Below are 57,671 nucleotides of genomic sequence, written 5' to 3'. Positions count from 1 at the left end.
AATCCCCGGCCTGTCGCGCATCACGATCCAGGTCGACGTCGAAGACGTGCCCCTCGAGCAGGTGACGAAGCAGCTGAACAAGCTGATCAACGTCATCAAGGTCGTGGAGCTCGACTTCTCACAGTCGGTGCAGCGCGAACACCTGCTGGTGAAGGTGCGCACCGACAACGCGACTCGCTCGCAGGTGCTCGAAGCCGTCAACCTGTTCCGCGCGCGCGTCGTCGATGTGGCGACGGATGCCGTGGTCATCGAGGTCACCGGCGACAGCGGCAAGACCCAGGCCCTGCTGCGGGTGCTCGAACCCTACGGCGTCAAGGAGCTCGCCCAGTCCGGCCTGCTCGCGATCGGCCGCGGATCGAAGTCGATCACCGAACGCGTCTTCAAGGTCTCGACAAGCTCGACCACCGACCGGTGATTTCTTCCGAGACTTTCGAGTCTTGAACTTGTGACAACGAACACAATACTTTTGACACCGAACACAATAAGGAGCAACAAAATTGTCTGAGATTTACTACGACAAAGACGCCGACCTGTCGATCATCCAGGGCAAGAAGGTCGCCGTCATCGGCTACGGCTCGCAGGGACACGCCCACGCGCAGAACCTGCGCGACTCGGGTGTCGAGGTCAAGATCGGCCTGAAGGCCGGCTCGAAGTCGACCGCCAAGGCCGAGGAAGCCGGCTTCACGGTTCTCTCGACCGCCGAGGCCGCCGCCTGGGCCGACGTCATCGTCATCCTCGCGCCCGACCAGGTGCAGCGTCACCTGTACAAGGACGACGTGCTTCCGAACCTCGCGGCCGGCAAGGCCCTCGTCTTCGGACACGGCTTCAACATCCGCTTCGGCTACATCACGGCGCCCGAGGGCGTCGACGTGGTCATGGTTGCGCCCAAGGGACCGGGCCACACCGTGCGCCGCGAGTTCGAAGCCGGCCGTGGCGTCCCCGTCATCGTCGCCGTCGAGAAGGACGCCTCGGGCAACGCCTGGCCGCTCACGCTCAGCTACGCCAAGGCGATCGGTGGCCTGCGCGCCGCCGGCATCAAGACCACCTTCACCGAAGAGACCGAAACCGACCTCTTCGGCGAGCAGGCCGTGCTCTGCGGTGGCACCTCGCAGCTGATCCAGTACGGCTTCGAGGTTCTCACCGAGGCCGGCTACCAGCCGCAGGTTGCCTACTTCGAGGTGCTGCACGAGCTCAAGCTCATCGTCGACCTGATGTGGGAGGGTGGCATCGCCAAGCAGCGTTGGAGCGTCTCCGACACCGCAGAGTACGGCGACTACGTCTCCGGCCCGCGCGTCATCGACCCGAGCGTCAAGGAGAACATGAAGGCCGTTCTCGCCGACATCCAGAGCGGCGCGTTCGCCGAGCGTTTCATCGCCGACCAGGACAACGGCGGAGTCGAGTTTCTCGCGCTGCGCAAGAAGGGTGAAGAGCACCCGATCGAGGCCACCGGCCGCAGCCTGCGCAAGCTCTTCGCGTGGAACGCGTCCAACGACGACGACTACACCGACGGCTCGGTCTCGCGCTAGCCTCGATTTTTTTTGCTCGTTCTTTCTCCAGTTAGGCCAGCTTGACTGAGTCCCGCCCGCACTCCGCCGCCGGAGCCCACGACCACCGTGGGCCGGCAGCGGGGAGCGGGCGGGTTCTTGCGTTAATCGTGATGATCGGCGTCGCGGTCTACGTGGCCGTCGACGTCGTGCTGCAGTTTCTGCCGCCGCACTACAGCCCGATCAGCGAGGCCGAGAGCAACCTCGCCGCCGGCCCCTTCGGCTGGATCATGAACCTCAACTTTCTCGGCCGCGCGGTCACGTCCTTCGCGCTGGTCGGCGCGCTGGTGAGCGTGGCCGGCGCCGCACGCTCGTCGGGTCGCCTGCCCGTGCCCAGCCTGCCCGTGCCCAGCCTGCCCGTGCCCCGCCTGCTGGTTCCGGGCCTCGCGCTCCTCACCCTCGGCGGGGTCTGCTCGGCGGTTCTCACGTTCTTTCCGACCGAGATCGCACCGGCAGGACAGAGTGTGGTCGCCACATCCGTCGTCGGCACCGTGCACCTGCTTTCGGCCATTATCGGGTTCAGCGCGGCCCTGCTGGCCATCGTGCTGCTCACCGTCTGGATCTTTCGCAGCGGATGCCTCCCCGCGGCCCGGCGCAGCGCCCTCGCCTTCACCGTGGTCGCCGCCGCCGGACTGGTCTTCCTGGGGCTCACCCTGACCGTGGTGCCCGCGCTCCTCGGCCTCGCCGAACGCCTCTGCCTGGTGGGGATACTGGGCTGGACCTTCTCGGTGGCCCGCGGCATCCGTCGCCGGCGCTAGTTTGCCCGGTTTGGTTTCGTCCCGGCCGTATACGCCACGCCCAGACGGTCGTAACGTGGTTGGGAGAAAACCCGAGGCGGAGGTACAGGTCATGAACTCAGCGGATGGTTTCACCCGGGCAGTCGCGGACCTGCGGCAGGCGGTCGCCGGACGCGTGATCGTGCCGGGTGAGGCCGGTTACGACGAGGCGAGACGGGTCTGGAACGGAATGATCGACCGCCGCCCGGCCCTGGTGGTGCAGGCGGCGCATGCCGATGACATCGCGGCGGCCCTGCGCTTCGCGCGTGAACGGCAGCTGCCCGTGGCCGTGCGGGGTGGGGGGCACAACGTGGCGGGCAACGGCACCGTGAACGACGGGCTCGTGCTCGACCTCGGCGCCCTGAACCGTGTGCAGGTGTTGCCGGGCACTCGAACCGTGCGCGTGCAGGCCGGCGCGACGATCGGAATCATCGACGCCGCCACGGAGCCCTTCGGACTCTTCGTGCCGAGCGGTGTCGTCAGTTCCACGGGCATTGCCGGGCTGACCCTCGGTGGCGGTATCGGATGGATGACCCGCGCCCACGGGCTCACCGTGGACAACCTGCTCGAGGTCGAGATGGTGACGGTGCACGGCCGGGTGGTGCACGCCAGCGCCACCGAGAATGCCGAACTGTTCTGGGGGCTGCGCGGCGGCGGCGGCAACTTCGGCGTGGTGACGTCGTTCACGTTCCAGGCGCATCCCTTGCCCCCGGAGGTGTTCTCAGGGAATTTTGTCTACGGCCAGGAACACTGGGGCGACGCGCTGCGGGCGTACGCGAGCTGGACGCACGACCTGCCGGATGCCCTGACCTCGATCATGTCGTTCCTGGTGCCGCCGCACGACTGGGGGCTCGGTGATGACCCGCGGATGCTTTTCGGTTTCGCCTGGGCGACGCCGTTCCTGGAGGAGGGCGCCCGCGCCCTCGACGAGCTGCGGCGGGCCGCGCCGCCCGACGCCGAGATCGTGGAACCGGTGAAGTGGACGACCTGGCAGTCGGCCGCCGATGAACTGTTTCCGAAGGGGGTGCGCGGGTACTGGAAGAACACTTCCTTGGACCACCTGGACGAAGACGTGATCGACGTGCTCGTGCGGCGCGGCGCCGAACAGACCTGGCGCGGCACCGGGTTCGACGTGCACCACCTGGGCGGAGCCTTTGGCCGGGTTCCGGAATCGGCGACGCCGTTTCCGAGCCGCACGGCTCAGTTCTGGCTGAACATCTACGGGTTCTGGGCGGATGCCGGCGACGACGCCGAGCGCATCCGCTTTGTGCGCAATTTCGCCGCGGAGATGGCCCCGCTGGGCTCGGGCGGGCTCTACGTCAACTTCATGGGGGAGGAACGCGGCACGGATGCCGGCGTGCAGGATGCCCGCGAGCAGGCGATAGCCGTGTACGGTCAGCGCAAGTTTGAACGGTTGAGCGCCCTCAAGCGGGAGTACGACCCCGAAAACGTGCTGCGGCTCAACCACAACATTCCGCCGGCGTCCACCGTCACGACCTAAGGGGCTGGGGCGTGACGTAGGCTTGACCCGTGTTTGGGGCTATACGTCCTGATTCATGAGGTCCTGTGCTCCAATGCACAGCTTGCCACGGTGGTCGTTCACGTGTGGGGCCATTCGCTCGCAATGGTGCAGCAGGTGACACATGACGAAAGACCTCTCCGACGGACTCGTTCCGCCCACAGTCGGCACCGGAACTGGAGCCCTGGCCGATGACGGCCCCGCCCCCAAGTACAGGATCATCGGTCCGGGCCTCGTCGTCGCGGCGACCGGCGTCGGTGCCGCCGACATGGTCGCCACCCTCGTGGCCGGCTCACGGTTCGGCTACGGGCTGCTCTGGGCGGTGATTCTCGGGGTGATCCTGAAGATCGTGCTCGTCGAGGGCGCCGGCCGCTACACGCTCGCGACCGGCAAGACCATCTTCGAGGGCTGGCGGTCGCTCGGCAAGTGGACCACCTGGTACTTCGGCCCGTACATCATGCTGTGGGGCTTCGTGTATGGCGCCACGGCCATGTCCTCGGCGGCGTTGCCGCTGGCCGCCCTCTTCCCGGCGCTGCCGTTGCCGGTCTGGGCCGTGCTGATGGGCCTCGCCGGGCTGGTCATGGTCTGGTTCGGCCGCTACGACGTGTTTGAGAAGATCACGGCCGGGCTCGTCGCGCTCATGTTCGTCACCGTTGTCGGGCTCGCCGTTATCGCTCGGCCGGACTTCGGAGCAATGGCCGCCGGGCTCATTCCCCTGATTCCCGAGGGTGGTGTGCTCTATACCCTCGCCCTCGCCGGCGGTGTGGGCGGCACCATCACGCTCGCCGCCTACGGCTACTGGCTGCGGGAAAAGGGCTGGTCAACGCCCCGCTGGATGCGCGTGATGCGCATCGACAACCGCATGGCCTACGTCATGACCGGCATCTTCGTGATCGCCATGCTCATCGTCGGTGCCGAGGTCGTCAGCGCCGCCGGCGTCACCCTGAGCGCGGGCGACCGCGGCCTGCTCGACCTGTCCACCGTGCTGAACGAGAAGTACGGCGTGGTCGTCGGAACCGGATTTCTGGTGGGCTTTTGGGCGGCATCCTTCTCGTCGATCATCGGCGTCTGGAACGGGGTCAGCCTCATGTTCGCCGATTTCTGGGGCAACATGCGCGGCAAGCCCTCCGGGCACCCCGACACCCGCGTCGGCGGCAAGTACTTCAAGTTCTACCTGTTGTGGCTGACCTTCCCGCCGATGATCCTGCTGCTGCTCGGCCAGCCGATCGGCCTGATCCTGGCCTATGGCATCCTGGGCTCGCTGTTCATGCCGTTCCTGGCCATCACCCTGCTCGGGCTGCTCAACCGGTCGCACATTCCGCGGGAGTGGCGCAACCGGTGGTGGACCAACACCGCGCTCGGCATTTGCGCGTTTCTGTTCATCGCACTCGGTGTGCACCAGCTCGTCACGGCGGTGGCGCCGCTGTTCCAGTAACCTGCTGTGCCAATAAACTGATGTCCCCCTAAACTGCTGTCGTGAAAGTCGACTTCAAGAAGCAGATCGCAACGTACACGGCACCGAAGGGACGATTCGAGGTCGTCTCGGTGCCTGCGACGCGGTTCCTGATGCTCGACGGGCACGGTGACCCCAATACCTCCCAGGCCTGGGCGGATGCGCTCACGACGATCTACCCGATGGCATACGCACTCAAGTTCCTCAGCAAGAACGAGCTCGGCCGGGACTACACCGTGATGCCGCTCGAGGCCCTCTGGTGGTCTGAGGATATGGACTCGTTCACTGCGGCGCGGGACAAGTCGCGCTGGGACTGGACCGCGATGATCATGGTTCCGGACTGGTTCTCGGGCGAACACATTGAGGCCATGCGGAGGGCCGTGGAGAAGAAGGGCGGGGCGCCGGCCCTGAATGCGCTTCGGGTGGACACCCTCGACGAGGGCCTGGTCGTTCAGACCCTGCACATCGGCGCCTACGATGACGAAGGCCCGGTGCTCGAGGCGATGCACAACGACTTCATCCCCTCGCAGTCGCTGCGCATGACCGGCAAGCACCACGAGATCTACCTCAGCGATGCCCGTCGCACCGCGCCCGAGAAGCTCCGCACGATCCTGCGCCAGCCCGTCCTAAGAACGGGGGAGAACGAGTCGATGGGGGATACCGAGGACGTTCGGATCGCCCTGGAATGACCGGTCGGTCTCCACTCCGGTCGCAACCATGCCCTTGTCAGCGAGCGAGGTCACTCGCGCGCTCGGCTTGTGAGGCTGGTTCGGCAACGATCGTGCGGTTGCCGAAGTAGGCGGTCAGCATGAGGATCAGGGCGGTGCAGGAGAAGAGGCCGTCGAGGATTCCGGCAGGCAGCAGAAAAATCATCAGTGCCATCGTGACGACGCAATTGATGACTGAGAGGGCGAGTCCCCACAGGCGATTGCGCAGCAGACCGATGGCGCCGATCAGTCGAACCGCACCGAACACGCCGCTCATCACCATCATGAGGTAAAGGTTCTGCTGCAGGTACGGCACGATGAACGAGAAATGGTCGGAAATCTGGTGCTGCTGCACCCCGAGAATGACCAGCGGGATCACGGCGATGAAGACGCCGAATTCCATCAGGCCGCCCTGCACAATCAGCAGGATGGCAGCCGCCTTGTAGCTCTTCTTCATGATTCCCCCGTATCAGTGGCCCGTCGTGCCCCGGTCGCGCACGGGTGGTGCCCGGTTCGAGCCTAGGTGCTGGGTGTTTGGGCGCGGTGTTTCTGTGGTGGTCGCCAGCTGTCGGTGGGGTCGAGCCAGTGCGGTGCTTTGACCTGGGGTCGCCCGTTGACCATGCGGACGCGCCACCCGCCGATGTTGTCGAGGCCGGCGTGATGCCACCAGCAGATCGAACATCCGTTGGATATGACGGTGTCTCCGCCCTCGCTGTAGGGCACCACATGATTAATCTCGCAGAAGTAGGCGGGCACCGTGCAGCCGGGTATGACGCAGCCGCCGTCGCGGGCGGTGATCGCCCGCCGTTGCAGATGATCGAAGACGCGTTTGCGGCGGTTCTGCACGCTGCCGACCTGCACGATCCTGCCGCTCAGGTCGAACACGACGGGTTCGACGTTGCTGATTTTCATCAGGTCGGTGACGGTGGTGAGGCTGATCGGGGCGTCAAGGCCATCGATCCAGCCGACCCCCGTGCCGGTTTCGAGGTCGGCGGCGTTCACGTGCACCATCACCGTCGGCGCGGCCCCGCCGATGCTCGGCGCTCCGGGATCGCGGGCACCGGCTATGAACAGGGCCCGCAGCACGTCGGCCCGCTTCTCACCCGCCGGGCGAGTGTCAACGGAGATGATCTTTCGGTCCTCGTCAGCGTCCTCAGCGTCCTCAGCGTCCTCAGCGTCCTCAGCGTCCTCAGCGTCCTCAGCGTCGGCCGCGCTGGCGGTATCGGCGGTATCGGCGGTGTCGGCGGGGTCGGTGGGGTCGGTGGTGATGAAAGTGGGGGTGGTGGTGGTGAAGTGGGCGGCCCAGAGCTTTTCCATGATGCCGCGATCCAGCGGCGTCATGCCGCCAATCAGCGGGTAAAGGCCGTCGCGCAACTGGCCGAATCCGATGCTGCTCTTAGCCTCTCGGGCGCGGTCCTGCGGGGCGATACCGTTCGGGTCCAGGTGGGCCTGATAGACCGCAAGCAGCCCGCGGACACTGTCAGCGGGAAAAGCGAACCCCGGGCCCGGGCTGCCGTTGGCATCAATATTGGGAGCGCCTGTTGCCACATCCACCAGGTGCTGCTCGGCCGCCTCCAACTGGCCCGGGTCGGCCCGCCGCGCCACCTCGTCGAGGCCTTTCACGATGATTTCGGCCGCGTCGACCCCAATCGCGCCCGCCGACAGTGCCGCGCCGACGGTCGGATACAGCGCGGGCAACGGCGACCCCACGCCCGCCCGCACCCGGGTGAAGTTACCCAACGCGAGGCGCCGCTTCACCTCCCGCACTGACACCCGGGTGACGGAGGTGATCACGTCCACCGTGTTGCGGCAGCCGAGCTTCTTGACCAGGCTGCCCGGGCCGACATCGATCGCCGCCCGCCGCTCCACGTCATGGGCGAGCATCACCCGGGCGGCATCCACCACCGGCCCAGGTCCTCCACCCGGTCCATCACCCCAACTGCTCCCATGTCAGAGGCTCGTGAGACGCTGAACCCAGCAAGAACTTCGGTCAGGCGCTCCTGGATCTCAGTGAGGGCCTCTACCGCTTCATTGTCGGATTCTGTGTCCGACGGGAGTGTCAATGACATATTCTCAGTATAGCCAGATAGAACTGAGATTCAAGAGTATAAATGAGTAGAGCTAACAAGATTAGTATTTATTTCTGAAAGAAGTGATGCCGAGGTCGGGTTAGTTTCTGCACCAGGTACTGGTTCTGGGCGAGAATCGCCATGTACATGGTTCGACGCTCGCATGCCGCAGCTCTCGCTCAGTGCCCCTCCTGGGGTGGGGACTGGGGCCCTAATGCCGCTAGATTTCTGGGTGACCCACGGCATCCGCTTGCCGCACCGTCTCGCCCCACAGTGAGGAACAGCATGACGCGCAGAAACTGGTTGCGCGGCGCTCCGCCGCGGATTGACCGAGGACTCCTGCTCACGTTCGTGGTCTCCGCCCTGGTGGCCGGGGGCCTGTTGGCCATCGCTCGGGGCTTCGGGCTCGAGTGGCCCGGGTGGATCGCCGCGGTAGCGGTTGCCGCGACGGTGTTTCAGACCTGGGCGGCGAGGCTGCGGCCGCGCAGGACCCCGGGGTCGTCGCTGCCGGAATCCCCGACGAATCGGGATAATCTGGGGGTATGAATGCCAAATCGGATGACGATGCACTGAGCTGGGCCGGTGAGAACGATCCGACGCTCGCGCCGGGGGACACCCCAAGCCGCCCTGAGCTGGCCGATGGCTGGTCGACTCCCGCAACACCGAGCACCACTCCCGACGGCTTTCGCGACGACTCGCGGGCCGTCACGGGGCCGCAGGCCGCGCAGGTGGCCAGCGCCGGGGCATCCGCGACGCTCGTCATCATGGGCATCCTCGCCGGCGTCTACCTTCTCTACACGATCGGCTGGTTCATCGGCGTGAATCGCATCACGAACCCGATCGCCGACCCGGTCTCGGAATTCATGTTCTCGCTCGGCGCCTGGCTCGCCGTCGCCGCTCCCATCGTCTGGTTCGGGGTGACGTACTGGCTCACGGCGAGTCGTCCGCGCATCCGCCTGCTCTGGCTGCTGCTCGGGGTCGTACTTCTGGCCCCGGTGCCCTTCATCTTCGGAAGCGGGGCAGGCGCATGAGTGAAGCACACACGGCCGGCGCCACTGCCCCCATCACAACGGATGCCCCGCGCCGCGCCCCCTCCTGGCTCACCGTCACCGTGGCCATCGCCTTCGGCTTGTTCTACGCCTACGACCTCTGGGAGGCCGTGGGCAACCTCGTCGGCCTCAACATCGCCGCCGGAGACCTCGACACGAGCCTGAGCGGCGGGGGCTGGGCCGTGCTGATCATCGGCGTGCTGATTCCCCTGGCCGTATACGGGCTCGCGTTCTGGCTGGGCCGCCGCCGCGCGGTCGGCGTGCAGGCGCTCATGTACATCACCGGGCTGTGCCTGGTCGCGGTGCTCTCGCTCGACGTCTACGTGATGTTCAGCCTCGGCAACCTGATCGTCTAGACGGTCACCACTTCCAGACCGAGAACAGCACGAGCGCGATCATCACGATCTGCGCCGTCAACCGGGGGCCGAACGGAATCGCGAGCCGCCCGAAGCGTTCGGGGTGTGCCGCGGCGAAGGCGTTGGCGGGAAACACCGCCACGAGGAACACGGCGAGGGCGATCGCTGCCGCGACGCTTGTGGCCGGCAGGAGCAGGCCGATGCCGCCGGCGATCTCACACACCCCGGTGAAGATCACGAGGTTGCGCGGGTTCGCGATTCCGGTGAAGCGCAACCGCGGCGGGATGATCTTGGCCATGGTGCGCTGGGCATCCGCTCGAAAATGCAGCACGCCCATGAAGATGAACACCCCCGCGAGGATGACGCGCAGAACCAGTTGGATGCCTTCTACCGACGCAGTGCTCATGGCTCTATTGTGCAGCCGGTAAGGTGAAAAGGTATCTGGCGCCTCACCGCTGCGGCATTAGTGCAGTGTTTACCAGTCCCTGTTTACCGCTATCGAAGGATCCGATTTCGTGTCGAAGCCCGTTGTCCTGATTGCCGAAGAACTATCGCCCGCTACCGTCGATGCCCTCGGGCCCGATTTTGACGTGCGCCACGTAGATGGAACGGACCGGTCCGCGCTCTTCGCCGAACTGGCCACCGCCGACGCCATTCTGGTGCGTTCGGCGACGAAAATGGACGCCGAAGCGATCAAGGCCGCCCCGCAGCTCAAGGTCATCGCCCGCGCCGGAGTCGGACTCGACAACGTCGACATCAAGGCCGCCACCGCGGCCGGCGTCATGGTCGTCAACGCCCCGACCTCGAACATCATCTCCGCCGCTGAACTGACCGTCGGCCACATCCTGAGCCTGGCCCGTCACATCCCGGCCGCCTCCGGCGCCCTCGCCGAGGGACAGTGGAAGCGCTCCAAGTACACCGGCGTCGAGCTCTATGAAAAGACCATCGGCATCATCGGCCTCGGCCGCATCGGCGCCCTCATCACTGCGCGGATGCAGGCCTTCGGCGTCAACGTCATCGCCTACGACCCCTACATCACCTCGGCTCGCGCCCAGCAGCTCGGCGTCACCCCGGTGTCCCTCGACGAGCTGCTCGCGCAGTCCGACTTCGTCACGATCCACATGCCGAAGACCCCCGAGACCACCGGCATGATCGGCGAAGCCCAGCTCAAGCTGATGAAGCCGACCGCGTTCGTCGTGAACGTCGCCCGCGGCGGCCTCGTCGACGAAGAGGCGCTGCACGCGGCCCTCGTCGCCGGAACCATCGCCGGCGCCGGCCTCGACGTCTTCGTCAGCGAGCCGCCCACGAACTCGCCGCTGCTCGGCCTCGAGAACATCATCACCACCCCGCACCTCGGCGCCTCGACCGACGAAGCACAGGAGAAGGCCGGCGTCTCTGTCGCCAAGTCCGTGCGGCTCGCGCTCTCCGGCGAGCTCGTTCCCGACGCGGTCAACGTCGCCGGCGGCGTCATCGACCCCTACGTGCGCCCCGGCATCCCGCTCGTCGAGAAGCTCGGCCAGGTCTTCTCCGGACTGGCCGCCCACAGCCCGCTCACGAGCGTGGACATCGAGGTTCGCGGTGAACTCGTCGACTATGACGTGAGCGTGCTCAAGCTCGCCGCCCTCAAGGGCATCTTCACAAACGTCGTCAGCGAGACCGTCTCATACGTGAACGCGCCGCTGCTCGCCGAGCAGCGCGGCGTCGCCGTGCGCATGATCACGGATGCCGTCAGCCCGGAATACCGCAACGTCATCACCCTGCGCGGCGCGCTGGCCGACGGCTCGCAGGTGTCGGTCTCCGGCACGCTCATGGGCACCAAGCAGATCGAGAAGATCACCGAGGTCAACGGCTACGACGTCGAGGTTCCCTTCGCGAAGAACCTCATCGTGATGATCTACACCGACCGCCCCGGCATCGTCGCGGTCTACGGTCGCGAGTTCGGCGAGGCCAGCATCAACATCGCCGGCATGCAGATCGCCCGCCACGAGGCCGGCGGCAAGGCACTCAGCGTGCTGACCGTCGACTCCGAGGTTCCCGCCGGACTGCTCGCTTCGGTGCGGGCCGCCATCGACGCCGACGTCATGGTCGAGATCGACATCACGGAGTAGCAGCACTACCAGCAGTGCCCAGCGCGAACGTCGGTGTGCCACCCGGGCGCCGCGCGGGTACTGCGCCGCTGCGCGGGTGGCGCGCACTCCCCGCGCAGCCGCGCAGCACCCGCGCGACGGCGACGGATGCCCCGGGCCTTGCCCCGGCATCCGCGCGCGAAACGGTGCTCAGGTCAGGCGGGCGATGACGGCCAGGAGGCGGTCCATGCTCTCCGCACCCTCGAGATCGACGGGAGCCGCGAGCATGCCTACCAGGGCCGAGTTACTGTACAGACCATCGCTGATGAGCATCACGGCTTGGGCCACGTCCGGGTCGCCGACGGCCTCCTCGATGACGGTGAGCCAGCCGCGCCGAATATCGACCAGCCGCTCGACGGCCTTCGGGTGCTGTCCCTGGCCGAGCCGGGTCGCGGCGATGTAGGCCCGGTCGAAGGGACTCCCCGTGTCGATCGAGGTACGGATCAGGTAGTCCACCGGGCCGGCCTCGGCCGAGCGGATGTTGTCGGCATCCGTCGCCGCGAACGCGGCCAGCCGGGCAAGCTGGCCCTCAACCAGCGCCTCCTTCGATCCGAAGTGGTAGAGCAGGCCGCCTTTGGAGACCGACGCGGCCGCCGCGACCGCGTCGAGGGTGGCGGAACGCTCTCCACCCTCGAGCAGCAGGTGCTCGAACGCGTCCAGCAGGCGATCGCGTGTCGAAGGCTGGACAGGCGGTTGTACGGGGGACGACATTGCGCCATGGTATCGAGAATATCTGGGGGAGTGTGGATTACTGTACCGTCTGGACGGTATAGTGCAATCACGTCCTTAATCAGAAAGCGATTCCGATCGTGTCAACACCCACCACCGAAATTGATCTGCGCCACACCCGCGGCCTGACCGGCGACCCTGGCGAACCCCGCCGGGGGAGCGCCGGCCGCTGGTGGGCTCTTGCCGTGCTCATGATGCCCGTGCTGCTCGTCTCGATCGACAACACCGTGCTGAACTTTGCCCTGCCCGCGATCAGCGAGGCGACCCAGCCGACCGGCACGCAGCTGCTCTGGATGGTCGACATCTACCCGCTCGTGCTCGCCGGCCTGCTCGTCTCGATGGGCAGCCTCGGCGACCGCATCGGCCGTCGCAAGCTGCTGCTGATCGGCTCAGCCGGATTCGGCGTCGTGTCGGTCATCGCGGCGTTCGCTCCGAGCATCGAAGGCCTCATCATGGCCCGCGCCGCACTCGGATTCTTCGGCGCCATGCTGATGCCCTCGACCCTGTCCCTGCTGCGCTCGATCTTCACCGATCGCAACGAACGCCGCTTGGCGATCGCGGTCTGGGCGACCGGTTTCGCCGCCGGCAGCGCCCTCGGCCCGCTCGTCGGGGGAATCCTGCTCGAGCATTTCGCGTGGGGCTCCGTTTTCTTGATCGCGGTTCCGCTATTGCTGCCGCTGCTGATTTGCGCTCCCTTGCTCGTGCCGGAATCCAAGGATCCTCATCCGGGCCGCATCGACCCGCTCAGCATCGCGCTGTCGCTCGTCACGATGCTGCCGATCGTCTACGGCATCAAGGCCATCGCCGAAAACGGACCCGATCTCGCTGCCGTCGCCCCGATTGCGGTCGGGCTGGTCTTCGGCGCGCTCTTCGTGCGCCGGCAGAAGCGCCTGGCGAGCCCGATGCTCGACATGACTCTGTTCCAGCGCGGCGCCTTCAGCGGAGCCGTCGGCGTGAACCTGCTCGCCGTCACCGCGCTCGTCGGCTGCCTGTTCTTCATCAGCCAGCACCTGCAGCTCGTGCTCGGCATGTCCCCGCTGAACGCCGGCCTCGTGCTCGTGCCGGGCCTCGCCGCGATGATCGCGGCCGGGCTGCTGATCGTGCCGATCGCCAAGCGGGTGCGGCCTTCGATCGTGGTTCCACTCGCCCTGACCGTCTCGGCGTCGGGCTTCGCGCTCATCGCCCTCAGCGGTGGCCAGATCGATGCCGCCGGACTGGCGCTCGCGTTCGTGCTGCTGGGCGTCGGCATCGGCGCGGCCGAGACGGTGTCGAACGAACTGATCGTGGCCAGCGCGCCCGCGGAGAAGGCGGGGGCGGCATCCGCTGTCAGCGAGACCGCCTACGAACTGGGCGCGGTGCTGGGAACGGCCATTCTCGGCAGCATTCTCACGGCGGCCTACCGCACGAATGTCGTGCTGCCCGACGGGCTGAGCCCGGCGCAGCAGCTTTCAGCGAGCGAAACCCTGGGCGGAGCCGTCACCGTGTCGAACCAACTTTCCGCGGATGCCGGGGCGCAGCTGCTCGACTCGGCCCGCCTCGCGTTCGACAGCGGAGTCGGCGTGAGTGCCTGGATCGGGGTTGCCCTCGTCGTGACGGCAGCCCTGGTCGGAGCCCTCGCGCTGCGCCGGGCGCGCTAGGCGCGTCCTGGAGGATCGACGCGGCTACTGCAGGTCGCGGTCGTCGATATTGGTCTGGCGTCGGGTGACCTGCTCGCCGTTGACCGGATCGGCGATCGTGCGCGTTGTCGTGGTGCTGTTGCGGCCGCGGACGACGAGCACGAGCCCGAGCACGAAGATCACCGCGCCGGCAGCCATCAGGATGTAGCCGACGAGGTCGCGGTCGATCCAGGTGACGCTGAAGTCAAGGGCGAAGACGAGGATGGCGCCCACGACGATAAGAAAGATTCCGAGTCCGATACTCATGGCAGCCTGCTTTCACTCTGAGTTGGTTTCACTGAGGTGGCGTTTCGCGGGTGGCGTCGCTGCGCCGGGCCGAACGGTTCTGACCAGCATAGGCACCCAAAGTCGCGCAGTAGGGTTTCAGTACAGGTTTGTTTTGGCGGGTTTGATTCCACAGCCCCGCAGAGACGGCCGCGTATCGACAGCCTGGTATCGACTCAGCAGATCGCCGAGTCCACAGTTCGGAGTGTTATGTCCCGTGAAGTTGTGTCTGAAGCCGCATCTCGAACGATCAAGCTCGCCGTCATTCCCGGCGACGGGATCGGCCCGGAGGTCATCGCCGAAGCGGTCAAGGTGCTCGACGCCGTCACCGCGCACGACAATGTGACCTTCGAGAAGACCCAGTTTTCGCTCGGAGCCGCGCGGTTCCTCGAAACCGGAGACGTGCTCACCGCCGAGGACCTCGCCGCGATCGCCGCGCACGACGCCATCCTGCTCGGCGCTGTCGGCGGCGTGCCCGGCGATCCGCGGCTCAAGGACGCGAACATCGAGCGTGGCCTGTTGCTCGGCCTGCGCTTCTCGCTCGACCACTATGTGAACCTGCGCCCGAGCATCCTCTTTCCCGGTGTGCCGAGCCCGCTCGCCGCGCCCGGCGTCATCGACTTCGTCGTCGTGCGCGAGGGAACCGAGGGTCCGTACGTGGGTAACGGCGGCGCGATTCGTCAGGGTACCCCGCAGGAAGTCGCCAACGAGGTCTCGGTCAACACCGCGTTCGGCGTCGAACGGGTTGTCCGCTTTGCCTTCGGCGTCGCGGCGAGCCGCCCCCGCAAACAGCTCACCCTCGTGCACAAGACCAACGTGCTCGTCTTCGCCGGCAGCCTCTGGCAGCGCACGGTCAACGCCGTCGCCGCCGAGTTCCCCGAAGTCAGCGTGGATTACCTCCACGTTGACGCCGCGACGATCTTTATGGTCGCCAAGCCGAGTAGGTTTGACGTAGTCGTCACCGACAATCTCTTCGGTGACATCCTGACCGATCTGGCGGCCGCTATCAGCGGTGGCATCGGGCTGGCGGCATCGGGAAATATCAATCCCGAGGGCCGATTCCCCAGCATGTTCGAACCGGTTCACGGCTCTGCCCCCGACATCGCGGGCAAGCAGCTCGCCGACCCGACAGCCGCGATTCTCTCGGTTGCCCTGCTGCTCGATCACCTCGGTTTAGCGGATGCCGCAGCCCGGGTGAGCGCGGCGGTCACCGCCGACATCGCGACCCGCACGAACAGTCACTCTCTCGAGACCGCACCCCGCAGCACCGCCGCCGTGGGCGACGCGATCGTGACCCTCCTCACCAGCAAGGGACTCTAATGAGCACCGCCACCAGCACTGACACCAGTACCGCCACCAGCACCTACCCGCTGAGCTTCGCGCTCACGCCGTCGACCGACGCGCGCGCCGAGGCCGAGCGCGACGAGATCCTCGCCGATCCGGGCTTCGGTAAGCACTTCACCGACCATATGGTGACGATCGACTGGACCGTCGACCAGGGCTGGCACGACGCCCGCGTCACGCCATACGGGCCGCTGCAGCTCGACCCGGCGTCGTCGGTTCTGCACTACGGCCAGGAAATTTTCGAGGGTCTCAAGGCGTACCGCCATGCCGACGGCTCGATCTGGACCTTCCGCCCCGAGAAGAATGCCGAGCGCATGCAGCGCTCCGCCGCGCGCCTCGCCCTGCCGCAGCTCTCGGTTGAAGATTTCGTGCAGTCGATCAAGCAGATGATCGCCGTCGACGGTGACTGGGTGCCCTCCGCGCCCGAAACGAGCCTCTACCTGCGCCCGTTCATGATCGCCAACGAGAGCTTCCTCGGCGTGCGGGCCGCCCACCGCGTGGGCTACTACGTCATCGCGAGCCCCGCCGGAGCATACTTCGCCGACGGCGTCGCCCCGGTGAAGATCTGGCTCTCCACCGACTACTCCCGTGCCGGCCGCGGCGGAACCGGCGCCGCCAAGTGCGGCGGCAACTACGCCGCATCGCTGCTGCCCCAGATGCAGGCCTACGACAATGGATGCGCCCAGGTGCTCTTTCTCGACGGCGAAACCGGAACCCACATCGACGAGCTCGGCGGCATGAACGTGTTCTTCGTGCACGGCACCGACACACTCGTCACCCCACGCCTGACCGGCTCGATCCTCGAGGGCGTCACCCGCGACAGCATCATGCAGCTCGCCCGCGACCGCGGCATGACCGTGGAAGAGCGCGAGGTGACCGTGGACGAGTGGCGAGACGGCATCGCATCCGGTGAGATCACCGAGGTGTTCGCCTGTGGCACCGCGGCCGTGGTCACCCCGATCGGCCAGCTCAAGGGCAAGGGCTTCGAGATCGGCGAAGCGGATGCCCCCGCCGGCGCGATCACGCTGGCCCTGCGCCAGGAACTCACCGACATCCAATACGGGCGACTTCCTGACCGGCACGGCTGGCTCACGCGCCTCGACGCGTAGGCTGGTTTCTGCACTATTTGAGCGCTCTGCTCTGAAACCGCGAATGATGGGACACCGATGAAGATTGCACGATTCAGCCACGAGGGCGCCATTGCCTTCGGCATTGTCGACGACGACGAGCTGGTCGTGTTGGAGAAAGACCCGATGTTCGCCGGTTACGGCACCACGGGGGAGCGCATCGCCATCAACACGGTGAAGCTGCTCTCCCCGGTGATCCCGCGGTCGAAGGTCGTCGTGATGGGCAGCGACTTCTTCGCCAGCGCGGCCGCCGAGGCGGAAGCCGAAGCAGAGTCGATTCCGCGCGAGCCGACCTTTGTGATCAAGCCCAACACATCCGTCGTCGGACCGGGGGACGCCATCGTGCTGCCCGCGCAGTCCACCGACGTGCGTGTGGCCGGGTCGCTCGCGATCATCATCGGCACCTTCGCAAAGAACGTCGCCGTCGACGATGTCGAGAGCGTCATCTTCGGCTACACCGTGGCGACGGATGTCCTGGCCCAGGACCTCGCTATAGCCGACGGCAACGCGGCCCGCGCCACGGCGTTCGACTCGTTCTGCCCGCTCGGCCCGGTCATCGAGACCGAGTTCGACGTGGACCAGGTCGTCGTGCACGGCCGCATCAACGACGCCCAGTTTCAGAACGGCGACACCGAGCTGCAGGTTCACTCGATCGCGGAGATCGTGGCCTTCGCCTCGAGCGTCTTCACGCTGCTTCCCGGCGACGTGATTCTCACCGGGTCTCCGGGCTTGTCCGGTGCGCTCGGCGCCCCGGTCACCGCCGGCGATACCGTGCAGGTCGAGATTCCCGGCATCGGCGTGCTCGCCAACCCGGTGCGCCGCGCCGCCTGACCCCGCGCGGCGTGACGAAAAGCGGATGAAACGGGCTGAAAGTGCCCAACAGCGGAGATAATGAACGGTCTGTCGCGCTGCATCCGCTTTTCGTCACCGGCGAAGTCGACAAAGTAGACTCGGTTCGATGTCTGAAACCACTGCGCACCCCTTTTCCACGGCAACCGGAACCGATGTTCGGGTTCGTTTTTGCCCCTCGCCCACCGGCACGCCCCACGTCGGCCTGATCCGCACCGCCATGTTCAACTGGGCCTACGCCCGGCACACCGGCGGCACGATGATCTTCCGCATCGAAGACACGGATGCTGCCCGTGACAGCGAGGAGAGCTTCCAGCAGCTCGTCGAAGCGATGCGCTGGCTGAAACTGGACTGGGACGAGGGTGTCGACGTCGGCGGCCCGCAGGAGCCGTACCGTCAGTCGGAGCGCTACGACATCTACCGCGGCATCATCGAACGCCTGAAGACGAGCGGCCACATCTACGAGAGCTTTGTCACCGGCGAAGAGATCGAAGCCCGCAACGTGAGCCTCGGCCGCGACCCGAAGATGGGCTACGACAACTTCGAGCGCGACTTAACCTCCGACCAGAAGGCCGCGTACCGCGCCGAGGGCCGGTCTCCGGCCCTGCGCCTGCGGGTGCCCGACAGCGAGCTCTCCTTCGACGACCTCGTGCGCGGAGAGATCACCTTTCCCGCCGGGTCGTTCAGCGACTTCGTCGTCGTGCGCCCGAACGGGCATCCGCTCTACCCGTTCGTGAACCCCGTCGACGACGCGCTGATGGGCGTCACCCACGTGCTGCGCGGCGAGGACCTGCTCTCGAGCACTCCGCGCCAGATCGCCCTCTACCATGCGCTCATCGACATCGGTGTGACCACGTTCGTGCCGCGCTTCGGCCACCTGCCCTACGTGATGGGCGACAAGAACAAGAAGCTGTCGAAGCGCGACGCCGAGGCGAACCTGTTCCTGCACCGTGACCGCGGGTTCATTCCCGAGGGCCTGCTCAACTACCTCGCGCTGCTTGGCTGGTCGCTCTCGCACGACCGTGACGTGTTCTCGATCGACGAGTTCACGACCGCGTTCGACGTGGTCAACGTCAACCCGAACCCGGCCCGCTTCGACCTGAAGAAGGCCGAGTCCATCAACGGCGACCACATCCGCCTGCTTGAGGCCTCTGACTTCGCTGAGCGTCTCGTTCCCTACCTGGTGACCGCCGGCGTGCTGGCTGAGCCGCTGACGGACGCACAGCAGGCGATCCTCACCGCCGCCGCCCCGCTCATCCAGGAACGCATCGCGCTGCTGGGCGAAGCGCCGGCCATGCTCGGCTTCCTGTTCGTCACGAGCGCCGAGCTCGTGCATGAAACGGATGCCCTCGCCTCCCTCCCGGTAACGGCCCGCGACATCCTCATCGCGTCTTCTGCGGCCTTGGCGGCGATTCCCCAGGCCGAGTTCACCCACGAACGCGCCCACGTCGTGCTGACCGAAACCCTCATCGAGGGCCTCGGTCTGAAGCCGCGGGTCGCGTTCGGCCCGCTGCGCGTCGCCGTGTCGGGTCGCAAGGTCTCGCCGCCGCTGTTCGAGTCGATGGAGATCCTGGGTCGGGCGGACACGCTCGCCCGTCTGGACCGGCTCGTCGAGGCGCTTCCGGCCGCGACCGCCTGACCTTTCTCGGCCTCACTGGGCCGCGAAATCCAGCCGTGAAAGCGGGAGTGGTTTCGCGGCCCTCCAAAAGTGGGTTACAGTTACGAGTCGGCCCGGTGATCTAACGGGCCTTGGATCTTCGGATCCGGCCCGGTTTTCGAACCGGGCATTGGGGTATGGTGTAATTGGCAACACGGCTGATTCTGGTTCAGTTGTTCTTGGTTCGAGTCCAGGTACCCCAGCTTGAAGTAAAACCCCCGTTCACGCGGGGGTTTTCGTGTTAAATGGCACGCGCCGCCTGGTGTCCGATTTCCGCTAGCGAGTCAGGCTCGTCAGGCGGGCTGAGCGGCAAATTCCCCATCTCCGGTTGCGGATGACTAAAGAACGCATTGTTCTTGGTTCGAGTCCGACGGAGTCCTGCATAAAGTACTGGGCCAGCCGAAAACGCGGCACAATGAGCGCACAAAACGTGGCTAAATTGTCACGGTCGATAGTGGCTCAATTCCTAACCGTCGCTGTCACCGGATCTGTAGTCCGGACCGTGCGCCAGTTGGGCGCACACGTTGAGCTATGGAGTACCGCGGTACGAAGCGGTACATCGCGATCAAACGGCTGACGCGAGATCGCGAACGGGATGGCCGGAATCATCGCCGTGGTTGGTTATTCCTGTATTGAGTGGGGCGAACCGACGTAGCCTGAGGCTGTTGCTGACCACGAAGACAGAGGACAGGGCCATGGCCGCGCCGGCTATCAGCGGGTTCAGCAGACCGAGCATCGCGAGTGGGATTGCGGCGATGTTGTAAGCGAAGGCCCAGAAGAGGTTTCCCTTGATCGTGGCGAGCGTACGTCGCGACAGTCGGATGGCATCCGCTGCCGCCAGCAGGTCGCTCCGGATCAGGGTGAGATCGCTCGCTTCGATGGCGACGTCAGTTCCTGTTCCCATCGCTATGCCCAGATCGGCCGTAGCCAGCGCCACGGCGTCATTCACCCCGTCGCCGACCATGGCCACGACGCGGCCATCCCGTTGCAGGGAGCGAATAATCTCGGCCTTTTCGGCGGGGAGCACTTCGGCCCGAACATCGGAAATGCCAATTTCCGCCGCAACAGACTGGGCCACGCGCGCGTTGTCGCCGGTGAGGAGCACCGGGCGCAGGCCGAGCTTGTGGAACTGCTTGATCGCATCCGCACTGGTCGCCTTCACGACGTCGGACACGGCCAATACGCCACGCGGTTGCCCGTCCCAGGCGACCGCGACCGCGGTCTGTCCCTGCTCCTCGAAGGCGCCGAGTGCAGTCGTGAGTTCGGCGGGGAGGTCGATGCTCCAATTCTCGGCCAGCCAACGTGGGCGTCCTACCAGCACGAGCTGTCCCTCAACGACCGCCTGGACGCCGAGTCCCTGCTCGGAAGAGAAGGATTCCAGCGCGGGAAGTGAGCCGAGACGATCCCGCGCGCCGGCAACGATTGCCGCGGCGATGGGGTGTTCCGAACCGCTTTCTGCTGCTCCGGCGAGTCGGAGGAGGTCTTTTTCGCTGACGCCGTCGATGGGCTGCGCGGCGATCAAGGTCATTCGGCCCGTGGTTACGGTTCCGGTCTTGTCGAGAACGATCGTGTCGACTCGGCGCGTGGACTCGAGGATCTGTGGTCCCTTGATGACGATGCCGAGTTGGGCTCCCCGGCCGGTTCCCACCATCAGTGCTGTCGGAGTGGCCAGCCCGAGCGCACACGGGCACGCGATGATGAGCGTTGCGACGGCGGCAGTGAACGCCATTTCCGGGCCGGCGCCGATGATGAGCCAGACCGCGAGGGTGGCCAGTGACAACCCGATCACGACGGGAACAAAGACGGCCGATAAGCGATCAGCTAGCCGCTGCACTTCGGCTTTACCAGTCTGTGCCTGCTCGACAAGTCGCCCCATCTGGGCCAGTTCAGTGTCCGCGCCGACGCGGTTCGCGCGAACAAGTAATCGTCCGCCGGAGTTCAGCGTCGCACCCACGACAGTATCGCCGGGGCCGACTTCGACGGGTGCGGCCTCTCCGGTGAGCATGCTCTCGTCCACGGCCGAGTTGCCTTCCACAACCGCACCGTCGGTCGCGATCTTCTCGCCGGGGCGCACAACGAACAGGTCGCCGACCACGAGGGTCTCGGTCGGGATGAGAACTTCGAGCCCGTCGCGCAGTACCGTCGTTTCCTTTGCCCCCAGCTCTAGCAGGGCCTTCAGAGCTGCGCCCGACTGTTTCTTCGCGCGTACCTCGAAATAGCGGCCCGCGAGCAGGAATACCGTGACGGCGGCGGCCACTTCCAGGTAGATCTCATGGGCACCACCGCCCGGAGCGATGGCGAAGTTGAATGACATCGTCATTCCGGCCATGCCGGCCGTGCCGAAGAATAGCGCGTAGAGGGACCAGCCCAAGGCGGCCAGGACGCCGACGCTGATCAAGGTGTCCATCGTCGCTGCGCCGTGGCGGAGATTGATCCATGCTGCACGGTGGAATGGCCAGGCGCCCCAGACGGCCACGGGCGCCGCAAGGGTGAGGGCGAGCCACTGCCAGTTCGTGAACTGGAGCAGGGGGATCATGGACATTGCGGCGACCGGCACCGCAAGCATCGCCGAGATGAACAGTCGGCTGCGCAGGCTGGAAACCTCCCGATCGGCCGCCGTCGGCTCGTCGGACAGTTCAACATCGCTGACCAGCGGACGGGGGAGGACGGCGGTGTACCCCGTCGCCTCGATCGTGGCGATCGCGTCAGACACGCTGCTACCCGCAGGAACGAAGACGCTGGCTTTCTCGGTTGCGTAGTTCACTGTCGCCTCGACGCCCGGCATTCGATTGAGTTTCTTCTCGATCCGCGCCGCGCACGAAGCGCAGGTCATTCCCCCCACCTCGAGCACGACTTGCTGCCCGGCCCCGACCGTTGCCTCGCTCATCGGAACGTTGACACCAGCTCGTAGCCTGCCTCGTGGATTGCTGCTGCGACCGCATCGTGATCGAGTGAGTCCGTGCTGGAGACGGTCACGCGTGATGCTCCACCGACGACGAGCTGAACGTTTACGTTGCTGACGCCCTCCAGGCGGCTGACCTCGTCGGTCACGCTGGACACGCAATGCCCACACGTCATTCCGGACACCTCAAAGGTGGATGTCACCGGTGCTGCATCAGCCGCGACGGGATTCGCCGGCGCGTGAGCGTGAGACCCGCAGCCGCAGGTCGCGTCGGTCAATCCGAGGTCTTTCGCATTTGTGTTGCACATGAGAAGTTCTTCCCTTCGATTCGCCTGGTCCGTCGGACCAGGCCAGGTACCCCCTAGGGGTATCAAGGCCAACCATACCCCATGGGGGTACCTTCCCGTGCGGGGAATGTCCCCAATCGGTTTTCAGTTCAGCGGGGTCGGTGCGTTATCCTGCACAGAGCGCCTCCAGATGCCGGACTGACTGGCCGGAGGTTCGAACGGAGGTGACGTGACGCTGTATCGGGTTCAACGGCGGACGGATAAACCCTTCACCATGTCACCCTTGGTCGCTCTCCTCGCTCTGGCGATGACCCTGTTGGGTTTTTTTGCCATTCATTCAGAAGTCACCGGGCATGCCATGCATGTTGCGGCGCCCATGTCGTCGTCGTCCGCTGGCTCACATGTTGATACTGCGGCCTCGGGTGTCGTGGCTCCAGACTCCGCTGTGTTGGCTGCGAGTCCGCATGGCGGAGCGATGGACTGCGCCTTGCTGGCCATGGCGTGTGTTCTTCTCCTGGTCCTCGTGACGGTTGTCTTCTTCACGCGACGTCCGGCCGTTTTCCACCGGCTGCTTGACGCTGGAGGCGCTGCCCTCGGCGTGATGACCCTTGTCGCGGTGCACGTGCACCGCCCCAGCCTCGTTTTCCTTTCCATCAGTCGCGTTTAGACCGTGATGTAGCTCAGCGGCCAATCCCTGGTCGCTGAGCTTTGCCGTGCCTCAGGCCGGCGTCTCGGATTCTTCAGACTCGATGAATGGATGAACAATGATTAAACGACGCACCTTTTTCTACACGGCCGCCGCTCTCGCAGCAGCCCTCACGTTGACCTCCTGCGCCGGGGGTAGCCCGGCCGCGTCTCCGTCGACGCCCGCCGCGAGCGAGACGACGGCGACTTTCAATGATGCCGACGTGACATTCGCCCAGGCGATGCTCCCTCACCACGAGCAGGCCGTGGAGATGAGTGATGACGTGCTCGCCAAGGACGACATCGACGAGGACGTGCGAAACCTCGCCACGGACATCACAATGGCGCAGGAACCCGAAATCGCCCAGCTCGAGGACTGGCTGTCCCAGTGGGGCACCGGGGAGCACAACATGTCGGACATGGGCGGCATGAATGGCATGGACGGGATGATGTCCAGCGACGATATGGCCATGCTGCAGGACGCCGCTGGAGCAGAGGCGAGCAAGCTCTTTCTCGAGCAAATGACGGTGCACCACGAGGGCGCCGTCGATATGGCGCAGAGTGAAATAGACAAAGGACAGAACGCAGATGCGCAGGCGATGGCGGCCACCATCGTCACGACGCAGACGGCGGAAATCGCCGTCATGGCAGATCTTCTCGCCACTCTGTAGGCGGTTACGGAGGATGACCACCACCGGCTCTCAGCCGGTAGTGAGGTGATCCCGTGCACGGAACCCGTAACCCGAACTAATGTCAAGGAACTTATCTACATGCGTACCCCTATCCTTTTTCCACGACCCCAATCACGTTTAGTCGCTTCGCGTGGATAGCGCCGGACATCGCGCAACGGCTCAGCAGCTTTCTGGGCCCTTACCCGTCCTGACCCGCCGTGAACTGCGAGCACGCGAAAATGTTGCACGCGACGCCCCACCAGCCCCACCTGCCGCTGCGACCAGTCGATTGGCTCTGCGGCCGGTTCCGCTCCGTAAGCGCCTGGTCAGCGGGTGCGCCATGGCGGCGATTGGACTCTTCGCTATCAGCGTCTCCCTCCCCGCTATCGCCGTGAACCCGTCAGCGGTGCAGGCAGCGATCAGCGCTGCGGGCGGCGGTGGGGACGCGCAGAGCCTGAACGTCGCGGGCGGGCCGGTAGTGGCCTTCGAGCGTGATGGATTTACGGTCACCGCGGCTCCTGAACCTGCCTCGTACACCGAGACCGCCAGCGACGGATCCTGGGCCAGCCTCACCGCCAGCCAGCTCAGTGACGTGGGTTGGGCGCTGCCGGTTCTGGGCAGAATTTCCAGCCCCTTTGGTCCCCGTCCGAACAAGCCCGTCGACGGTGTTGGTCTGTATCACAACGGCACCGACATTGCCGCGTCGTGTGGTCAGCCCGTGTTCGCCGCGACCGCGGGCATCGTTGTGGAAGCAGGGTCGCAAGGTTCCTACGGCAACTGGGTCCTCCTCGACCACGGCGCCGGAATCGAAACAGGATACGCCCACAACAGTCGGGTCCTGGTCGTTCCCGGGCAACAGGTCGTGGCCGGCGAGGTTATCGCCTTCGTGGGATCGACGGGCGCTTCCAGCGGATGCCACGTGCACTTTGAAACCCGGATCGACGGCGAACGCATCAATGCGGAACCGTTCATGAGCGAAAGAGGGGCGTCCCTTGACTAGACAACTGACTCAGCGGCGTCGCACCTACGCGACGCGCGCCGCCGTGGCGATGGTAGCCATATTCGCGATGGTGGGTGTGGCCGGGTCTGCGGCCGCGGCCGAGTACCCGTCCTGGGCTGAAGTGGAGAGCGCCCGGTCCTCTGAGACTGGCAAGCAAGCACAGATTGCTGAGTTGACGGCTTTGATCGCTGGCCTCACTCTCGAGGTGGATGCGGCCCGGGCCGAGGCCGAAGCGCGCGCGAGCGATTATGAGGCCGCGCAGGGCGCCTTGGACGCTGCGAGTCTTCGTTCCATGGACCTGCAGGCGCAGGCGGATGCGGCGACCGCCGAAGCATCCGTGTCGAGCGAGCGCGCTGGCCGGTTCGCCGCAATGCTCGCACGGACCGGCAACAGCGATCTGGCGATGACCCTGTTCCTTGACGGAAACGCCGCCGATGACCTGCTGGACCAACTTGGTTCGATGAGCAAACTGACCGAGCGGACGAGTCTCGTGTATGAGTCAGCGGCCGCCGACAGCAATGCGGCCACATCGTTGACGGACCAGGCGAAGGTCGCGCAAGCCGCGCTGGGTGCTCTGGCGGAGGACGCCGAGACAGCTCTTGCGGACGCGGTCGCCTCCAGCGAGCGAGTGGAATCGGCACTTGCTGAGCAGCAGCGCACCGAAGGGACCCTGCTGGCGCAGCTTGCGGTACTCACCGAGGACCGAGAGGTAACCGAGGCCGACTACGCCAAGGGAGAAGAGGTACGTATCGCTGCCGAGGCCTCGGCGGCCGCCGCCCGGGCGGCGCAGGCAGCCGCTGCCGCGCAGGCAGCGGCTGCGGCGGCAGCGGCCCCAGCCCAGGGAAACTCAGGGAGTTCACCCGCTCCGCCTCCTCGCGGGCCGAGCGGCCAGGGGTGGTCGCTGCCGGTGTCGGGCTGGATCAGCTCGACCTACGGCCCGCGGCCCTACAAACCCGTCGCGGGAGTCGGCGCCTTCCACTACGGCACCGACATCGCCGCCGGATGTGGCCAGGGCGTCTACGCTGCCTCCAGCGGAACCGTGGTCTATGCCGGGTGGCTCGGCTCCTACGGTAACTGGGTCCTCATCGACCACGGCGATGGCACTCAAACCGGGTACGCCCACAACAGCACCATCCTGGTCAACCGAGGCCAGCAGGTGTCCTCAGGAGCAACTGTGGCACTGGTCGGAACGACCGGCGCCTCAACGGGCTGCCATGTGCACTTCGAAGCACGGGTCGATGGTGCCCGTGTGAATCCGCAAACCTTCCTGAGCGAACGGGGAGTCACTCTTGGCTGATCAGGTCTTGCCGAGCACTCTCGCGCGGGCTGTCATCGGCCCACTCGTCGTGCTGGTCGTTCTCACCGGATGCACCACTGGCACCACAGCGGATAAGGCGACAGAAACCCAATCGGTCGGCAGTGCTTTCGAGCACATCCACGGTCTCGGGGCAGATCCTCTCACCGGCAACACCTATGCCGCCACACACCACGGGGTGTGGCTCCTCCCGACCGGAATGCTCCCCGAGAGCTATCTCGCCGGAGCACCGCGCGGCACGACGGACGCGCCGGCCCAGATCGGGGGGCGGGCCCAAGACGCGATGGGATTCACTGTGGCGGCTCCCGGGATTCTGCTGACATCCGGGCATCCTGACCCGGACGAAGAGACCGAGCTGCCCCTGCCGAATCTGGGGCTCGAATCCAGCATCGACGGCGCGGAAACCTGGACAAGGCTTTCCCTGCGGGGTGTGACCGACTTACATGATTTGGATACCGTTCCCCTGAGCGCTGCCGTCCAGGACGCTGAGACCTTCCGTGTGTACGGCTACGATTCCGGCGCGGGTACCGTGTCGATCAGTGATGACTCCGGGATGACCTGGTCCTCAGGCGCCGCTCTGCCTCTGCGCGATCTGGCCGCCGATCCCACAAACCCCGACCGCGTTTTCGCGACGACGGCCGAGGGGCTGGCCGTGAGCACCGATGCCGGGAGAACCTTCGCCCTGGTGGATGGCGCGCCACTTCTGATCCTCATCGATGCAGTCGGCGTGGAAGGCGGTGCCGGCCTCGTCGGTGTCGATCCTGAGGGGGCGATCTGGCGACAGGATGGCGCGTCGGGAATCTGGGTGCAGACCGGGGCGACCGATGGTATCCCCGAGGCCCTCAATGTCGTTGACGGTGCGACGCCATGGATCTTGGTTGCGGATGCGCGCGGCATCGTCGCCAGCGATGACGACGGGGCGACCTGGACCACGCTGGTCGGAGTCGGCACCTGACGTAATCCGCCCGCCCGCACGCCGGAAGCAGAAGGAGATAGCTCGGGGACCTCCGCCTCTGGCACCACGTTCAGACTTTCAGCAAAAGTGAAGTGGGCTCACCCATGAGATCCACGCCGATTCGGAATTGGACTAGCCATGACATCCTCTCTTATCAGCACCACACTTTCGAGGCGAGGCTTCATCGCTGTCGGGACAGGCGGTCTGGCGGCGCTCGCCTTGGCCTCGTGCTCGCCGACACCGCCGCGCTATGTGACGCCGACCGGTGCGCCGGTGCGTGAAGCAGAGCTCGCGCGAGCCGGGACGGGACGGGTGACCAGCGTCGCCCTCCGGGCCGCCGAGACCCAGCTGGACCTCGCCGGCACCACCGCAGAAACGTGGAGCTTCGGTCCGGTTCCGGCCTCTACGATTCGGATGACGGCCGGCGACACACTGCGAGCAACGGTGAGCAATGATCTGCCCGCCGACACGTCTGTGCACTGGCATGGCCTGGCCCTTCGTAACGACATGGACGGGGTCCCCGGGGCGACCCAGGCTCCGATCGGGGCCGGCGAGACGTTCACCTATGAGTTTGTCACCGCTCAACCGGGAACCTACTGGTTCCACCCGCACGTCGGTCCACAACTCGATCGCGGCCTCTACGGCGCCCTCATCATCGAGGACCCGAATGAACCACTGAGCTATGACGACGAGTGGGTCGTGATCCTCGATGACTGGCTCGACGGCGTGACCGCCACACCCGACGAGGTCTTGGAAGAACTTAAAGGGGGGATGGGCGGGATGATGAGCGGGGGCGGCATGGGCGGCAACATGATGATGGGCGCACGCTCGGATCTGCTCGGTGGGGATGCCGGTGATGTCCGTTACCCGCATTTCCTCATCAATGGGCGCCCACCCACTGATCCGGAGACGTTCGCCAGCGCACCCGGCAGACGGGTGCGCATCAGGCTCATCAACGCCGGCAGCGACACCGCATTTCGGGTCGCGCTCGGTGGACACCGACTCACCGTCACCCACAGCGACGGATACCCCGTCAACCCGGTCGACACTGACGCGGTTCTCATTGGCATGGGGGAGCGCTATGACGTTCTCGTGACCTTGGGCGATGGGGCCTTCCCCCTGGTGGCGATGGCGGAGGGCAAGGACGACAATGCGCTGGCCATCGTTCGGACCGGGTCGGGCGAGGCTCCGACCGCGGCATCCGCTGTCTCTGCACTGACGGGTGCGATACTCACTGCTGGGGCGTTGGCAGCTTCGTCGGAGGTCACACTCAGCACGCGCGCCGTCGACCGTGAGCTCTCGGCCACGCTATCCGGTTCGATGATGGCGTACGACTGGGCCATCAACGGTCGTCGCTTTGATGCCGCCAACCCGATGGCGGGCGCGCTCGGCGTGAGCCAGGGCGAACGCGTGCGACTGAACATCACCAACGAAACTCAGATGTGGCATCCGTTCCACCTGCACGGGCACACTTACCAGCACTCCGGGGCAGGGCCCCGCAAGGACACCTCGATCGTGCTGCCGGGCAAATCGCTGTCCGTTATTTTCGACGCGGACAACCCGGGGTTGTGGGCGGCGCACTGCCACAACATCTACCACGCCGAGTCCGGAATGATGACCATCCTCGGCTACAAAACCTCCTGACGCGTCTGCCAGAAAACTCGATTTGCGCGCTAGCTCATTTCGTGGTGAGGGTGGGGCGTCGGAGTTGGCTCGGAACGTCCAATGGTATCGCGGTGGTCGTGTGACCAGTCGGCGAGTTATGTGACGAGGTTCGTGCGGCTGGTGTTGTCCGACGCCCAGTGCGCCCCGCTGGGAGTTCCAGCTGATCCATGGGACGCAAGCCAGTGGGAAATCACGATCGAGACGACACCGACAACCTGATTCACCTGACCCGGTTTTCTAAGACCGTGCGGTGGTCACGGGTGGGCACGCTTTTACCCTTCGGGGTGCAGTGAACCTCTGGCTCGCCGAACAACTCGCCGTGGCCTCACATGGTCGAGAACAGCAATCCGACAACCCCGAATAGGGGTTTCCCTGACGTGGACCTGTGCCGCCCGTGGAATGCCGTCTGCTGGTTGCATGACGGGGTGGCAAGTGATTGACTTGCTTACATGGAAAGTGAAAATGTGAGGGCGGACGCCGCAGCATCAGCGCGTGCCGCACTCGCCGCCGTTGCGACGGATCGCCAGCGACTGGGAAAATGGATGACGTCGCAGACCTGGTGGAGTGCGCCGGCACAGGCCCTGCTGATCACGGCGGTGATCGCCTCTCCGGCTGCGGGAATCGCCTTCGGCATGGCGATGGTGTCGGCGTTTGCGTCGCTGGGGCTTCTCGGCGTGGACCGCGTCGTGCGCCGGCGCCTGCGGCTGATGACGTTTCCCGGGCCGACGGGACCGCTGAGCCTGACGATCCTCATCGCCATCAGCGCGGCCGTGATCGCGGGCTTCATTCTCGCGATCGTTTTCGAGGTCCACGACCAGCGCTTTTGGCTGGGTGTGACGGCATCCGTCGGCTTCGTCGTGGCCCTCATCGGTTCGGTCGGGTACGACCTGGCTAATGCGCGGGAACTCCGTCGTGCCCACTGACGCACGATTCGACGAAGCCATTCACGCGCCCACCCGGCTGCGACTCTGCGCGCTGCTGCGGGCGACCGGTGCGGCACAATTCAGTACCGTTGCCGCGTCGCTGCAATTGAGCGAAGTGACGTTGTCCAAGACGATTCGCAACCTGGCCGATCTTGGCTACGTGCAGACGTCGAAGCAGGCGTCCCCTGACCGAGCGGATGCCCGCCGCACCACCACCGTCGCCCTCACCCCGCACGGAAAAGCGGCGATCGACGGTCATCTGGCCGCGCTCCGCGAGCTCGCCGGCTCAGCGGACTGAACGATGCGGCGTGTGGCGGCGGATTGTGTTCCGGCCAGGAGCCCCCGAATGGGGGGCATCCGTGGTATAAAAAAGGAGCGGCATCCGTTGCCCTGATCGGCTCCGGTGTGGGGCGGACCCTCGCTCCCTAGGTCGCGTCGCGGAAGGCCCCTGATGTTCGCTGTAGTCGATGCTCGCTGAAGACCCGGTTGAAGCGGCCCGGCACAGCGCGCTTCTGAAGACGGGTGCCCTGCAGGAAGCCATTTTCAACAGTGCCAATTTTTCGAGTATCGCCACCGACGCCGCCGGCGTCATCCAGATCTTCAATGTGGGCGCCGAGCGGATGCTGGGCTACACGGCCGACGAGGTCGTCAACATCCTCACCCACGACGACCTCTGCGATGCCCACGAAGTCATCGAGCGCGCCGCCCAACTGAGCGCCGAGTTCGGCGAGCCGATCGCCCCCGGCTTTGAATCGCTCGTGTTCAAGGCCTCTCGCGGCCTCGAGGACATGTATGAGCTGACCAAGGTGCGCAAAGACGGCAGCCGGTTTCCCGCGATCGTGTCGGTGACGGCACTGCGCGACGCCGACGGCACCATCATCGGCTACCTCGTGATCGGCACCGACAACTCGGCCCGCAAACTCGCTGAGGAGGAACTGCTGAAGGCGGGCGCCCTGCAGAGCGCGATCTTCAACAGCGCCAACTTCAGCAGTATCGCGACCGACGCGCACGGCGTCATTCAGATCTTCAACGTGGGCGCCGAGCGGATGCTGGGCTACGGGGCCATCGACGTCGTCAACCGCATCACCCCGGCTGACATCTCCGACCCGCAGGAGCTCATCATGCGGGCCTCCGAACTGAGCCTCGAGCTCGACACCCCGATCACACCCGGATTCGAAGCGCTCGTCTTCAAGGCCTCCCGCGGCATCGAGGACATCTACGAGCTGACCTACGTGCGTAAGGATGGCAGCCGGTTTCCGGCCATCGTGTCGGTCACGGCACTGCGGGACGCGCAGGAGAACATCATCGGCTACCTGCTCATCGGCACCGACAATACCGCGCGCAAACAGGTGGAGGCCACCCAGGCGCTGCTCGACCAGCGGCTGCGCGACCAGCAGTTTTACACCCGGTCGTTGATCGAGTCGAACATCGATGCCCTCATGACGACCGACCCCCAGGGCATCATCTCCGACGTGAACCAGCAGATGATCGCCCTGACCGGGCGCACTCGCGACGAACTGATCGGAGCTCCCTGCCGCAACTTCTTCACCGACCCGGTGCGAGCCGACGCGGCGATCAAACGGGTGCTGACCGAGAACAAGGTCAGCAACTACGAACTCACGGTGCGGGCCCAGAACGGCGTGGAAACCGTGGTGTCGTACAACGCGGCGACGTTCCACGACCGGGACCGCAACCTGCAGGGCGTGTTCGCGGCCGCGCGCGATGTCACGGAGGTGAAGCGCTTCGAACGGGCGCTTCAGGAAACGAACATCGAACTCGAACATGCGAGCCGCATGAAGAGCGAGTTTCTCGCTACGATGTCCCACGAGTTGCGCACCCCGTTGAACGCGATCATCGGGTTCTCGGAGGCCCTCAAAGACGGCCTCCTCGGGGAGATGACCGAAAGCCAGTACGAGTACATCGGGGACATCTTCACGAGCGGGCAACACCTCCTGTCGCTCATCAACGACATTCTCGACCTGTCGAAGGTGGAGGCCGGCATGATGGCCGTCGAACTCGAAGAGGTCGACGTGCACAGCCTGCTGCTGAACAGCCTGTCGATCGTGCGCGACAAGGCCGCCGCACACGGCATCCAGCTCGATGTCGAGATCGGCGACAACCTCGGGGTGCCGCATCTCGACCTGCGCAAGACCAAGCAGATCGTCTACAACCTGCTCTCCAACGCCGTGAAATTCAGCCACCCCGGCGGCCGGGTCGTGTTGCGTGCCCGCCGGGTGCCGCGCAACATGGTGGGCACCCTCGCCGGTGGCTGGCCGGTGCACAATTTTCAGCTCAACGACAGCGACTACGACGAATTCCTGGAAATCTGTGTTGACGACAACGGCATCGGTATCTCCCACGACAACATGACCAAACTGTTCCAGGCGTTCAGCCAGATCGACAGCGGGCTCGCGCGACGGTTTGAGGGCACCGGGCTCGGACTGGCGATGGTGAAGCAGCTCGCCGAACTGCACGGCGGCTCCGTGGCGGTCGCCAGCTCCGAGGGCGAGGGTGCACGCTTCGTGGCCTGGCTGCCGGTGCATCGATCCGCTGAGGCGACCGGGGCCGTGACGGCTTCGCGGTCCGCCCCGGCTGGCTCCGCTGGGGCGCGGGCAGCAGTGCTGGTTGTTGAGGACGACGCCCCGTCGGCCGATCTGGCGCGGCTCCTGCTCGAAGCCGAGGGCTACGACGTCGTCGTCGCCGACAGCGCTGAGTCGGCCCTGGTGATCGCCCAGCAGCAACCCCTGGTGCTGATCACCCTGGACATCCGCTTGCCGGGGATGGACGGGTGGGAATTCCTGATGAGAATTCGCGACGATGCGCGACTGGCCCACATTCCGGTCGTCGTCGTCTCCGGGGTCGCCGACAACAACATGGCCCTGTCGCGCGGGGCATCGGCCGTGCTGCAGAAGCCGATCGGTCGGTTGGCCCTGAAGGAGTCCCTGGCCTCCCTGGGAATGGGGCCGACCGTCGGCCGCACGCACACCGTGCTGGTCGTGGATGACGACCCCAACGCCGTCGAAATTCTCGCCGCGTTCATGCCGAGCCCGGACTATGCCGTCGTGCGGGCCTTTGGCGGCAGCGAAGCCATCGCCCTGGCCGGACGGGTGCACCCGGACCTGATCCTGCTCGACCTCAACATGCCCGGAGTCAACGGGTTCGATGTGGTGGCCGCAATGCAGCGCAGTCCCGAGACGGCGCGGATACCGATCCTCGTCATCACGGCACGCGAGGTGACGGCGGCCGATCACGCCACACTGACCCAGAGTCGCGGCCAGATCGTGCAGGTCATCGACAAGGCCGACTTCAACCGCGTCAGCTTCATCGCCGAGGTCAAGCGGGCCCTCCTGACGATCAGTCTGGGCTGAGATGGCCGCGGTACTCGTGATCGAAGACAACGCCACCAACCTGAAGCTGGCGACGCTGCTGCTCACCCGCGCCGGGCACACCGTGCTGGCGGCCGCCGACGCCGAAACCGGGCTGACCCTGGCCCACTTGGAGAAGCCCGAGCTCATCCTGATGGACATTCAGCTACCCGGCATGGACGGACTGGCGGCTACGGCGCTGCTGAAGCAAGACCCGGCGACCGCGGGGATTCCGGTCATCGCGCTCACCGCCATGGCGATGAAGGCCGACCAGGACCGGTCGCGCCTCGCCGGCTGCGATGGCTACATCACGAAACCGCTGCGCTACCAGGAATTGTACGCGGCGATCGATACGCTGCTGGTCAACCGCCGGGTGGAGGCCGCCGGTCAGCAGCCCGAACCCCATCACGTGCCCAGCCTCTTCGTGCGCGAGGAGACGACCGTGGACTCACCCGCCCGCGGGCCGGGGCCACCGCCGGTGGATGTGAGCATGCTCGAGAGCCTCGTCGGCAGCGACCCGGTCGTGATCCTCGACTTCCTGACCGATTTTCGCGCCAGTGCGCAGCTGATCGGTACCGCGCTGCTTGCGGCCTGCCGCAGCGCGGATGCCGTGACGGTCGGGGCGCAGGCGCACAAGCTGAAGTCGTCAGCGCGCTCGGTCGGCGCGCAAGCGCTGGGCGACCTGTGTGAGCGGCTGGAGGCGGCAGCCAAGGCAGGGCGCCTCGACACCCTCGGCGTGTTGTGCCCGGTCTTCGAACGGGACCTTCACCTGGTGCTCGCCTACCTGGACGCGCGCACCGCTGTGCCCCCGGCGGTGACCGCTTGAGTACAGCGGACAGAGTGGCCACGGCGGGGATTCGCATCCTGGTGCTCGACGACGAGCCGTTCATGCACAAGCTGCTGTCCCACATGCTCGGCGGCCTGGGCTTCACGAACGTCTCGGCACGGGAATCGGGGATCGATGCGCTCGTGCTCGTCGACTCGCCGCAACCGCCCGACCTGATTCTGCTCGACCTCAACATGCCGGGCATGGACGGCATCGAATTCGTGCGCGAACTCGTCGATCACCACTACACGGGCAGCGTCATCCTCGTCAGCGGCGAAGACGAGCGGGTGCTGCAGACCACCGTGCAGCTGGTCCTGGCGCACCGCATCTCGGTGCTCGGGCACCTGGGCAAGCCGGTGTCGCTGGCCCAGCTGTCCGCGATGATCGACAAGTGGATGCCCGCGGTTGCCCCGCTCGCGGCCGACCGCGTCTACGAACCGGCCGACCTGCGTGCCGCCATCGACAACGGTGAACTCGTGAATTACTACCAGCCCAAGGTCGACGTGCAGAGCGGGGCCGTGGTGGGTGTGGAGACGCTCGTGCGCTGGCAGCATCCGGTGGACGGGATCGTCTTTCCGGACCAGTTCATCACCCTGGCCGAAGAGAATGAGCTGATTCTCGATCTCACCGGGGTCGTGCTGGCCGCCGCGATGCAGCAAGCACATCTGTGGCACGAGCAGGGTCTGCACCTGCGGGTCGCCGTCAACCTGTCCATGGAGACGTTCTCGTCGGTGACCTTCGCCAATTTTGTGTCGAGCGCGGCCACCTCGGCCGGCGTCGCACCCCAGGACGTGATCCTGGAGGTGACGGAGAGCCGGCTGATGCTCGACCAGCGGGCGCCGCTCGAGATTCTCACCCGGCTGCGCCTGAAACGGTTTCGCCTGTCGATCGACGACTTCGGCACCGGGCACTCCTCCTTCACCCAGCTGCGCGACATCCCCTTTGACGAGTTGAAGATCGATCGCAGCTTCGTGCACGGTGCCACCCGGGACCGCACCGCGCTCGCCATGTACCACGCGAGCCTCGACCTCGGCAAGCAGCTGGGCATGGAGGTCGTGGCCGAGGGCGTGGAAGACCGCGACGACTGGGACCTCGTGCAGCGCACCCACTGCGACATCGCGCAGGGTTACTTCATCGCCCGGCCGATGCCGGCCGAAGACCTGGTCGGCTGGATCGCGATGTGGAACGAACGTCGGGTGGGCCTCGCGGCGTCCGCTGTCTGACTCGACCTGACCCGACCCGACCCGACCTGACCCGACCCGATTCGCTAGCGTAGGGTCTAGTTGTAAAAGCGCTGACGTCGGGGGCACCAGGAAATGAAACTACGGCTAGCGTTGCGAAACGCCACCGGAACCGTGGCAGACGTGCTGGTGACAGCGGATGTCACGGCCACCGTCAACGATGTGGCCCGCCACCTCGGCGGCGGGTCGGGGCCACGCGGGACCGATACGGAATCCTCCGCGGAACTCACCCTGCGGGTGGAATATCCCGGGCGCAGCCAGGCCCGGCTGCTCAACCCGTCGGCGGCGGTGCACGAGTCCAACCTGCGTTCCGGCTGCACCGTCGAGGTCGTCGGCGCGGGCGAACGCCGCACCGGCGACGACTTCTTCGGGGATGCCGCCGCAATCGTGCGGGTACTCGAGGGGCCAGACGCCGGCAGCGAGTTCACGTTGGCGAGCGGGGTCAACTACGTCGGCAGCGAACCCGACTTCCAGGTGCAGCTGACCGACCCGCAGGTCTCACGCCGCCATGCGGTGATCACCGTCGGCGAGACGATCAGCGTCACCGACCTCAACTCCGCCAACGGCGTCACCGTCGACGGGGTGTTGTTCCATCGGTCCCTCGTGTCGGCGACCGCGCGCATCCGCCTGGGCGAGACCGTGCTCGTCATCGTGCCGCTGGCCGCCCCGGGTGGCGGCGGGGGCCGGGCGGCCGAGGCCGAGGCCACCGACTTCTCGCGGTCGCCGCGCGTCGACCCGGTCTACGCGGGGCGCACGTTCACCGCGCCGGAGCTGCCCACCCCTCCCGACAAGGCCCGGTTTCCCGTGCTCGCGGTGATCAGCCCGATCATTCTCGGCGCGGTGCTGTTCTTCGTGACCGGGCAGGCCTACATGCTCATCTTCATCGCCCTGTCACCGCTCATCATGCTCGGCACCTGGATCGACTCCCGCATCCAGAACCGTCGCAAATCCCGCGACGACACCGCACGCTTCGATGCGGCGATCACCGACCTCGAAGAGACCCTCGTGACCGAACGCACGCTCGAGGTCACCGCCCGCGTCAACGAATCGCCCTCGGCGACGCAGGTCAGCGCCGCGATGAGCGAGCATTCCGCGCTGCTCTGGACGCGCAAACCCGAACACGCCAGCTTTCTCGAGGTGCGGCTGGGCCTCGGAACCCTGCCCAGCCGCAACACCGTCACCCTGCCGAGCAAGAACAGCGGCAGCGTCGCCGAATGGCACCAGGTGAACGGCATCGTCGACCGCTTCACGCCGGTGAGCGACGTTCCCGTGATCGAAAACCTGGCCCGCTCGGGCGCCCTCGGCATCGCCGGCACCTCCCCGGTCGCCCTCGACGCGGCCCGCAGCGTGCTCACCCAGCTGGCCGGGCTGCACTCACCCGCCGACCTCGTGGTCACCGCGTTCGCCGGCGGCGATTCCACCGCAGACTGGTCCTGGCTGAAGTGGATGCCGCACGTCAACTCCGCCTACAGCCCCCTGCGGCTGAACGGGCTGGCCTCCGACTACAACGCTGCGACCGCGCTGCTGGCCGCGCTCGAGGGCCTCATCGCGGCTCGCCGCACCGCCGGCCTAGGCGCCGGTGAAAAGGTGCGCTCGCGGTTGAAGGCCGACACGGCCGACTCGATCGATCGCGGCCAGGCCGTCGAACGGCTGCCGGCCAGCCCCGCCATCGTGGTGCTCGTGACCGCTGAAGCGCCCGCCGACCGCTCCCGGCTCGTCGCCCTCGGTGATGAGGGCGCCGACTACGGCGTGTTCCTGGTCTGGCTCGCGCACTCCGTCACGGCGCTGCCGGTGGTCTGCCGCACCTACCTCGACGTCGACCCCGACGCGGGACGGGTGCAGGTCGGCTTCGTGCGCTCCGGCCGCACGGTTGACCTGACCGAGCTCGACCGGGTTGATGCCGGCGCTGCCGCGACGGCCGCCCGCGCGCTCGCCCCGGTCGAAGACATCGGCGCCCGGGTCCTGGACGAGTCCGACCTGCCGCGCAGCGTCAACTTTCTCGATCTCTACGACGGCAACGTCGCCGACGACACCGGAGCGGTGATCCGCCGCTGGGTCAAGAACGACAGCCTGACCGGGGGATGGGTACCGGGATCGCAGCGTGAGGCGGGCGGCATCCGTGCCCTCGTCGGCCAAGGCGCGAGCGAGCCGTTCTACCTCGACCTGCGCGCCCACGGCCCGCACGCCCTGGTCGGCGGCACCACCGGGTCGGGCAAGAGTGAATTTCTGCAGACCTGGATCATGGGCATGGCCGCCGAGTACGCGCCCGACCGGGTGACCTTTCTGCTCGTGGACTACAAGGGCGGTGCGGCGTTTGCGGAGTGTGTCGACCTGCCGCACACCGTGGGCCTGGTCACCGACCTCAACCCGCACCTCGTGCGGCGAGCGCTGCTCTCGCTGCGCGCCGAGCTGAAGTACCGCGAGACCCTGCTGAACGCCAAGGGGGCCAAAGACCTTGAAACCCTCGAGAAGCGCTCGGACCCCGACGCGCCGCCGGTGCTCATCATCGTGATCGACGAGTTCGCGGCGCTCGCCGGGGAGGTGCCCGAGTTCGTCGACGGCGTCGTCGACGTCGCCCAGCGCGGGCGCTCGCTCGGCCTGCACCTCGTGCTCGCCACGCAGCGCCCGGCCGGCGTCATCAAGGACAGCCTGCGCGCGAACACCAACCTGCGGGTCGCGCTGCGCGTCGCGGACGAGGCCGACAGCCTCGACGTGCTCGGCATTCCCGCCGCCGCCGGCTTCGACCCGGGCACCCCAGGCCGTGCCGCCGCGAAACTCGGCCCCGGCCGGGTACTCGACTTTCAGGCCGCCTACCTCGGCGGCCACACCGATGGCGCCGTCACCGCGCCCGAGGTCGATGTGCAGGACCTGCCCTTCGGTCCCGGTGCCGAATGGGCGACGGATGCCGCGCGCGGCCCGCGCGGCGCAGGCGCCCGGGACATCGAGCGCCTCGCGACAACCATCGCCCGGGCGGCGGACGCCCGTTCGGTGCAGGTTCCCCGCAAGCCGTGGCTCGACCAGCTTCCCGAGTTGTTCGATCTGGGCGGGTTGCCGGCGGCGGGGGAGCGGCTGATTCCGATCGGACTACTCGACGAGCCGGAGCACCAGAGCCAGACTCCGTTTCTGCTCGACCTCGACACGGTCGGCAACCTCGCCATCATCGGTACCGGCGGTTCGGGCAAGACCAGTGCGCTGCGCACGATCGCGGTGGCCGCCTCGGCGGTGGCGGGGGAGTATCCGCTTCTCGTCTACGGCCTCGATTTCGCCGGCGGCGGGCTGGGCATGCTCGAATCGTTGCCGACCGTGGCCTCGATCGTCAGCGGCGACGATGTCGAGCGGGTGACGCGCCTGTTCAAGGACCTCGCCGCGGTCATCGATGACCGGGCCGCCCGGTTCGCCGCGCGTCGGGCGGGCTCGCTCGGCGACTACCGCGCCCTGTCGGGGCTGCCCGAGCCGCGCATCCTCGTGCTGATCGACGGCATGGGCGTGTTCAGATCGGAATTCGAGTTCGCCGGGGCCGGCGACGTCTTCGACCGGTTCGCGCGGCTCGCGGCGACCGGCCGCCAGGTCGGCGTGCACTTCGTGATGACCGCCGACCGGGCCGGAGCCTTTCCCACCCCGCTGCTGGCGAACGTGGGCCAGCGCCTGGTGCTGCGGCTCTCCGGGGAGTCCGAATATGCGTCCGCCGGGGTGAAAGCGGATGTGCTCGCCGAGGCCGCGCCCGGCCGCGCCCTCGTCGGCGGCCACGAGCTGCAATTGGCGGTGGCCGCCGGTAGCGCCGATGTGGCCCGCCAGTCGCTGCGCGTCGACCAGCTCGCGGCCGCCTTGCGGGCAGCGGGAGTCGCCACCGCGAACGGGATCGCCCGGCTGGCCGAACACATTTCGCTCGCCGACCTGCCCGGCACCGTCGACGGTCGCCCGACGCTCGGCGTGAGCGATGACACCCTGCAGGCCACCGGGCTTCCGCTCGATGGGCTCTTCGTCGTGACCGGCCCGTTCGGGTCGGGGCGCACGACCACGATGACGACGATCGTGCAGTCGGTGCGCGCCGCCCGGCGCGAGGTGCAGCCTTACCTGCTGGTGGGGCGGCGCAGCGCGCTGGCCACCGTCACCGACTGGGCCGACCGGTCGACGGATGCCGAGGAGGCGGACGCCCTCGCGATGCGCCTCGCAGCCCTGATCGAGAGCGGGGACGCCGAACAGCTGCTGATCGTCATCGAGAATGTCGGCGACTTCGAGGGCCTCGCCGCCGAGGGGGCGGTGGCCAAGCTGATCAAGGCCGCCCGCCGCGCGGGCGTGCCCGTGATCGCCGAGACCGACACGGTGACGGCCGCGAGCGCCTGGCAGATCTACAGCGAGCTGAAGACCGCCCGCGCCGGGATCGTGCTGCAGCCCGAAGAGACCGACGGCCTCAGCCTGTTCCGCACCCCGTTCCCCCGGGTCACCCGCAGCGACTTTCCGCCGGGCCGCGGAATTCTCGTGGACTCCGGGCGTGTGACGCGGGTGCAGGTGGCATTCCCGACACCGTAGACTGGCCCCACGCAGGGGGTGGACTTCCAGTCCACTCCGGCTCGTTCGTGTGTGCGGTCACAACCCCGGGGGGACCGACGCCAATGTCTCTTCTCGTGATCAATCCGTTCTATATCGAGTGTGTTGCGCGCGATCTTCTGCTCGCAGCCGCAGCCGCAGCCGCAGCCGCAGCCGCAGCCGCCGCTGGCGTGTGACGGCGCGACGGTGATCGGCAACCTCGACGGCGTGCCGTACGCGACGCGGGTGCAGGCGAACCGGGCGAATATCGCCGCGAGCATTGTCACGTTGACAGACGACGATGGCGGACAGCGATGGGGACGACAAATGAAACGAATATTCCACGGCACATCATCATGCAGTCGCTTGACCCTGGTCACGTTGATACTGCTCGGGTCCCTCCTGCTCGGCGGCTGCACTCAGACAGGAAGCACAGTGCCCGAGATAACGCTGGACCAAGCCCAGGAGAAGACCGCAGCCGTCGTCGACGGATTCATCTCCGCCATCGACCCGGCCACGGTTGCCCGCATCGACGACGTCAGGGATGAGTCGTCGGGATGCCGGGGGAGCGACGTCGACCCGCAGGGACTGGTTCGGCAGTGGGTGACCACGCGATACGTCACCTTTGTCGACGGGACCGACGCCCTGACGCTGCTCGATCGACTCGTTGCGGATGTCGAAACCGACGGGTGGACGCTGGCCACCAGCAGCGACGTCAATGACGGTGCCGGGCAACGGGTGAACCTGTCCGCGCCCGAAGAAGACCGCGCCGGCTACGGAGTGCAGATGTCAACGGGTGCTTACGAGGGCAGGCCGACAGTCCTGACGATCAGCGGCTCAAGTCCGTGTTTCGACGTCGACCTGGATGACCTTCCCTGACCAGCGCCGCCGGCGTCCCCGGCCGGGGGTGGTCTTGCCCGAGCCGGGATACCCCATAGACTGGCCCCACATGGGGGTGGACGCTCAGTCTGCTTCGACAAACTGAGGGGTGCAGAACTATGTCGAACATCAATGTGTCATACCAGGAGATCAACTCGAACGCCGATCGACTGATCGTCGGCCGCGATGAGATCAACGCGACGCTCGGCAAGCTGCAGTCGCAGATCGCCGCGCTGATCAGTTCCGGCTTCTCGACCGACAAGTCCTCCGGCGCGTTCTCGGACGCCTACAACCGCTTCACGACCGGCGCCCAGAACACCATCGGCGGGCTCGACGACCTCTCGCTCTTCCTGCGCACCACAGCGACGACGCTCGGCGACGTCGACGCCCAGCTCGCCTCGCGCCTCGGCCGCTAACCCGCGCACGCCGCCTCCTCCCGTCGGGATCGAGGCCTTCCGTCGGGGATCGAGAATCACCGCGCCATCGGCGTGAACACCGCAAGCTGGGGGAACAGAGCACAGATGTCCAACACCAACGAGGCATCCACTCGCGCGAAGACGGCGCGCACGCCGCGCCGCCGCCCTGTCGCGCTCAAGAAAGCGGATGCGCCGGCCTCGCCGGGCCGCGAGGCAGGCCAGCCCCCGACCAAATCCCGCCGCCGCCCGGCCGTCATCGCCGCCGGCGTGGCCCTCGCCATTGTGGGTGGCCTCGGCAGCTGGTTTTACGCGTCGACCGTCGGTGACACGGTCACCGTGCTCACGACGAGTGCCGACATCGCCCGCGGCGCGACGATCACGAGTGAGAATCTGACGACGCTGCAGATCGCGGGCGGGCAGGACACGACAGCGGTCGCGGCCGAGCAAGCCGCCAGTGTCATCGGCGAGACGGCCACCGTGGATCTCCCGACCGGAACCATGATCACGAGCGACAATGTGGGCGCCGGTATCGCCGTCGAGACCGGCCAATCCATCGTCGGCGTTGCACTGTCGGTGGCCCAGCTGCCCAGCTACCCGCTGGCCGCCGGCGATCAGGTGCGCCTGGTCGACACGCCGGTCTCGCAGGGTGACCCGCCCGCCAGCTCACCGGAATCCTTCGAAGCGACCGTCTTCACGACCCGGTTCGACGAGGGATCCAGTACCTGGATCGTCGACCTCGTGGTGCCGCAGAGTCAGGCCGCCGACATCGCCGCCCGGGGTGCGACCGGCCGTGTCGCGCTGATTCTCGACTCCGTCGCGGCGGAGTAACCGTGTCGGTCATCGTGCTCGCGAGCCTGGCCGGTTCGCCCGGAGTCACCACCGCGGCCGTCGGGGCAGCCCTCAGCTGGCATCGCCCCGCGTTTTTGGTTGAAGCGGATACCTCCAAATCGAGCAGTATCCTGCCCGGCCTGCTGCGCGGCCAGGTCGATCACTCGCGCGGGCTCACCCCGCTCTCGGTCGACCACCTGCGCGGTGACCTCACGGTGCAGAGCCTCTGGGCCCAGGCCATCGAGCTCGCCCCCGAGCGGTATCTGATTCCCGGGTTCTCCAGCCTGCAGGCCGCGCGTGGCACGACCACCCTCTGGCCCGCCCTCGGTTCGGCACTGGCCGGCCTCGAAGGCGCCGGAATCGACGTGATCATCGATGTCGGCCGGATCAGCCAGAACGACGCCCGCATTCCGCTGCTGCAGCAGGCCGACTGCGTCGTCGTCGTGGCTCGGCCGGTACTGCCCGACATCGCGGCCCTCGCGCCACGCGTCGGCGAGCTGGTCACGGCGATGACGGCCGCCGGCCACGCCGACCTGCTGCACCTGCTTCTCGTCGACTCCGCCGTCGAGGGCTACACGTCGCCTGAAATAACCCGGGTGCTCGGCGTGCCCATCGTCGGACGCATCGAGTGGGACGTGCGCGCCGCCGCCGTGCACTCGCTCGGCGCGACGCCACCGCCCAAATACGACCGCAGCGCCTACCGCCGGTCGGTGCACTCCACGTCGCTCGCCCTCGTGCAGGCCATGGAGGAGCGCGCGACCCGCCTGGGGGTGCGACCGGCGCCCGCCAACGCTCGATCCGATTCGCGCCAGGAGCCGGCGCTGTCGGAACAGATTCGAACGGAGGTCCCGCTGTGACCGAAGACACAACCACCGGAACCCGGGACATCGGCCAGCTTCCGTTCTTCGCCGCCCAGACCGACGAGGCGTCGACGGATGCCCCTTTCCGCAGCCCCTTCGCGCCGCCGTCGGGCCGCCGATCCGCGCCCCCCGAGCCCGAGCCCGTTCCCGAACCCGCGCACGCCGCCCCCACCCACACGCTGCCCGCATCGCGGAGCGCGCTGGCCGCGGCCGGGCTGGACGAGTCGGGTGCGGCATCCGTCGCCCTGCAGTGGGACGTCGTGGCGGGCCTTCGCGAACAGGTCGCGAACCTGCTGGCCCAGTCGGAGCTGTCGTCGCCCGGGCTCAGTGATGCCTCCCGGCACGCGCTCGCCCAGGCCCACATTGCCGACGTGATCCGCTCGCAGGTCGACGACATGGTGCGTCTGGCCGGCGGAACGAGCGCCTGGGACCCACGCACCCAGAACGCGATGGCGAAGGCCATCTTCGACTCGCTGTTCAAACTGGGCCGTCTGCAGCCCCTTGTCGACCAGCCGGAGGTCGAGAACATCGACATCTACGGCTTCGACAACGTCTGGGTCACCTACGCGTCGGGGGAGAAGAAGCGGCACGCGCCGGTCGCCTCGAGCGACGCCGAGCTGATGGCCGAGATCGCCTTTCTCGCCGCGCGCGGCGGAGAGACCGGCCGTGCGTTCACGGCGACGAACCCGATTCTCGACATGGACCTGCCCGGCGGTGCCCGCCTCGCCGCGGTCGCGCCGCCCATCTCCCCGCGGCCGAAGATCGTCATCCGCATCCACCGCTTCGTGGACATCACCCTCGACGACCTCGTCGTCAACCACCGCACGCTCACCCCGGCGATGAGCGGTTTTCTCGACGCCGCGGTGAAGGCGGGCAAATCGATGGTCGTGGCCGGGCATCCGAACGCCGGCAAGACCACCCTCGTGCGGGCGCTCTGCAACAGCATCGACCCCTTCGAGGAGATCGTCACGATCGAGAAGGAGCGCGAGCTGCACCTTGACCGCATGAACGACCGGCACCACATCATCACCGCGCTGCAGTACCGCCCCGGCCAGGGCGAGCGCACGGTCGACGGCAGCAGACCGGGCGAGATCACGATGGTCGAACTGCTCGAGGAGGCCCTGCGCCTGAACGCGCAGCGCATCGTCGTCGGCGAGGTGCGCGGCGGGGAGATCGACGCCATGTTCCAAGCCATGCAGGCCGGCGTCGGCTCGCTCAGCACCCTCCACGCCGAGAGCCCGGCGAACGCGATCGAGCGCATGGCGACGCTGACTCAGCGCAGCCTCAACACCTCCGACGCCTACGCGTACCGGCAGATCGCCCAGCACATCAACTTCATCGTGCAGGTGAGCAAGGTGCGCGACGCCGAGACCGGCCTGGTGCGCCGCATCGTCACCGAGATCGCCGAGGTCGGCCCGGGCGAGCAGGCCCGCCCGATCGCGACGCCCATCTTTCGCGCCGACCCGTACACGCACGAGCAGGTGGCCCTGAACCGGCCGCGCGAAGAGACCCTCGCCGAGCTCGTGCACGCCGGGTTCGACGCGAACCTGCTGCTGCCCGGCCATTCGGGCGCGTCGGTATGAGTGCCACCCTGCTGGCAGTCTGCACGATCGCGGCCCTGCTCGGGCTGCTCGTCGTCGTGCTCGGTTTTCTTCCCCAGGAACGTGCCCGCGGTGAGCGGATGCCCAGCGTGGTTCTGCTGCGCCTCGTGGCCTACCGCAGCCAGTTCAGCCGAGAGCGGCAGCTGTTGGCCCTCGCCGGTCTCGTCGTCGGCATTCTCGTCTGGGTGATCACCGGCTGGTTCGTGATGCTCATCGCCGTGCCCGTCGCCGCCATCGGTGTGCCGCTGCTGCTCGGCACGGGCAACGAGAACGACACCATCGCCCGGCTTGAAGCGCTGGAGACCTGGACCCGCAGCCTGTCGGGCCTGATTGTGGCCGGCGCCGGCCTCGAACAGGCCGTCACGGCCTCGCTCAGCAGCACTCCCAGCGCGATCAAACCGCAGGTCGCAATGCTCACGGCCCGCATCAACGCGCGCTGGGCGACGGCCGCGGCGCTGCAGGGTTTCGCCGACGATCTGAAGGACCCGACCGCCGACCTCGTGGTGGCCCACCTGCTGCTCGCGGACAAGCAGCGCGGCCCGGGCCTGGTCAACGCCCTCGACGACCTCGCCCAGATCGTGTTCGAAGAGGTGCGGGTGCGTCGCGAGATCGAAACCGACCGCGCCAAGCCCCGCACGAGCGTGCGCATCATCACGCTGGTGACCCTCGCCCTGCTGCTGCTCATTCCGTTCATGGGCGAGTTCATGGCGCCGTACCGCAGCTTTCTCGGCCAGGTCGCCCTCGCGGTCTGGCTGACCCTCTACGTGGTGCTGCTGATCTGGCTCAAGCGCATCACGGTCGGCACCCCGACGCCACGCATTCTCGAGAACCCGCTCGAGGCCGCGCCGGCTGCCGTTCGAGTGACGCAGGGGGCCTGAGATGTGGCAGCTCGCGCTCATCCCCGGAATCCTGGCCGGCCTCGGCGTCGCCTTGGTCATCTCGCAGCTGATGCCGAAACAGCCTCAGCTGGCGGCCGCCATCGAACGCCTCGGCACGACCTCGGTCGCGGGGCTCGGCCGCGATGCCTCGTTCGAGGTGCGCGTGGGCACCTGGGTGCACAAACGCTTGCCCGACCTGCCCGGGTTCACGATCCCGACCACGAACCTCGCCCTGGTCGGGGTTCCGGTCAACAAATACCTCTCCGATAAAGCCCTGCTCGCCGCGTTCGGCCTGGTCATGCCGAGCCTGTTCGGGCTGTTCTTGCAACTCATCGGCGTGCTGCCGTTCTACCTGCCGGCGCTGCTCGGCATTCCCCTCGCGGCACTGCTCTGGTTCGGGCCCGACCAGGACCTGAAGGCCAAAGCGGCGCGGGCCCGGGAGGAGTTTTCTCGGGCGGTGGCCGTTTATCTCGAACTCGTCGCGGCCGAACGGCGCCGCGGCGCCCCCGCCGGCCACGCCCTGCTCTCGGCGGCCCAGGTCGGCAAATCCTGGGTGTTCGTGCGCATTCGGCAGGAACTCACCCGGGCCCAATATGCGGGCACCCCGCCGTGGGACGCGCTCACGACCTTCTCGGAGGAGATCGGCGTGCCCGAACTGGCGGATGTCGCCAAGATTGTGCGGCTGTCCGGCGAGGAGGGCGCATCCGTCTATGAAACCCTCCGGGCCCGCGGCAAGTCACTGCGCGTGCAGCTGCTCAACAACGAGCACACCCGGGCCAACGAGATCAGCGAGCGGATGACCATCCCGATGACGATGCTGGCCATGGTCTTCGTGGGGCTGATCCTTACGCCGCTCGTGATGAACCTGTTGGCGTCGTAGCACCCAGATTTTTCCGTCACTACACCCCTATATATAGGAGCAGAACATGAGCACACTGAGCCGAAAGTTTCGTACGGGACTGGGTCGCCGCATCCGCCTGCTGCGCGAGCAGAGTGAGGCCGGCCTGCAGACGGTCGAGTGGATCTTTCTCGTCGTGGGCATCCTCGTGATCGCCGGCATCGTGATCGCTGCCGTCACGACCTTCGTGGACGGGCAGGTCGCCCTGCTGCCCGGAACGTAAGCTCACCGTGACGCAGCGAGCCCGCGGCATCCGCAGGACCACGGCACCACGCCGTGGGTCTGGGGCCGAGCGCGGCTCGCAGACGATCGAGGCCCTGCTGATTCTGCCGGTGCTGTTCGGCATCTTCTTCGTGATCATTCAGGGGGCGGTGTGGGTGCACGCCGGCAACATCGCCCAGGCAGCGGCGTCGAGCGCGTACAACGCGGCGAGACTGTTCGAGGCGACGCCCGACGACGGCATCGCCGCGGGCAACGCGACGGCGACCGGATCCGGAATGGTGCTGAGCGGCGCGGTCGTGACGGTGGGCCGCACCCCCACCGAGGTATCCGTGACGGTGACCGGAAACGCGCCGACTCTGGTGCCCGGCTGGAACACCGCCGTCGAACGGTCGGTGACCGGACCGGTCGAACGGTGGATCGGATGATCGCACCCAGGGCCAACAGCACGCAATTGAAGGAGACCGCATGACCACGTATACCTCGAGATCGCCCAGGGCCAGCCGCAGGCTCGCGCTCATCGGCCTCTTCTCGGTGGGCCTGTTGGGAGTGACGGCGTGCACCGCGGGCGAGTCGGCGCCGACCGCGAGCCCCGAGGCATCCGTTACGCCAACGCCCGAGGCCCTCGCGACGGGGGAGAGCGCGCCGCCGACGAGCTACGAGGACGCCATGACGAACAGCACGGCGGCAGCCCAGGAATACCTGCGCGTGTGGGCCGAGATCGAGGTCGAGAACCCGGCAGACAGCAGTGCCATCGATGACGTGGCCATCGAGCAGGCCGCACGGCATGTGCACGAGCTTTCGGAGCGCCAGGCCAGTGATGGGTTGGTCGCCACCGGTGCCAGCAGCTACCAGGTCCTCCCCGAATCCACTGTCGGTGAATATTCCCTGGGCGAGACCTCTCTTCCCTTCAGCGCGGCCACCCTCGTGGGCTGTTTCGACACGTCGGGGTCGAACTTCACCCATGCGGACGGATCGGTGGTGCAGATGCAACCGATCAGGAGCGGCTTGATCAGGATGGTCCTGGTATATCTCGAGAGCGAACAACGTTGGATGGTGAAGGACTTCATCGACCCGGACGTGGTTGAGCCGTGCTGAAGATGGTTGCTCGACTCGTTGCGGTGATCCTCGGCGTAAGCCTGCTGGTGGGGGTCTCCCCGGTGTCCGCCGAGGCCTACGTTGTGTGCACGGGCGGGGGCTTGTCGGTGAAGCAGTGTGACACCTCGGGTACGGGCCTGGCCGCTCCCGTAGATCCCCCCATGAATCCCAGCACCGGACTGACACCGTCCCCGCCGGAGTGCCTGGATCAGCGCGCCGACGGCGATTACTACGTCGTGGATTGCTCGAGCGGGGTCGCCTACTGGAGCAATTACTGGCAATGTTACATGGGCGCTTTCATCGGGCCCAAGCTGCCTCCCGAAGGCGCCGGCGAAGGTGGCTGGTACATGTGCACGCTCTCCGGAGGGGACTATGCGGAGGTTATCTGCGACGTGAGCCCCTGTGCGTCCGGTGCGATTTCACGCTGGCTGGAAAACCCGCCGCCGGGAATCGAAACACTGACCGCGGGCCAGGCGGGCCAGGCGATGGCGAACTCCTTCGAGTTGCACGCCATCGACATCGGCTTCGCACCTGACCCCGACATCGTGGACTCCCGCAGCTACGTCGGCGTGCCGATCTGGATGTGGGTGGAATCGCCGACCGAGGATACTTTTGGACCCCTCGAGCAGGTGACGCCGCTGGGTGGATTCAGCGTTACCGCGACCGCCCAGGTCACGTCGATCCTCTGGAATATGGGCGACGGCACCACGGTCGCCTGCGCCGGCGTCGGCACGCCGTTCGTCGTGGCGTACGGCGCCGTTGATTCGCCGACCTGCGGGCATCGCTACGCGCGCACGTCGAACGCCCAGCCCGGCGGCGAATACACGGTCACGGCGACGAGCCAGTGGAGCGTGACGTGGAGCGGTGGCGGCCAGTCGGGCGTGATTCCGCTCACGACCGAGAGTTCGACGACGGTCGACATCAACGAACTCCAGTCGGTCAACGTCGGATCGGCGCGGTAACCCGTGCCTCCGACCAGGCGGCGGATGCTGCGCCGCGGCCTCCGACAGGTGCTGCGGCACGAGCAGGGCTCCATGAGTGTGGAGCTCGTGCTCATCGCGCCCGCGCTGGTGCTGGTCATTCTGCTGCTCGTCGCGGGAGCGCGGCTCGCGCTGGCGGGTAACTCGGTCGAGAGCGCCGCGGCGGCCGCGGCGAGGGACGCGTCGTTGTCGCGCACGGCATCCGCTGCGCAGCTCAATGCGACCCAGGCCGCGCAGACGTCGATCGCGCAGGCGGGGCTGAGCTGCGCGTCGTTCACGGTCGTCATCGACGACTCCGGCCTGAGCGTGCCGCTCGGCGAGGTCGGCCTGGTCTCGGCGACACTCAGCTGCACCCTGGACCTGACGGACATCGCACTGCCGGGCCTTCCGGGCACCAAGACAATGACGACGACGGCGACCTCGCCGGTCGACGCCTACCGGGAACGGTGATCGAGCTGTGAAGCGATTCTGGAACAACCGGCTGTACAGGGGGAACGAGAGTGAGCGCGGGTCGGCGTCGATTGCGTTCGTGATGATCGTGCTCACCCTCGTGGTCGTCATCGGACTCGTCGTCGACGGTGCGGGCAAGATCCAGGCGAACGAACGCGCCGGGCAGGTGGCGGCATCCGCTGCGCGCGCGGCGACGAATTCGGTCAGCGGGGAGACCGTGCTGAGCGGCGCTCTGGCGCTGAACCGGGATGCGGCGCAGGCCGCCGCCCTGGCCTATGTCGACGCGGCGGGCATGACCGGCACCGTGACTTTTGACGGCGAGATCGTGAACGTCGCGGTGGCGACGGAATACGCGACGAAGTTCGTCAGCCTGATCGGCATCACCTCGTTACCCGGCGGCGGGCAGGCGTCTGCCCAGCTCATCACCGAGTGACACCTTCTGAGCAACACCTCTCGAGGGAAACGTACCGAATGACCGACCGGAATCAACCGGCTAGGCTGGGCCCATCTGGGGGTAGACAATGTATGGCGACATGAATCAGGTACGCGTACGGGCTGCGGCCGTGCGCGCGGATGCCACGGAGCTGCGGGCGCGCGCATCGTCCCTGCTGCAACAGAGCGGCGCAATGGGGTGGAATTCGAAGGCGGGCGATGCGCTGCGAGAGCGCATCACGGAGGTCGCGACGAGCCTCGGCGGCCAGGCCCAGGCGCTCGACGACGCGGCGACGGCCCTGGAGGCCCACGCGCACTCCGTCGACGATGTGAAGCAGGCGATCAGGGACGCCCAGCTCTGGGTGGAAGACCGATGGCGAGAGGCCCAGACCGTCGCGGCGACCGCCGTTGAAACCGTGCAGGACGTCGCCGATGCCGCCGTGACACGTTTCATGCGCGTCATGGTCGACACCGCGGCAAACCTGCAGACCGGAATGGTGCGCATCGCTGTCTTCACCGTCGCCGGCGTGCAGGTCACGGCCGCGGCCGTCGACCACGCCCACGAAGTCATCACCACGATCCCCGTTCTGCCGGTGGGCGAACGGCGCGAGTGGCTCGACGTGCGGTCGACCTACGCGGCGAGAGGCTGGGTGTGATGAGCGACGACGACTCCCGCGTCGACCTGACGGTGGCCGAACTGAGGCTGATTCGCGATCACATTCCCGGGCTGCTGCTGCCCGATTTTCTGCCACCGGCCGCCACCGAGACAGCGGCGGCCGCCGCTAGCGGGCAGGCTCTTGACAGGTTGCGGGCCGCGGGCCTGGTCACTGCTGCCGCCACACTGGCTGAGCCGGACTGGACCGACGCGGTGATGCCGGCGCTGCGCGTGCCGCTGGCCCTGCAAATGGCCGGCGACTTTGTCTTTCAGGTGAGCGCCTTCACTCCGGCCGAGCGCACCGACCATGCGAGCACGGTCACGCGAGGTGCCTGCTCCGGCCTCACCGTCATCACCCCGCGTCTTTCGGCGACGGATGCCGCCGCGCGCGCCGTCGTGGCCCTCACGCCCGTGGACCGGTTGTGGACGTCACTGTGTGAGCTGGTGCCGGGTGAGCTGGTGCCGGGTGCCGTCGCGAACCCCGCCGCCGAGGCATCCGCTGCCCCGTCACCCGTACCCTCGGTCGCGATCGGCCTCGTCGAATCGCGGGCGCTCATCGCGGCGATGAGAGCGCACGACCGGTCGGTGATCGACGCGCTGGCGACCGAACTGCACGTGGAGCGACCGGCGCGGCAGCTGCTCGAGGACCTGTCCGGTTCGCTGGACACGGGATTTCGGGTGAAGGCCTTCACGGCCACCGGATGCGTGTACAGCCACGACTGGTTTCTGGGGCCGCGCGGGTGGATCACCGTGCGCCTCTCGGTTTCGGGTGCGGCGGCTGATATCTCGGCGACGGACGTGGTCGACGGCGGCACGGTGCGCCTCACCCGCGCGCGGCGTGAGGACATCCGCGTCGACCTGCTCGGCATCGTGGCCACACTCGTAAGGGATACCTATGCCGCCCGTTGAGCCGGCCCCCGGCATGCCCGACCTGCCCACCAACCCCTTCAATCCATCGGCGGTTGCCCATGCCGAGGCAGAGGCCGACGTCGCAGCCGCGGAAGACCGGTACATCGAGAACCTCGACGCGGCCAGCGAAGACTCGGCTCTGGGCATGCTGACGCAGACGGCGCAGGGTGTCGTCAACGTCGGCGCCGCCGTGTCGACCGGCAGCGCCAGCCTGGCCGTGACGTTCTCCGACGTCGAGGCCATGACCACATCGATTTCGTCACTCAACACATTCCTCGTGCCGGTGATTGCCTCGGTCGTTCGGCTGGTGACCGATCCAGACATCACGGATTCGCTCATTCTGTCGCCGGTGACGGGGATCAATGCCGAAGCGGCCGTGCTCGGGGCGGTCACTCGCCTCAGTGTCGATCTCGTCGTCTCAACGGGACTCGCGCACGTGACAGCATCCGTCGTCAGGACCTATGAGCTCGCCGACGGCACGCTGAGCGCGTCGGCTGCGGCCCTCGCAGCCGGTGCCGGTTTCGGCGGCGCGTACCTGAGCGGCTCCGCGGGTGTGCTGGGAGCCCACGTTCAGGGCGCCTTCGGCTGGTGGGGAACGGTGATCGCCGGGGGCGCCAAGACCGGCGTCGCCCTGCTCGAAGAGCACGCCGCAATAGACCGCATGATGACCGTTCTGGGCGTGGGTGCGGCCGTCGCCGTGGGATCGGGGATTCTGGCGTCTACGCAGGAAGGAGCCGACGCGCTGCTGGGAGCGGTACGGGAGACGGTCGGGGACTATGCCGCCGATCCCCGGATGCTCGCCACGCTGGCGCTTCCGGGCGGCCTGACGCTGCTCGGAGCACGGGTTGGAGCGGCGTTTCCGCGCAACTTCTCGCTCGACGACGTCTGGGCCAACATGGCCACGAACGTGCAGGGTGCCCTCGGCGCCACGGGCCCGTACTTCGACGACATCCTGACCATGATCATTCGCGACGGTCGCACCCTCGGGCTCTTTCACGACGGGCAAGCGCACCTGGTCACCGGAGACGATGTTCCGATCAGTCTCGAGACGATCCTTCTGCGCGGCGAAGAGAGCCAGAAGGACAGCCGCACGGACATCTACGGCCAGGGTGCGCCGCCGTTCGCCCACGATGGGTCCGGCAGGATCATTCCCACGGATACCGCGTCGATGATGGCCAGCCTGGCCCAGATCGACCAAATCGGCGGCGAAGACATGGGCGTGATACGGGTATTCACCCTGCTCGACGCGCAGGGCGTGCCGACCGGCTATACGGTTCAGAGCACCAGCACGGCGACATTCGCTCCGGTGGCTGGCACCGTTCCGAACGACTTGACGAGTGACCTCTATGCCCTCACCTACGGCGATCAAACAGCCATGGCACAGGCGGTCTATGCGGCGATGGACACAGCGGGCATCACGACGGGCGCCGGAGGTCTGCCGGTGACCCTCGACGGCTTCAGCCTCGGCGGCATCACGGCCGGAGCGATCGCACAGAACACGAGCAACGGGTACAACATAGTCGGAGTCAACACCGCCGGATCGCCAATCGGGGACATGGCCATTCCGTCCCACATCGACGTGTTCTCCCTCGAAGCCGACGAGGACCTCATCCCCAGCTCCGACGGCAAACCCAACCCGGATACGACGAACTGGACGACGCTGCTCCAGCCTGGGCACAAGCTTGAAAGTGAGGAAACGGCGCCGATCATGGACCCGGCCACGGTGCATAACGCTGATCGCTATGGCGTGATGGCGCTGGCCAACCCGGCCGTCCACGCCGCCGGGGGGCTCAACGTTCCCGTCGGGGGATCGGTGCAGGTCGACGATTATTATGCGGTGAGGAAATAGTGATGCCTGAACCTAAACGACTGTCTGAACGGAAACGACTGTCTGAACGGAAACGACTGTCTGAACGGAAACGACTGTCTGGGCCCCGCGCCGGGGCTTGTCTCGCAGCGGCAGCGGTGATCGCCGGGGCGCTGGCCGGGTGCGGCGTCACGGGCGGCCAGACCCCCGAGAGCGCGTCAAAGGCCCTCTCCGCCCTTCCCGGCGTGGCCGAAGCCGAGGTCGTGAGCGAATCCCACAGGTCCGGACTCGCCGAGGAAACACTCGTACGAGCAGTGTTGACCGTCGACGACGGCTTTCAGGTCGCCGACGACGAGGCTTTGGCCTCGTTCCTCCTGGAAACGGCCTGGTCGGTCGCCGACACGAAGCCGAACAGCTTTTTGTCGATCTACCTGATCGTTCCGGAGGGTCAGATTGTCGACCTGTACACCGCCGCCGAGAACGGCGGCTGGTCCGGGGCCTACGGGCAGGATCCGGAGAATCCGGGCAGCTTCATGCTCAACGTCGATGCTGGGGAAATTGGTGGACCCGAATCCCTCGACCGTCTCGGCGGCTGGCCGGGCGACGTCCCGGTGCTTCCGGACGGCGTCATCATGGAGATCCCATGACACTCACGCACGCAGCGAGGCACCCGTTGGGTCGCTCGGCAGCGGCGCTCAGCGCCGTGAGTCGACTGCTCAGGACTCGGCTAGACAGAGAAACGCGAGAGCAGTCATGACGACACGACCCCTGACGACCGTACTGAGTGGCATCGGCTCGCTACTGGTCCTGGCGGCCCTGCTCGCCGGCATTCCCGCAGCGCTTCTGCTGCTGGCCGGCAACCCGTTTCCCTCCGGCGATGAACTCGGCCGCGCCCTGACCACGCCCGACTACGGCGGCGCGTTCCTCATGGGAACCGTACTGCCGTTGATCGCCTGGGTCGCCTGGGCGACCTTCGCCCTCGGCTTCCTCGTGGAACTCCCCGCCCAGCTGCGCCGCCTTCCGAGCCCGAGCCTTCCCGGCCTCGGCAGGCAACAGAAGTGGGCCGCCGGGCTCATCGTGGCCGTCGTCGTGATGATCACCGGGTTCAGCTCCATCGCCCAGCCGGCGTCGGCGAGTGCCCCGGGGTTCGACCAGGCACCCGTGAGCGTCGCGCAGGAGGCGGCGCCGGCATCCGCCCCCGCCGCTGTCACCGAGGTCACCCCGGCCGTCGGCGTGGCCCCTGCCGTTGCGGCGGCGCCTACCTACGAAGTTGTCGACGGTGACTCCCTCTGGCGCATAGCCGAGCAGCACCTCGGCGCCGGCGAGCGCTTTCTGGAGATCGCGCAGCTCAATTACGGCGGCAGCCAGGCCGACGGCCATTCCCTCACCGCCGATCACTGGCTGAACTCGGGTTGGGTGCTCACCCTGCCGGCGGATGCCGCGGTGCCCGCCGCCGACACGGCCGACGGCGCCGCCCTGCTCGGCACCGCAGACCACGTCGTGGTCGCGGGTGACACCCTGTGGGACATCGCCGCGACGGCCTACGGCGACGGCGACCGCTACTCGGAGATCTTCTCCGCGAGTGAGGCGGTCGTTCAGCCCGGCGGGGGCAGCATCACCGACCCGAACCTGATCCACCCGGGCCAGACCGTGCTCGTGCCGGGCAGTGTCGCCGTGCCCGCCGTACCCACCGCGGTCAGCGCTGAGGCCTCGTCCGATACGAAAATGGCGACCGCGAGTGTTGGTGCGACGAGTCTGGACCCGGGGGGAGCATCCGCCGCCGGGGCCGCCGAGGTCGCTGACGCAGCCGGTGCGGAGGCGGCGACACAGGCCAGAGCCTTCGTCGAACCCGTCAGCCTCGGCACCACCGGCGGCATCGGCGGACTGCTGGCCGCGGCCCTCGTGGGGATCCTCGGCATCCGTCGCCTGCGTCAGCGCCGCCTGCGAGCGTCGGGGGAGCAAATCAGCCTGCCGGGAGATGCCTCGAGCGCGCTCGAGAGCGAGCTGCGGTCGGTGCAGGATCGCCGCGCTCGCCGGAACCTCGAGCGGGTGCTCGACTTACTTGCGGCCGCAAGCCCGACCCTGCCCCCGCTGGTGCGGGTGAGCCTGACCGAAAACCTGATCACCCTGTACCTGGCCGGGCCGTGCGCGCTGGGTGCTCCGTTCGTGGCCGTTACCGACGAGCCGCTGAACCGCGCGTTCAGCGTTGATCCGGCGGAGCTGCCCGAAGCGGATGCGCGTGGTGCCGCCGGGTATCCGGCTCTCGTCACGGTCGGGCGCGATTGCGGCGGCGCGCTCGTGCTGCTGAATCTGACCCAGATCGGCCTGCTGGCCGTGACCGGGCCGACCGAACTCACCGGGCCGGCGGTCGACGCGCTCGCAGCCGAAATTGCCACGAATTCGGCGCCAGGCGCGCGGGTGACCCTTGTCGGAATTGCCGAGGGGCTTCCGATCGCCCTGAAGACCGGCACTGTGCGTCACCTCGGCCCCGATGCGGCGCTGGCCGCATTGCGGACACGTGCCGAGGTCGACTCCCAGCCCGAGACGGAAGTGCTGATTCTGAGCGACTCGGGCCTGCAGGGGGACGCGCGGCGTGAACTCCTCGCACTGCGCGGCGGGGGCTTCGCGATCGTGGACTGCGCGCCCGGGACGCCCGCCGACGCCCGGCACGGTGAGTGGGTTCTGGGCATCGATTCCCACAGCCAGGCAACCCTCGCGCCACTCGGGCTCGATCTGGTACCGCAGCTCGTTGATGCTCAGGAGACGACGCACATCCTCGATCTGCTCGATGTCGCCGATCGGCCGGCCGAGCGGATGGTGCCGCTGCCGGCAGCCATCACCGCAGCGCTCGTCGGCGACGCAGCGTTCATCGGCGACGCTCCGGTGTTGGCGCCGTACGTGCGGCTGCTGGGACCTGCCGCGGTGACCGGTGCGAAGGGCACCGCACCGGAACCCGGCAACGAGTGGGCGGCGCGGGCCGTCGAGCTGGTCGCGTTTCTGACGCTGAACCGCACCGCGAGCGCGGTCGAGGTGCACGAAGCGCTCTGGCCGACCGAGATTCCGACCGGAGTGCGCGCGCAACACAACCGCAACGCCCTGATGAAGCACACGCGAGCCTGGCTCGGCAGCGACGACGAGGGGGCCCTGTTCCTGCCGTTGGTCGGTCTCGACGATCGCCGCCTGCATGCGGGCGTGCGCAGCGACTGGGACGACTTCGTCGCCCTGGTCGGCCCCGACGTGACCGTGACGAGCACGACCGACCTGGCCCGCGCCATCCGTCTGGTGACGGGCGCTCCGCTGGCGTCGAGGGACCCGACCCGGTTCGCCTGGGCAGAGCGCATGCGCGAGGTCATGCTCGCGGCGATCGGCGACGCGGCTCACGAACTCGCCACCCGAGCGCTCGTGGTCGATGACGCTGCGACGGTTTCGGAGCCCGGCCCGCCCCTGGATGAGGCGTTCTGGCGCGAGGCGATGCCGGCGGGGCAAGACTCCGCCGACGCGGCTGCCTTCGGGCGCACCATGCGCGCCCTCGAACGGCAGCTGCGACAGCTCGATCCGCCGCGCGTGGCTGCGGATGCCGTCCCGGCGACCGTGCGCAGCCACGGCTAGCCTCGTGCCCGGCCGATGTTGTTGTCGCCCGGTCAGACCCCGACTGTGCACACTTCTCACGGCCCCGGACCACGCATTTTCGGGGCCTCATCAGGCCGACCACTAAGCTGGGCCCTATACGGGGGTAGCCGACAAGTTGGGGGATGCGATGTCTGAGCTGAAGGTTGTGGAATCGTTGCTGTCGAGCCTGGCCGTGTCGGTGGCGGGCGCTGCGACGGTTCTCGGTGCGGATCCATGTCTGTCGGGGTCTGTGGAGGGTGTGCTGCAGTCGGCCAGCGTTGCAGAAGCCCTGCAGACCGGCACCGCGCAGCAGCAGACCCGATGTTCGGTGATTGCCGTCGTCGCGACCGAGGCCGGTGGTTTTCCGCGCACGGTGGCGGCGGAGCTCGCATCGGCGGATGCCCGGCTCGCCCGGTTGGCGTTTTGAGCGTGGTGTTCTGAGCGTGGTGTTCTGAGCGTGGTGTGGACCGAGCAGGATCCGGGGGCGGGGGAGCCGTGGGGCATCCGCTTTCAGGCGACGCGGCGCACAACGCGGGCTGAGGAGTTGCGGGCGGCGCAGGTCACCCTGCGCGACGCCGAATCCCAGGCGGCCAGCGCCGAGTGGACGGCGAAGTCGCGCGACGCCTTCGTGGCGAAGCTCGCGACGATTGTGCCCGATGTAAAACTGGTCATCGCGGGCCTCGACGCTCAGGCGGCGGCGTTGCTTCAGTATGCGGCCGAGGTGGAACAGATCAAAGACCTGCAGTACGCCCTGACCGCGCAGCGGGATGACGCCCAGTCGCGGCTGTGGACTTACCAGCGGCAGCTGCGTACCTCGACGGATGAGGACGCTCCCGAGGCCCTGTACATGCTGACTACGCGTGATCACGGTCAGCTGGAGCGCAGAATCGATGACGAGCAGGCCCTGTTGAGCGGCAACGCAACGCGATGGGACGAGCTCGTCGCCCGTCGCCGGGCAGCGGATGCCCTGTGCGCGGGCGATCTAGCGTCGCGCGCGGTTCACGGCGCGACGGCAGTGTTCGCCGGGGCCTCCGCACGGTATCTGACGCCGGAGGCTTTACTGGACAAGCTGTCCGGGCTGTCGGCGACGGATCTGGCGGTGTTGCTGGCCGACCAGCCCGGCCTCGTCGATCGGCTGAAGGGGGCTGATCCGGACGCCGTGGCCGTGTGGTGGGCTGGCCGGGGCACGACCGGGTCTGGTGAGCTCTCGGCAGGGCAATTGGCGTTGATCGTGGGGGCGCCGGCCGTGGTCGGCGCATTGAACGGGCTGCCACCGGCGGTGCGGGTGCAGGCGAACAAGGCGCTCGCGCAGGTGCAGATCGAGCGTAACAATGTCGAGATCGAGCGCCTCGAGGCCCTGAGGAAAATGCCGGATCCTGGGTCGCATCGCGCGACGGCAAATGATTCACAGAAGGTCGCCGAGCTTGAGGCCGAGATCGCCGAGCTGGACGCTGAGACCGAATACCTACAGCGCGCGGTAGACGGTGAGGTCCAGCTCTACCTCTACGACAAGGACGCCGACCGCATCATCGAAATGATCGGTGAC

55 protein-coding genes and 1 tRNA gene (2 of these 56 only partly in view) are annotated in these 57,671 nt (G+C 67.0%); 48 read left to right on the top strand and 8 right to left on the bottom strand.

What is annotated here, in order from left to right:
- The 6 genes from ilvN to D6T64_RS21795 all read left to right on the top strand — a co-directional run.
- Positions 1-415 carry the 3' portion of an acetolactate synthase small subunit gene (gene ilvN, locus D6T64_RS21820; RefSeq protein WP_199719257.1) on the top strand. The gene continues 119 nt to the left of window position 1, outside the view, so the window shows 415 of its 534 coding nt (coding positions 120-534); its start codon lies beyond the left edge, outside the window; its stop codon occupies positions 413-415.
- Between the two features lie 82 nt (positions 416-497).
- A complete protein-coding gene (gene ilvC, locus D6T64_RS21815) occupies positions 498-1,526 on the top strand; it encodes a ketol-acid reductoisomerase (protein WP_119976777.1) in 1,029 nt (342 codons plus the stop codon).
- A gap of 41 nt (positions 1,527-1,567) precedes the next feature.
- On the top strand, positions 1,568-2,302 hold the full coding sequence (locus D6T64_RS21810; protein ID WP_147364643.1) for a DUF998 domain-containing protein: 735 nt from the start codon (positions 1,568-1,570) through the stop codon (positions 2,300-2,302).
- A 91-nt stretch (positions 2,303-2,393) separates the two neighbouring features.
- Positions 2,394-3,821 (top strand): FAD-binding oxidoreductase, encoded by a 1,428-nt coding sequence (locus D6T64_RS21805; protein WP_119976775.1) that lies wholly within the window; start codon positions 2,394-2,396, stop codon positions 3,819-3,821.
- Positions 3,822-3,963: 142 nt separating this feature from the next.
- Positions 3,964-5,274 carry an Nramp family divalent metal transporter gene (locus D6T64_RS21800; RefSeq protein WP_119976774.1) on the top strand — a complete coding sequence of 437 codons (1,311 nt, stop codon included), beginning with the start codon at positions 3,964-3,966 and terminating at the stop codon, positions 5,272-5,274.
- 41 nt (positions 5,275-5,315) lie between these two features.
- On the top strand, positions 5,316-5,981 hold the full coding sequence (locus tag D6T64_RS21795) for a GyrI-like domain-containing protein (RefSeq protein WP_119976773.1): 666 nt from the start codon (positions 5,316-5,318) through the stop codon (positions 5,979-5,981).
- Positions 5,982-6,018: 37 nt separating this feature from the next.
- Here D6T64_RS21795 and D6T64_RS21790 read toward each other — a convergent pair whose 3' ends face one another.
- The 3 genes from D6T64_RS21790 to D6T64_RS21780 form a co-directional block, all read right to left on the bottom strand.
- Positions 6,019-6,456, bottom strand: a complete 438-nt coding sequence (locus D6T64_RS21790) for a hypothetical protein (RefSeq protein ID WP_119976772.1) — start codon at positions 6,454-6,456, stop codon at positions 6,019-6,021.
- A 62-nt stretch (positions 6,457-6,518) separates the two neighbouring features.
- Entirely contained in the window at positions 6,519-7,904 is a 1,386-nt protein-coding gene (locus tag D6T64_RS21785) for an HNH endonuclease signature motif containing protein (protein WP_147364642.1), read from the bottom strand.
- Positions 7,883-8,068 (bottom strand): hypothetical protein, encoded by a 186-nt coding sequence (locus D6T64_RS21780; RefSeq protein WP_119976770.1) that lies wholly within the window; start codon positions 8,066-8,068, stop codon positions 7,883-7,885. Before D6T64_RS21780 ends, D6T64_RS21785 begins: the two co-directional genes overlap by 22 nt.
- 285 nt (positions 8,069-8,353) lie before the next feature.
- Here D6T64_RS21780 and D6T64_RS21775 point away from each other — a divergent pair, with 285 nt between their 5' ends.
- Genes D6T64_RS21775 through D6T64_RS21765 form a run of 3 tightly spaced genes read left to right on the top strand, consistent with a single transcriptional unit; the run spans position 8,354 to position 9,473 of the window.
- Positions 8,354-8,614, top strand: coding sequence for a hypothetical protein (locus D6T64_RS21775; protein ID WP_119976769.1), 261 nt, complete (start codon positions 8,354-8,356; stop codon positions 8,612-8,614).
- Positions 8,611-9,099 (top strand): DNA polymerase III subunit gamma/tau, encoded by a 489-nt coding sequence (locus tag D6T64_RS21770; RefSeq protein WP_119976768.1) that lies wholly within the window; start codon positions 8,611-8,613, stop codon positions 9,097-9,099. The genes D6T64_RS21775 and D6T64_RS21770 overlap by 4 nt, the downstream gene beginning before the upstream one ends.
- Positions 9,096-9,473: a hypothetical protein gene (locus D6T64_RS21765; protein WP_119976767.1), complete on the top strand. Its 378-nt coding sequence runs from the start codon at positions 9,096-9,098 to the stop codon at positions 9,471-9,473. Before D6T64_RS21770 ends, D6T64_RS21765 begins: the two co-directional genes overlap by 4 nt.
- Positions 9,474-9,477: 4 nt before the next feature.
- Here D6T64_RS21765 and D6T64_RS21760 read toward each other — a convergent pair whose 3' ends face one another.
- Positions 9,478-9,879: a DoxX family protein gene (locus D6T64_RS21760; RefSeq protein ID WP_119976766.1), complete on the bottom strand. Its 402-nt coding sequence runs from the start codon at positions 9,877-9,879 to the stop codon at positions 9,478-9,480.
- 109 nt (positions 9,880-9,988) lie between these two features.
- Between D6T64_RS21760 and serA the strand changes: the two genes are divergently transcribed.
- Positions 9,989-11,581 (top strand): phosphoglycerate dehydrogenase, encoded by a 1,593-nt coding sequence (gene serA, locus D6T64_RS21755; RefSeq protein WP_119976765.1) that lies wholly within the window; start codon positions 9,989-9,991, stop codon positions 11,579-11,581.
- Between the two features lie 168 nt (positions 11,582-11,749).
- Here serA and D6T64_RS23565 read toward each other — a convergent pair whose 3' ends face one another.
- Positions 11,750-12,310 (bottom strand): TetR/AcrR family transcriptional regulator, encoded by a 561-nt coding sequence (locus D6T64_RS23565; RefSeq protein WP_119976764.1) that lies wholly within the window; start codon positions 12,308-12,310, stop codon positions 11,750-11,752.
- Between the two features lie 98 nt (positions 12,311-12,408).
- Between D6T64_RS23565 and D6T64_RS21745 the strand changes: the two genes are divergently transcribed.
- Complete coding sequence (locus D6T64_RS21745; protein ID WP_377010358.1) at positions 12,409-13,965, top strand: MFS transporter; 1,557 nt, start codon at positions 12,409-12,411, stop codon at positions 13,963-13,965.
- A 24-nt stretch (positions 13,966-13,989) separates the two neighbouring features.
- Here the strand turns inward: D6T64_RS21745 and D6T64_RS21740 are convergent, their stop codons facing one another.
- Positions 13,990-14,250, bottom strand: coding sequence for a DUF6458 family protein (locus tag D6T64_RS21740; protein ID WP_119976763.1), 261 nt, complete (start codon positions 14,248-14,250; stop codon positions 13,990-13,992).
- Between the two features lie 243 nt (positions 14,251-14,493).
- Between D6T64_RS21740 and D6T64_RS21735 the strand changes: the two genes are divergently transcribed.
- The 5 genes from D6T64_RS21735 (at position 14,494) to D6T64_RS21715 (ending at position 19,448) form a co-directional block, all read left to right on the top strand.
- Positions 14,494-15,588: a 3-isopropylmalate dehydrogenase gene (locus D6T64_RS21735; protein WP_377010355.1), complete on the top strand. Its 1,095-nt coding sequence runs from the start codon at positions 14,494-14,496 to the stop codon at positions 15,586-15,588.
- Positions 15,588-16,721, top strand: a complete 1,134-nt coding sequence (locus D6T64_RS21730) for a branched-chain amino acid aminotransferase (protein ID WP_119976761.1) — start codon at positions 15,588-15,590, stop codon at positions 16,719-16,721. The genes D6T64_RS21735 and D6T64_RS21730 overlap by 1 nt, the downstream gene beginning before the upstream one ends.
- A gap of 57 nt (positions 16,722-16,778) precedes the next feature.
- Positions 16,779-17,570, top strand: coding sequence for a fumarylacetoacetate hydrolase family protein (locus D6T64_RS21725; RefSeq protein ID WP_119976760.1), 792 nt, complete (start codon positions 16,779-16,781; stop codon positions 17,568-17,570).
- 127 nt (positions 17,571-17,697) lie between these two features.
- The gene (gene gltX, locus D6T64_RS21720) at positions 17,698-19,227 is read left to right on the top strand and encodes a glutamate--tRNA ligase (RefSeq protein WP_119976759.1); all 1,530 of its coding nucleotides are present in this window, start codon (positions 17,698-17,700) and stop codon (positions 19,225-19,227) included.
- A 149-nt stretch (positions 19,228-19,376) separates the two neighbouring features.
- Positions 19,377-19,448 (top strand) — tRNA-Gln (locus D6T64_RS21715).
- Between the two features lie 362 nt (positions 19,449-19,810).
- Here the strand turns inward: D6T64_RS21715 and D6T64_RS21710 are convergent.
- Both D6T64_RS21710 and D6T64_RS23475 read right to left on the bottom strand, forming a co-directional pair.
- The gene (locus D6T64_RS21710; protein ID WP_119976758.1) at positions 19,811-22,132 is read right to left on the bottom strand and encodes a heavy metal translocating P-type ATPase; all 2,322 of its coding nucleotides are present in this window, start codon (positions 22,130-22,132) and stop codon (positions 19,811-19,813) included.
- Positions 22,129-22,455: a heavy-metal-associated domain-containing protein gene (locus D6T64_RS23475; RefSeq protein ID WP_119976757.1), complete on the bottom strand. Its 327-nt coding sequence runs from the start codon at positions 22,453-22,455 to the stop codon at positions 22,129-22,131. Before D6T64_RS23475 ends, D6T64_RS21710 begins: the two co-directional genes overlap by 4 nt.
- Before the next feature lie 208 nt (positions 22,456-22,663).
- On the opposite strand from D6T64_RS23475, the gene D6T64_RS21700 reads away from it, so the two are divergent.
- The 32 genes from D6T64_RS21700 to D6T64_RS21545 form a co-directional block, all read left to right on the top strand.
- On the top strand, positions 22,664-23,101 hold the full coding sequence (locus D6T64_RS21700; protein ID WP_147364641.1) for a hypothetical protein: 438 nt from the start codon (positions 22,664-22,666) through the stop codon (positions 23,099-23,101).
- A 97-nt stretch (positions 23,102-23,198) separates the two neighbouring features.
- Positions 23,199-23,789, top strand: coding sequence for a DUF305 domain-containing protein (locus tag D6T64_RS21695; protein WP_119976755.1), 591 nt, complete (start codon positions 23,199-23,201; stop codon positions 23,787-23,789).
- 340 nt (positions 23,790-24,129) lie between these two features.
- On the top strand, positions 24,130-24,789 hold the full coding sequence (locus D6T64_RS21690) for a M23 family metallopeptidase (protein WP_119976754.1): 660 nt from the start codon (positions 24,130-24,132) through the stop codon (positions 24,787-24,789).
- On the top strand, positions 24,782-26,086 hold the full coding sequence (locus D6T64_RS21685; protein WP_119976753.1) for a M23 family metallopeptidase: 1,305 nt from the start codon (positions 24,782-24,784) through the stop codon (positions 26,084-26,086). The genes D6T64_RS21690 and D6T64_RS21685 overlap by 8 nt, the downstream gene beginning before the upstream one ends.
- On the top strand, positions 26,079-27,059 hold the full coding sequence (locus tag D6T64_RS21680) for a WD40/YVTN/BNR-like repeat-containing protein (RefSeq protein WP_119976752.1): 981 nt from the start codon (positions 26,079-26,081) through the stop codon (positions 27,057-27,059). Before D6T64_RS21685 ends, D6T64_RS21680 begins: the two co-directional genes overlap by 8 nt.
- Before the next feature lie 312 nt (positions 27,060-27,371).
- Complete coding sequence (locus tag D6T64_RS21675) at positions 27,372-28,703, top strand: multicopper oxidase family protein (RefSeq protein ID WP_456064323.1); 1,332 nt, start codon at positions 27,372-27,374, stop codon at positions 28,701-28,703.
- Between the two features lie 563 nt (positions 28,704-29,266).
- Complete coding sequence (locus D6T64_RS21670) at positions 29,267-29,647, top strand: hypothetical protein (RefSeq protein ID WP_119976750.1); 381 nt, start codon at positions 29,267-29,269, stop codon at positions 29,645-29,647.
- The gene (locus D6T64_RS21665) at positions 29,637-29,945 is read left to right on the top strand and encodes a transcriptional regulator (RefSeq protein WP_233551507.1); all 309 of its coding nucleotides are present in this window, start codon (positions 29,637-29,639) and stop codon (positions 29,943-29,945) included. The genes D6T64_RS21670 and D6T64_RS21665 overlap by 11 nt, the downstream gene beginning before the upstream one ends.
- Before the next feature lie 169 nt (positions 29,946-30,114).
- A complete protein-coding gene (locus tag D6T64_RS21660) occupies positions 30,115-33,015 on the top strand; it encodes a PAS domain S-box protein (RefSeq protein ID WP_119976748.1) in 2,901 nt (966 codons plus the stop codon).
- Position 33,016: 1 nt separating this feature from the next.
- Entirely contained in the window at positions 33,017-33,838 is an 822-nt protein-coding gene (locus D6T64_RS21655; RefSeq protein ID WP_119976747.1) for a response regulator, read from the top strand.
- A 14-nt stretch (positions 33,839-33,852) separates the two neighbouring features.
- A complete protein-coding gene (locus D6T64_RS21650) occupies positions 33,853-35,061 on the top strand; it encodes an EAL domain-containing response regulator (protein WP_119976746.1) in 1,209 nt (402 codons plus the stop codon).
- 132 nt (positions 35,062-35,193) lie between these two features.
- Positions 35,194-39,609, top strand: coding sequence for an FtsK/SpoIIIE domain-containing protein (locus tag D6T64_RS21645; protein ID WP_158594938.1), 4,416 nt, complete (start codon positions 35,194-35,196; stop codon positions 39,607-39,609).
- 120 nt (positions 39,610-39,729) lie between these two features.
- On the top strand, positions 39,730-40,485 hold the full coding sequence (locus D6T64_RS22750) for a hypothetical protein (RefSeq protein ID WP_158594937.1): 756 nt from the start codon (positions 39,730-39,732) through the stop codon (positions 40,483-40,485).
- 119 nt (positions 40,486-40,604) lie between these two features.
- On the top strand, positions 40,605-40,901 hold the full coding sequence (locus tag D6T64_RS21635) for a WXG100 family type VII secretion target (RefSeq protein ID WP_119976743.1): 297 nt from the start codon (positions 40,605-40,607) through the stop codon (positions 40,899-40,901).
- A gap of 105 nt (positions 40,902-41,006) precedes the next feature.
- Positions 41,007-41,729 (top strand): SAF domain-containing protein, encoded by a 723-nt coding sequence (locus D6T64_RS21630; RefSeq protein ID WP_119976742.1) that lies wholly within the window; start codon positions 41,007-41,009, stop codon positions 41,727-41,729.
- Positions 41,730-41,731: 2 nt separating this feature from the next.
- Positions 41,732-42,586, top strand: coding sequence for a hypothetical protein (locus tag D6T64_RS21625; protein WP_119976741.1), 855 nt, complete (start codon positions 41,732-41,734; stop codon positions 42,584-42,586).
- Positions 42,583-44,172, top strand: a complete 1,590-nt coding sequence (locus D6T64_RS21620) for a CpaF family protein (protein WP_119976740.1) — start codon at positions 42,583-42,585, stop codon at positions 44,170-44,172. Before D6T64_RS21625 ends, D6T64_RS21620 begins: the two co-directional genes overlap by 4 nt.
- Positions 44,169-45,068, top strand: coding sequence for a type II secretion system F family protein (locus tag D6T64_RS21615; RefSeq protein ID WP_119976739.1), 900 nt, complete (start codon positions 44,169-44,171; stop codon positions 45,066-45,068). The genes D6T64_RS21620 and D6T64_RS21615 overlap by 4 nt, the downstream gene beginning before the upstream one ends.
- Position 45,069: 1 nt before the next feature.
- Entirely contained in the window at positions 45,070-45,948 is an 879-nt protein-coding gene (locus tag D6T64_RS21610) for a type II secretion system F family protein (protein ID WP_119976738.1), read from the top strand.
- 46 nt (positions 45,949-45,994) lie between these two features.
- Positions 45,995-46,189, top strand: a complete 195-nt coding sequence (locus D6T64_RS21605) for a hypothetical protein (RefSeq protein WP_119976737.1) — start codon at positions 45,995-45,997, stop codon at positions 46,187-46,189.
- Between the two features lie 7 nt (positions 46,190-46,196).
- Positions 46,197-46,613 carry a TadE family protein gene (locus tag D6T64_RS21600; protein WP_158594936.1) on the top strand — a complete coding sequence of 139 codons (417 nt, stop codon included), beginning with the start codon at positions 46,197-46,199 and terminating at the stop codon, positions 46,611-46,613.
- A gap of 40 nt (positions 46,614-46,653) precedes the next feature.
- Positions 46,654-47,283, top strand: a complete 630-nt coding sequence (locus tag D6T64_RS21595; protein ID WP_119976735.1) for a hypothetical protein — start codon at positions 46,654-46,656, stop codon at positions 47,281-47,283.
- A 161-nt stretch (positions 47,284-47,444) separates the two neighbouring features.
- Entirely contained in the window at positions 47,445-48,245 is an 801-nt protein-coding gene (locus D6T64_RS23330) for a hypothetical protein (RefSeq protein WP_233551505.1), read from the top strand.
- 3 nt (positions 48,246-48,248) lie between these two features.
- Entirely contained in the window at positions 48,249-48,713 is a 465-nt protein-coding gene (locus D6T64_RS21585; protein ID WP_233551503.1) for a TadE/TadG family type IV pilus assembly protein, read from the top strand.
- Positions 48,714-48,720: 7 nt separating this feature from the next.
- A complete protein-coding gene (locus D6T64_RS21580; RefSeq protein ID WP_119976733.1) occupies positions 48,721-49,146 on the top strand; it encodes a pilus assembly protein TadG-related protein in 426 nt (141 codons plus the stop codon).
- Between the two features lie 100 nt (positions 49,147-49,246).
- Positions 49,247-49,801 (top strand): hypothetical protein, encoded by a 555-nt coding sequence (locus tag D6T64_RS21575; protein ID WP_147364639.1) that lies wholly within the window; start codon positions 49,247-49,249, stop codon positions 49,799-49,801.
- The gene (locus D6T64_RS21570) at positions 49,801-50,709 is read left to right on the top strand and encodes a hypothetical protein (protein ID WP_119976731.1); all 909 of its coding nucleotides are present in this window, start codon (positions 49,801-49,803) and stop codon (positions 50,707-50,709) included. The genes D6T64_RS21575 and D6T64_RS21570 overlap by 1 nt, the downstream gene beginning before the upstream one ends.
- Positions 50,696-52,558, top strand: a complete 1,863-nt coding sequence (locus D6T64_RS21565) for a hypothetical protein (protein ID WP_119976730.1) — start codon at positions 50,696-50,698, stop codon at positions 52,556-52,558. The genes D6T64_RS21570 and D6T64_RS21565 overlap by 14 nt, the downstream gene beginning before the upstream one ends.
- Before the next feature lie 116 nt (positions 52,559-52,674).
- A complete protein-coding gene (locus D6T64_RS21560) occupies positions 52,675-53,163 on the top strand; it encodes a hypothetical protein (protein ID WP_119976729.1) in 489 nt (162 codons plus the stop codon).
- A 106-nt stretch (positions 53,164-53,269) separates the two neighbouring features.
- Complete coding sequence (locus D6T64_RS21555) at positions 53,270-56,125, top strand: LysM peptidoglycan-binding domain-containing protein (RefSeq protein ID WP_158594935.1); 2,856 nt, start codon at positions 53,270-53,272, stop codon at positions 56,123-56,125.
- Positions 56,126-56,273: 148 nt separating this feature from the next.
- A complete protein-coding gene (locus tag D6T64_RS21550; RefSeq protein ID WP_147364638.1) occupies positions 56,274-56,552 on the top strand; it encodes a hypothetical protein in 279 nt (92 codons plus the stop codon).
- 30 nt (positions 56,553-56,582) lie between these two features.
- Positions 56,583-57,671, top strand: the 5' portion of a protein-coding gene (locus tag D6T64_RS21545) for a hypothetical protein (RefSeq protein WP_119976726.1). Its footprint extends 687 nt past the window's final position; 1,089 of the gene's 1,776 nt are visible here — the first part of the coding sequence; its start codon is at positions 56,583-56,585; the stop codon falls past the right edge of the window.

The organism is Cryobacterium melibiosiphilum, assembly GCF_003602235.1.
In the GTDB taxonomy this organism is placed as follows: domain Bacteria; phylum Actinomycetota; class Actinomycetes; order Actinomycetales; family Microbacteriaceae; genus Cryobacterium; species Cryobacterium melibiosiphilum.
The sequence above is the reverse complement of the archived record's forward strand: the minus strand, read 5'-3'. Positions and strand labels throughout refer to the sequence as shown.

What these genes read in the sequence shown, in the direction of transcription:
- D6T64_RS21770 (WP_119976768.1), top strand. Translation starts at nt 8,611, where the DNA reads ATGAATGCCAAATCGGATGACGATGCACTGAGCTGGGCCGGTGAGAAC.
- D6T64_RS21565 (WP_119976730.1), top strand. Translation starts at nt 50,696, where the DNA reads ATGCCGCCCGTTGAGCCGGCCCCCGGCATGCCCGACCTGCCCACCAAC.
- D6T64_RS21765 (WP_119976767.1), top strand. Translation starts at nt 9,096, where the DNA reads ATGAGTGAAGCACACACGGCCGGCGCCACTGCCCCCATCACAACGGAT.
- D6T64_RS21800 (WP_119976774.1), top strand. Translation starts at nt 3,964, where the DNA reads ATGACGAAAGACCTCTCCGACGGACTCGTTCCGCCCACAGTCGGCACC.
- D6T64_RS21615 (WP_119976739.1), top strand. Translation starts at nt 44,169, where the DNA reads ATGAGTGCCACCCTGCTGGCAGTCTGCACGATCGCGGCCCTGCTCGGG.
- D6T64_RS21550 (WP_147364638.1), top strand. Translation starts at nt 56,274, where the DNA reads ATGTCTGAGCTGAAGGTTGTGGAATCGTTGCTGTCGAGCCTGGCCGTG.
- D6T64_RS21730 (WP_119976761.1), top strand. Translation starts at nt 15,588, where the DNA reads ATGAGCACCGCCACCAGCACTGACACCAGTACCGCCACCAGCACCTAC.
- D6T64_RS21710 (WP_119976758.1), bottom strand. Translation starts at nt 22,132, where the DNA reads ATGAGCGAGGCAACGGTCGGGGCCGGGCAGCAAGTCGTGCTCGAGGTG.
- D6T64_RS21805 (WP_119976775.1), top strand. Translation starts at nt 2,394, where the DNA reads ATGAACTCAGCGGATGGTTTCACCCGGGCAGTCGCGGACCTGCGGCAG.
- D6T64_RS21690 (WP_119976754.1), top strand. Translation starts at nt 24,130, where the DNA reads ATGGCGGCGATTGGACTCTTCGCTATCAGCGTCTCCCTCCCCGCTATC.
- D6T64_RS21780 (WP_119976770.1), bottom strand. Translation starts at nt 8,068, where the DNA reads ATGTCATTGACACTCCCGTCGGACACAGAATCCGACAATGAAGCGGTA.
- D6T64_RS21635 (WP_119976743.1), top strand. Translation starts at nt 40,605, where the DNA reads ATGTCGAACATCAATGTGTCATACCAGGAGATCAACTCGAACGCCGAT.
- D6T64_RS21555 (WP_158594935.1), top strand. Translation starts at nt 53,270, where the DNA reads ATGACGACACGACCCCTGACGACCGTACTGAGTGGCATCGGCTCGCTA.
- D6T64_RS21725 (WP_119976760.1), top strand. Translation starts at nt 16,779, where the DNA reads ATGAAGATTGCACGATTCAGCCACGAGGGCGCCATTGCCTTCGGCATT.
- D6T64_RS23565 (WP_119976764.1), bottom strand. Translation starts at nt 12,310, where the DNA reads ATGTCGTCCCCCGTACAACCGCCTGTCCAGCCTTCGACACGCGATCGC.
- D6T64_RS21575 (WP_147364639.1), top strand. Translation starts at nt 49,247, where the DNA reads ATGAATCAGGTACGCGTACGGGCTGCGGCCGTGCGCGCGGATGCCACG.
- D6T64_RS21570 (WP_119976731.1), top strand. Translation starts at nt 49,801, where the DNA reads ATGAGCGACGACGACTCCCGCGTCGACCTGACGGTGGCCGAACTGAGG.
- D6T64_RS23475 (WP_119976757.1), bottom strand. Translation starts at nt 22,455, where the DNA reads ATGTGCAACACAAATGCGAAAGACCTCGGATTGACCGACGCGACCTGC.
- gltX (WP_119976759.1), top strand. Translation starts at nt 17,698, where the DNA reads ATGTCTGAAACCACTGCGCACCCCTTTTCCACGGCAACCGGAACCGAT.
- D6T64_RS21630 (WP_119976742.1), top strand. Translation starts at nt 41,007, where the DNA reads ATGTCCAACACCAACGAGGCATCCACTCGCGCGAAGACGGCGCGCACG.
- D6T64_RS21760 (WP_119976766.1), bottom strand. Translation starts at nt 9,879, where the DNA reads ATGAGCACTGCGTCGGTAGAAGGCATCCAACTGGTTCTGCGCGTCATC.
- D6T64_RS21655 (WP_119976747.1), top strand. Translation starts at nt 33,017, where the DNA reads ATGGCCGCGGTACTCGTGATCGAAGACAACGCCACCAACCTGAAGCTG.
- D6T64_RS21660 (WP_119976748.1), top strand. Translation starts at nt 30,115, where the DNA reads ATGCTCGCTGAAGACCCGGTTGAAGCGGCCCGGCACAGCGCGCTTCTG.
- D6T64_RS21670 (WP_119976750.1), top strand. Translation starts at nt 29,267, where the DNA reads ATGACGTCGCAGACCTGGTGGAGTGCGCCGGCACAGGCCCTGCTGATC.
- D6T64_RS21790 (WP_119976772.1), bottom strand. Translation starts at nt 6,456, where the DNA reads ATGAAGAAGAGCTACAAGGCGGCTGCCATCCTGCTGATTGTGCAGGGC.
- D6T64_RS23330 (WP_233551505.1), top strand. Translation starts at nt 47,445, where the DNA reads ATGAATCCCAGCACCGGACTGACACCGTCCCCGCCGGAGTGCCTGGAT.
- D6T64_RS21595 (WP_119976735.1), top strand. Translation starts at nt 46,654, where the DNA reads ATGACCACGTATACCTCGAGATCGCCCAGGGCCAGCCGCAGGCTCGCG.
- D6T64_RS21775 (WP_119976769.1), top strand. Translation starts at nt 8,354, where the DNA reads ATGACGCGCAGAAACTGGTTGCGCGGCGCTCCGCCGCGGATTGACCGA.
- D6T64_RS21605 (WP_119976737.1), top strand. Translation starts at nt 45,995, where the DNA reads ATGAGCACACTGAGCCGAAAGTTTCGTACGGGACTGGGTCGCCGCATC.
- D6T64_RS21740 (WP_119976763.1), bottom strand. Translation starts at nt 14,250, where the DNA reads ATGAGTATCGGACTCGGAATCTTTCTTATCGTCGTGGGCGCCATCCTC.
- D6T64_RS21695 (WP_119976755.1), top strand. Translation starts at nt 23,199, where the DNA reads ATGATTAAACGACGCACCTTTTTCTACACGGCCGCCGCTCTCGCAGCA.
- D6T64_RS21610 (WP_119976738.1), top strand. Translation starts at nt 45,070, where the DNA reads ATGTGGCAGCTCGCGCTCATCCCCGGAATCCTGGCCGGCCTCGGCGTC.